Source organism: Nostoc sp., assembly GCF_036917635.1.
Taxonomy (GTDB): Bacteria; Cyanobacteriota; Cyanobacteriia; order Cyanobacteriales; family Nostocaceae; genus Nostoc.
Genome location: NZ_JBALCW010000013.1, coordinates 1 through 44,612 on the forward strand (window position 1 = coordinate 1; position 44,612 = coordinate 44,612).

At 41.5% G+C, this 44,612-nt stretch carries 39 protein-coding genes; 17 read left to right on the forward strand and 22 right to left on the reverse strand.

The features are described 5' to 3' along the window. Positions 1 to 472 precede the first annotated feature (472 nt). The 5 genes from V7K32_RS03640 (at position 473) to V7K32_RS03660 (ending at position 5,515) form a co-directional block, all read left to right on the forward strand. Positions 473 to 1,348 carry an inositol monophosphatase family protein gene (locus V7K32_RS03640; RefSeq protein WP_334990416.1) on the forward strand — a complete coding sequence of 292 codons (876 nt, stop codon included), beginning with the start codon at positions 473 to 475 and terminating at the stop codon, positions 1,346 to 1,348. A gap of 23 nt (positions 1,349 to 1,371) precedes the next feature. Continuing rightward, the gene (locus V7K32_RS03645) at positions 1,372 to 2,352 is read left to right on the forward strand and encodes a 2-dehydropantoate 2-reductase (RefSeq protein ID WP_334990418.1); all 981 of its coding nucleotides are present in this window, start codon (positions 1,372 to 1,374) and stop codon (positions 2,350 to 2,352) included. Between the two features lie 169 nt (positions 2,353 to 2,521). Next, positions 2,522 to 4,033 carry an ABC transporter permease subunit gene (locus V7K32_RS03650; RefSeq protein WP_334990420.1) on the forward strand — a complete coding sequence of 504 codons (1,512 nt, stop codon included), beginning with the start codon at positions 2,522 to 2,524 and terminating at the stop codon, positions 4,031 to 4,033. Further along, complete coding sequence (locus V7K32_RS03655; RefSeq protein ID WP_334990422.1) at positions 4,026 to 4,760, forward strand: amino acid ABC transporter ATP-binding protein; 735 nt, start codon at positions 4,026 to 4,028, stop codon at positions 4,758 to 4,760. Before V7K32_RS03650 ends, V7K32_RS03655 begins: the two co-directional genes overlap by 8 nt. Before the next feature lie 134 nt (positions 4,761 to 4,894). Next, on the forward strand, positions 4,895 to 5,515 hold the full coding sequence (locus V7K32_RS03660; protein ID WP_334990424.1) for an NADPH-dependent FMN reductase: 621 nt from the start codon (positions 4,895 to 4,897) through the stop codon (positions 5,513 to 5,515). A gap of 8 nt (positions 5,516 to 5,523) precedes the next feature. Here V7K32_RS03660 and V7K32_RS03665 read toward each other — a convergent pair whose 3' ends face one another. From V7K32_RS03665 to V7K32_RS03675, 3 genes are all read right to left on the reverse strand, one after another. Then, entirely contained in the window at positions 5,524 to 5,889 is a 366-nt protein-coding gene (locus V7K32_RS03665) for a sulfite exporter TauE/SafE family protein (RefSeq protein ID WP_334990426.1), read from the reverse strand. A gap of 24 nt (positions 5,890 to 5,913) precedes the next feature. Continuing rightward, positions 5,914 to 6,879 (reverse strand): acetamidase/formamidase family protein, encoded by a 966-nt coding sequence (locus V7K32_RS03670; protein ID WP_334990428.1) that lies wholly within the window; start codon positions 6,877 to 6,879, stop codon positions 5,914 to 5,916. 163 nt (positions 6,880 to 7,042) lie between these two features. Further along, entirely contained in the window at positions 7,043 to 7,663 is a 621-nt protein-coding gene (locus V7K32_RS03675; protein WP_334990430.1) for a hypothetical protein, read from the reverse strand. A 173-nt stretch (positions 7,664 to 7,836) separates the two neighbouring features. On the opposite strand from V7K32_RS03675, the gene V7K32_RS03680 reads away from it, so the two are divergent. Further along, the gene (locus tag V7K32_RS03680) at positions 7,837 to 9,069 is read left to right on the forward strand and encodes a DUF4336 domain-containing protein (protein WP_334990432.1); all 1,233 of its coding nucleotides are present in this window, start codon (positions 7,837 to 7,839) and stop codon (positions 9,067 to 9,069) included. Positions 9,070 to 9,153: 84 nt separating this feature from the next. After that, a complete protein-coding gene (locus tag V7K32_RS03685) occupies positions 9,154 to 9,633 on the forward strand; it encodes a GNAT family N-acetyltransferase (RefSeq protein WP_334990434.1) in 480 nt (159 codons plus the stop codon). A gap of 101 nt (positions 9,634 to 9,734) precedes the next feature. Here V7K32_RS03685 and V7K32_RS03690 read toward each other — a convergent pair whose 3' ends face one another. From V7K32_RS03690 to V7K32_RS03705, 4 genes are all read right to left on the reverse strand, one after another. Continuing rightward, positions 9,735 to 11,051 carry a GTPase family protein gene (locus V7K32_RS03690; protein WP_334990436.1) on the reverse strand — a complete coding sequence of 439 codons (1,317 nt, stop codon included), beginning with the start codon at positions 11,049 to 11,051 and terminating at the stop codon, positions 9,735 to 9,737. Positions 11,052 to 11,361: 310 nt separating this feature from the next. Further along, a complete protein-coding gene (locus tag V7K32_RS03695; RefSeq protein WP_334990438.1) occupies positions 11,362 to 11,658 on the reverse strand; it encodes a type II toxin-antitoxin system RelE/ParE family toxin in 297 nt (98 codons plus the stop codon). Then, positions 11,655 to 11,885, reverse strand: a complete 231-nt coding sequence (locus V7K32_RS03700; protein WP_334883933.1) for an addiction module protein — start codon at positions 11,883 to 11,885, stop codon at positions 11,655 to 11,657. The genes V7K32_RS03695 and V7K32_RS03700 overlap by 4 nt, the downstream gene beginning before the upstream one ends. Before the next feature lie 206 nt (positions 11,886 to 12,091). Then, complete coding sequence (locus tag V7K32_RS03705) at positions 12,092 to 14,740, reverse strand: PAS domain-containing hybrid sensor histidine kinase/response regulator (RefSeq protein ID WP_334990440.1); 2,649 nt, start codon at positions 14,738 to 14,740, stop codon at positions 12,092 to 12,094. A 234-nt stretch (positions 14,741 to 14,974) separates the two neighbouring features. Here V7K32_RS03705 and V7K32_RS03710 point away from each other — a divergent pair, with 234 nt between their 5' ends. Next, the gene (locus V7K32_RS03710; protein ID WP_334990442.1) at positions 14,975 to 16,705 is read left to right on the forward strand and encodes an IS66 family transposase; all 1,731 of its coding nucleotides are present in this window, start codon (positions 14,975 to 14,977) and stop codon (positions 16,703 to 16,705) included. 418 nt (positions 16,706 to 17,123) lie between these two features. Here the strand turns inward: V7K32_RS03710 and V7K32_RS03715 are convergent, their stop codons facing one another. Further along, positions 17,124 to 17,693: a hypothetical protein gene (locus tag V7K32_RS03715; protein WP_334990444.1), complete on the reverse strand. Its 570-nt coding sequence runs from the start codon at positions 17,691 to 17,693 to the stop codon at positions 17,124 to 17,126. Positions 17,694 to 18,108: 415 nt separating this feature from the next. After that, entirely contained in the window at positions 18,109 to 18,807 is a 699-nt protein-coding gene (locus V7K32_RS03720; protein WP_334990446.1) for a rhomboid family intramembrane serine protease, read from the reverse strand. 163 nt (positions 18,808 to 18,970) lie between these two features. Between V7K32_RS03720 and V7K32_RS03725 the strand changes: the two genes are divergently transcribed. Then, on the forward strand, positions 18,971 to 21,100 hold the full coding sequence (locus tag V7K32_RS03725) for a tetratricopeptide repeat protein (protein WP_334990448.1): 2,130 nt from the start codon (positions 18,971 to 18,973) through the stop codon (positions 21,098 to 21,100). 227 nt (positions 21,101 to 21,327) lie between these two features. Here V7K32_RS03725 and V7K32_RS03730 read toward each other — a convergent pair whose 3' ends face one another. From V7K32_RS03730 to V7K32_RS03740, 3 genes are all read right to left on the reverse strand, one after another. Further along, positions 21,328 to 22,350, reverse strand: coding sequence for a spore photoproduct lyase family protein (locus V7K32_RS03730; RefSeq protein ID WP_334990482.1), 1,023 nt, complete (start codon positions 22,348 to 22,350; stop codon positions 21,328 to 21,330). Positions 22,351 to 22,453: 103 nt separating this feature from the next. Beyond that, entirely contained in the window at positions 22,454 to 22,810 is a 357-nt protein-coding gene (locus V7K32_RS03735; RefSeq protein ID WP_094345345.1) for a hypothetical protein, read from the reverse strand. 201 nt (positions 22,811 to 23,011) lie between these two features. After that, positions 23,012 to 23,812: a lipoate--protein ligase family protein gene (locus V7K32_RS03740; protein WP_334990450.1), complete on the reverse strand. Its 801-nt coding sequence runs from the start codon at positions 23,810 to 23,812 to the stop codon at positions 23,012 to 23,014. A 56-nt stretch (positions 23,813 to 23,868) separates the two neighbouring features. Between V7K32_RS03740 and V7K32_RS03745 the strand changes: the two genes are divergently transcribed. Next, positions 23,869 to 24,048, forward strand: coding sequence for a hypothetical protein (locus V7K32_RS03745; RefSeq protein WP_334990452.1), 180 nt, complete (start codon positions 23,869 to 23,871; stop codon positions 24,046 to 24,048). On the opposite strand, the gene coaBC is transcribed toward V7K32_RS03745, so the two are convergent. From coaBC to V7K32_RS03760, 3 genes are all read right to left on the reverse strand, one after another. Beyond that, positions 24,049 to 25,254 carry a bifunctional phosphopantothenoylcysteine decarboxylase/phosphopantothenate--cysteine ligase CoaBC gene (coaBC, locus tag V7K32_RS03750; protein WP_334990454.1) on the reverse strand — a complete coding sequence of 402 codons (1,206 nt, stop codon included), beginning with the start codon at positions 25,252 to 25,254 and terminating at the stop codon, positions 24,049 to 24,051. It abuts the gene before it with no gap. Between the two features lie 122 nt (positions 25,255 to 25,376). Further along, complete coding sequence (gene isiD, locus V7K32_RS03755) at positions 25,377 to 25,589, reverse strand: protein IsiD (RefSeq protein WP_229457986.1); 213 nt, start codon at positions 25,587 to 25,589, stop codon at positions 25,377 to 25,379. A 155-nt stretch (positions 25,590 to 25,744) separates the two neighbouring features. After that, the gene (locus tag V7K32_RS03760) at positions 25,745 to 26,347 is read right to left on the reverse strand and encodes an alpha/beta hydrolase (RefSeq protein ID WP_334990484.1); all 603 of its coding nucleotides are present in this window, start codon (positions 26,345 to 26,347) and stop codon (positions 25,745 to 25,747) included. Positions 26,348 to 27,010: 663 nt separating this feature from the next. Here V7K32_RS03760 and purH point away from each other — a divergent pair. Together purH and V7K32_RS03770 are read left to right on the forward strand one after the other, a co-directional pair. Beyond that, complete coding sequence (purH, locus tag V7K32_RS03765) at positions 27,011 to 28,531, forward strand: bifunctional phosphoribosylaminoimidazolecarboxamide formyltransferase/IMP cyclohydrolase (protein ID WP_334990456.1); 1,521 nt, start codon at positions 27,011 to 27,013, stop codon at positions 28,529 to 28,531. Between the two features lie 774 nt (positions 28,532 to 29,305). After that, complete coding sequence (locus V7K32_RS03770) at positions 29,306 to 29,932, forward strand: HD domain-containing protein (RefSeq protein ID WP_334990458.1); 627 nt, start codon at positions 29,306 to 29,308, stop codon at positions 29,930 to 29,932. A 236-nt stretch (positions 29,933 to 30,168) separates the two neighbouring features. Here the strand turns inward: V7K32_RS03770 and V7K32_RS03775 are convergent, their stop codons facing one another. Further along, complete coding sequence (locus V7K32_RS03775; RefSeq protein ID WP_334990460.1) at positions 30,169 to 30,648, reverse strand: YbjN domain-containing protein; 480 nt, start codon at positions 30,646 to 30,648, stop codon at positions 30,169 to 30,171. A gap of 451 nt (positions 30,649 to 31,099) precedes the next feature. Between V7K32_RS03775 and V7K32_RS03780 the strand changes: the two genes are divergently transcribed. Next, complete coding sequence (locus V7K32_RS03780) at positions 31,100 to 31,879, forward strand: S1 family peptidase (protein WP_334990462.1); 780 nt, start codon at positions 31,100 to 31,102, stop codon at positions 31,877 to 31,879. On the opposite strand, the gene V7K32_RS03785 is transcribed toward V7K32_RS03780, so the two are convergent. After that, positions 31,862 to 33,283, reverse strand: coding sequence for a protein kinase domain-containing protein (locus V7K32_RS03785; protein ID WP_334990464.1), 1,422 nt, complete (start codon positions 33,281 to 33,283; stop codon positions 31,862 to 31,864). The two genes, V7K32_RS03780 and V7K32_RS03785, sit on opposite strands and share 18 nt — an antisense overlap. A gap of 349 nt (positions 33,284 to 33,632) precedes the next feature. Here V7K32_RS03785 and V7K32_RS03790 point away from each other — a divergent pair, with 349 nt between their 5' ends. Then, positions 33,633 to 34,181 (forward strand): COP23 domain-containing protein, encoded by a 549-nt coding sequence (locus V7K32_RS03790; RefSeq protein WP_334990466.1) that lies wholly within the window; start codon positions 33,633 to 33,635, stop codon positions 34,179 to 34,181. Between the two features lie 420 nt (positions 34,182 to 34,601). Then, positions 34,602 to 36,824: a tetratricopeptide repeat protein gene (locus V7K32_RS03795; RefSeq protein WP_334990468.1), complete on the forward strand. Its 2,223-nt coding sequence runs from the start codon at positions 34,602 to 34,604 to the stop codon at positions 36,822 to 36,824. Here the strand turns inward: V7K32_RS03795 and V7K32_RS03800 are convergent. From V7K32_RS03800 to dpdE, 4 genes are all read right to left on the reverse strand, one after another. Then, a complete protein-coding gene (locus V7K32_RS03800; RefSeq protein WP_334990470.1) occupies positions 36,805 to 36,978 on the reverse strand; it encodes a hypothetical protein in 174 nt (57 codons plus the stop codon). The two genes, V7K32_RS03795 and V7K32_RS03800, sit on opposite strands and share 20 nt — an antisense overlap. 100 nt (positions 36,979 to 37,078) lie before the next feature. Beyond that, a complete protein-coding gene (locus V7K32_RS03805) occupies positions 37,079 to 38,029 on the reverse strand; it encodes an AAA family ATPase (protein ID WP_334990472.1) in 951 nt (316 codons plus the stop codon). Between the two features lie 162 nt (positions 38,030 to 38,191). Further along, the gene (locus tag V7K32_RS03810) at positions 38,192 to 39,328 is read right to left on the reverse strand and encodes a DUF4350 domain-containing protein (protein WP_334990473.1); all 1,137 of its coding nucleotides are present in this window, start codon (positions 39,326 to 39,328) and stop codon (positions 38,192 to 38,194) included. Between the two features lie 330 nt (positions 39,329 to 39,658). Continuing rightward, positions 39,659 to 42,967: a protein DpdE gene (dpdE, locus tag V7K32_RS03815; RefSeq protein WP_334990474.1), complete on the reverse strand. Its 3,309-nt coding sequence runs from the start codon at positions 42,965 to 42,967 to the stop codon at positions 39,659 to 39,661. Positions 42,968 to 43,339: 372 nt separating this feature from the next. On the opposite strand from dpdE, the gene V7K32_RS03820 reads away from it, so the two are divergent. Together V7K32_RS03820 and arfB are read left to right on the forward strand one after the other, a co-directional pair. Beyond that, a complete protein-coding gene (locus V7K32_RS03820) occupies positions 43,340 to 43,585 on the forward strand; it encodes an RNA-binding S4 domain-containing protein (protein ID WP_334990476.1) in 246 nt (81 codons plus the stop codon). 54 nt (positions 43,586 to 43,639) lie between these two features. Continuing rightward, positions 43,640 to 44,056, forward strand: coding sequence for an alternative ribosome rescue aminoacyl-tRNA hydrolase ArfB (arfB, locus tag V7K32_RS03825; protein ID WP_334990478.1), 417 nt, complete (start codon positions 43,640 to 43,642; stop codon positions 44,054 to 44,056). 220 nt (positions 44,057 to 44,276) lie between these two features. On the opposite strand, the gene V7K32_RS03830 is transcribed toward arfB, so the two are convergent. After that, positions 44,277 to 44,612 (reverse strand): zinc ribbon domain-containing protein (locus V7K32_RS03830; RefSeq protein ID WP_334990480.1); only part of this gene is annotated, 336 nt, incomplete at its 5' end.

Consider the following 44,612-nt stretch of genomic DNA (forward strand, 5'->3'; position numbering starts at 1 on the left):
GTTAAGCCGCTTAGGAAAATGCGTAATGGTTTCATAAGATTGCCTTTGGGTGGAGCAGAGATTGACTTTACAAATTGAATTACTAGAGTGAAAATACAGAAAATTTAAATAACTCTGTATTAACTCTATACTACCTACATACTACCGAATTTATTTAAATGTCTTTACCTAAAGACACATCTTTACATATTCTTCACATTATTCACCGTTCAATGTACGTACAGTACCTTTGTTATGTATTGCTGAACGGTTACGCTTTTTGAGGCGATCGCTAACCCAAAATCAACAACAGCCAAAGTCTTTCTATGTGGAAACTAAACCTTTAAGGATTGTGCAACTTAACCAGACACACAGATTAGAGTAATATAGCAACGGTGGTATCATTGCATCAAAATGATACCGTAATTTTGTCTAGATATAGAATTCTATCGCCCTGCCAACGGTAGATGATTTCTAAAAGGAGTTTGCTGCAATGTCTACAAGACCTACTACTCGACTGATTTTAGAGACTTTACTCCCCCATCTGAAAATAGCAGCAGCCTATGCCCATTTTCTTCAACCAAAAATTGCTGCACTTCCCGCCAAAGAACAAGGAAACAACTTTTTTAGTGCTGCACTTACTGATGCAGATGTGGCTATTCAAAATCTAGTAGAAGTAGTATTACTGGGAACTTTCCCAGATATTCGCTTTTATGGCGAAGAATATGAAAGTTCTAATAACACTAAGTATTTTCGCGCTACCGACCTCGGTTCAGAAGGTGATTATTTAGTCACACTCGACCCAATCGATGGCACGAAGTTTTACATTGATGGACATTCTAATTACCAAATTATTCTCAGTATTTTAAATTCAGATGACTTTGAAGCAGTAATCGCCATTTCCCCTGCCCAAAACACTTATTTTTACGCTATCCGAGGTAAAGGTGCTTTTAAAGGGACGCTGGAGATGAGTTTAGAAGCCTGTGCCTCGTTACAGATAACATCCGCCAAACCTGCTATTTTGTTGGGATGGGGAATGAATGCGATCGCACATTTACTAAAAGATCGATATAAAGTCATCGATATAGCAACTGATTACTCTAGTGATATTGAAATTCCTAATCTCAATGGTATTCTCAGTGGTGACTTGAGTGGAGCAGTGATCAAATCGGGTAAATTTATTGATAGTGCTGGACTCGCTTTTATTGCGAAAGAGGCTGGCTGGATTGTAACTACTTTGGATGGTTCAACTTTACCACCACTGCATACTTGTGAAAACTATAGTATGCCTGGATTGATAATAGCTGCCTCAAAATCTGTTCATCAAGACTTACTCAAAGCGATGCAAAGCTTCAAAAGTGCTGAGTAATAAATAATTAGTAATTTGACAAAATGAAAATCTGTATTGTTGGTGCGGGTGCGATTGGTGGATATTTAGGGGCGAAATTGGCACTAGCAGGTGAAGATGTGACGCTAATCGCTCGTGGTTCTCATTTGGAGGCAATTAAAAAAAATGGGCTGAAGTTACTCATGGCAGACGGTTCTAGCCAAATTGCTACTCCGGCTTTGGCAACTAGCGATATTGAAGAAGCAGGGCTACAAGATGTAGTAATTTTAACTGTTAAGGCTCACAGTATGCCTGCGATCGCACCTTTCCTCCCTGCACTCTACAATCCTCATACAATGGTGGTAACAGCCCAAAACGGGGTTCCTTGGTGGTACTTTCGCAAGTATGGCGGTGAGTATGAAGGTACGCAGATTCAATCTGTTGACCCAGATGGGATTATTGAAGCTAGTATCGGTGCTGACCGCGCCATCGGTTGTGTTGTTTACCCGGCAACTGAGATAATTGAACCAGGTGTGATTAAGCATATTGAAGGCGATCGCTTTACTCTTGGTGAAATCGACGGCACTAAAACAGAACGCATTCAATTATTAGCACAGACTTTAAAACAGGCGGGATTCAAAGCACCAATCCGCAATCAAATTCGCACGGAAATTTGGATCAAGTTGTGGGGAAATGTGGCTTTTAATCCCATCAGTGCTTTAACTGGTGCTACTCTAGAGGATATTTGTCGCTATCCCCTCACCCGTGAATTAGCGCGGCAAATGATGACTGAAACTCAAGCGATCGCAGAAAATTTGGGTATAAAGTTTGGCATTAGTTTAGAGGCGCGAATTAATGGGGCAGAAAATGTTGGTGCCCATAAAACTTCGATGCTACAAGATATGGAAGCTGGACGCGCTACGGAGATAGATGCTATTGTTGGCGCGGTGGCAGAATTGGGAAAACTTACTCAAATTCCCACACCTTATATTGATGCTATTTATGCCAGTGTGAAGTTGCTGGAGGCGACTAAAATCAGAATTTGACGAACCACAGAGGCGCAGAGAACGCAGAGAGAGGAGAATAGAGAGGATTTTGGTGTCAATTTTGGGATAAGTCTCTAAAAATGGATATTATAATTTTTCTTTGCTGTATGTCATAGGTGTAATTTTCTCTATTGATGTGATAGTTTCAAGTGCGGAATGTGGGTTATTTATGAAGAAGAAAAAAGTATGGCTATTAACGATACTGGTTGTAGCAGTAGTAGGAATCAGCATCATCGCAGGACATAGTAATTCTCTGAAAGCTGCTTCACCTTTAGGTAAAGACACGCTGACGATGATTACTTCCCCAGATTATCCTCCCTATGAATTTTATGATACTAAAGGAGGCGATGTCTACGACGGGCTACGCCTACGCCAAATCGTTGGCTTTGATATAGATATTGCTAAAACCCTGGCGGAAAAACTAGGGTTTAAACTTCAAATAATGGAATCTGATTTTAATGGGTTAATTCCTGCACTCCAAGCAAATCGCGCTGATTTTGTCATGGCTGGGATGACTCCGACTCCAGAACGTCAGAAAAATATTGACTTTTCAATTATCTATTACGAAGCCAAAGATACTATTGTCGCTCCTAAAGGTAGCAATTTGAGGCAGCCCCAAGATTTATCAGGAAAAAAGGTTGGGGTACAACTAGGAACTATACAAGAACAAAATGCTCAGAAAATTGCTCAAAAATTTGCAGGTATTCAGCTAAAGCAACTCAATAAAGTGCCGGAAGTAGTTCAAGAAATCAAATCTAGACGAATTGATGCAGCAATTGTTGAGGATACTGTTGCTAAAGGATTCGCCCAAGCTAACCCAGATTTAGAATTTAATATTATTCCCTCGGAGGAGGCAAGTGGATCAGCGATCGCTTTTCCTAAAGGTTCTTCTTTTGTAGAACCGTTTAACAAAGTCCTTCAACAAATGAAGGACAACGGGACGTTGAATAAACTTGTCGCCAAGTGGTTTTCAAAGAATACTACCGCTAATTCTGCATCTTCAACTCCTACCAAAGGCGGATTAAATCTCGATTTTACCAGAATTATTCCAGACATTCCCTTTATTCTGCGGGGAATCCCTTTAACTTTGTTGTTTACCCTATTATCTGTATCCTTGGGGTTAATCTGGGGAACAATCCTGTCTCTATTAAAAATTCTCGGCATCAAGCCGCTTACCTGGGTTGCTAACGTCTACACCTCTGTTTTTCGAGGTACACCTTTGTTATTACAGTTAGCGTTGGTTTACTACGCAACACCCCAGCTTACAGGCTATGACATTTCAGCATTGCAGGCAGGGGTGTTAACTTTTACCCTGAATTCTGGCGCTTATATATCGGAAACTATCAGGGGCGGAATTCAGGCGGTGGATAAAGGACAAAGTGAAGCGGCGATGTCTATGGGTGTTCCCTATTGGTTGATGATGTGGGATGTAATTTTGCCCCAAGCATTGAAGAATATTCTCCCCGCATTGGTAAATGAAACTATCGGATTGCTTAAAGATTCTGCGCTAGTGTCAACAATTGGGGTGGTGGAAATATTACGCAGCGCCCAAATTGTTGGTGCAAACAAGTATATTTATTTTGAACCACTGCTATTTGCAGGGTTAATCTACTATGTTTTAGTAATGGGTATGACCTTGGGTGCATCTGCTTTAGAAAGGAGGTTACGGCAAAGTGAATAATGTAGTCGTTCGCACGGAATTCTTATGTAAATCTTTTGGCAAACTCGACGTACTCAAAGATATTTCCACTCAGTTTTACCAAGGAGAAGTGGTTGCCATACTAGGCCGTTCTGGTTCAGGTAAATCTACTTTTCTGCGATGCATAAACTTGTTAGAAAAACCCACTAGAGGCAGAATCTACTTTCACGAGCAAGAAATTACCAAGCCCAATGCAAACATCGCTAAGGTGCGCCAGCATTTGGTAATGGTATTTCAACATTTTAATTTGTTTCCCCACATGAATGTACTACAAAATGTCACCTACGCGCCCATAAAGGTGAAAGGAATAAACAAGCAAAAAGCAGAAGAACATGGCTTAGAATTGCTTAAATCGGTAGGTTTAGAGCCAAAAGCGTCTGTGTACCCATCCAAATTATCGGGGGGACAGAAACAGCGAGTAGCAATCGCTCGGGCATTAGCAATGGAACCAGAGATGATTTTGTTTGATGAACCCACATCTGCATTAGATCCAGAAATGGTTAAGGATGTATTGGAAGTAATGAAAGCTTTAGCCCTATCTGGAATGACAATGGCGATCGTTACCCATGAAATGGGGTTTGCTAGAGTTGTTGCCAATCGGATTATGTTCCTCGACCAGGGTATTTTAGCAGAAGATACTACTCCTAATGAGTTTTTTCAAAATCCTCAGTGCGATCGCGCTAAACAATTCTTAGAAAAAATGCTTTAGAACCTGGATAAATCAAAGCACCTTCCAAAGCAGGGTTTTCAGTCTTCACTAAAATTAGTGTAATTTTGTAACTTAGAGAAGGTTTCTAAAGAAAATCTAAAGCTAGCAAATAGCGATCGCCTGAAAACAGGATAATGCAGCTGAACAGGTTAATTATTCCTACTCAAACTAGAATTATGGCAGCTACACCTAAAATCCTCGCCTTTGCAGGCAGCACCCGGATTGATTCTTACAACAAAAAATTGGTAAAAGTCGCGGCGACTGGCGCTAAAGCAGCAGGCGCAGAAGTGACTTATATAGACCTCCGCGATTTGCCTTTACCTCTGTTTGATGAAGATTTGGAAGCTCAAGAAGGACTACCAAGCAACGCCCGCACTTTCAAAGACTTGCTAATTTCTCATCAAGGATTGCTGATTGCTTCGCCGGAATATAACAGTTCACTCACAGCAGTTTTGAAGAACGCCATTGACTGGGCATCTCGTCCAGCCCCAAATGAAGCACCATTAGCTGCTTTTGCAGGTAAGGTGGCTACAATTATGAGCGCTTCCCCAGGCGGTTTTGGTGGTTTGCGGGGTTTGGTTCACCTGCGCTCTATTTTGGGAAACATCAAAGTTTTGGTACTTCCCGATCAAATAGCCCTATCCAAAGCTTACGAAGCTTTCAATCCTGATGGCACCTTAGTAGATCATAAACAGCAGGAATCTGTTGAGCAGTTAGGCGCTGGCTTAACAAAGATATTGCTGAAGCTCAATTAAATTCAATTTCATAGTAGATAACGAATACCTATTATTAAAATAAAGATGCCATACAGCTTTTTCATCAACTCGCTGCTAATAAACGGCTGATTTGCAAACAATGCCCCGAAAAAATTACCCACGATTAAACCAACTGCAATAATCAGGGCATATTTGATATTAAGATTACCGTTGCGTTGGTAAACTAAGGCTGCTAAAATGCCGATTGGTAAAATTTGAGCAGCCACAGAAGTTCCTGTAGCTAATTTCTGATCCAAACCAATTACTAACACCATTGCCGGAATCATAATTGCGCCGCCTCCGATACCAAACATACCGCCAGCAACGCCAGCAACTAAACCAATTAACAACAGTTGTATCAAGATATTAGACATAAAAAATGGTCGCTAAATTCCAAATTATAAATTAATTTTATGCGAAAAGATTGATTTAGGTAGCATTCCATGCACACCTTTATGGGGGCTGTTCACAACTTGAGTAATATGAAAATTTACAGCTAAACTACACAATACATAAGCATCTTCTGGCGATAAATTTACGAAGCGTTCCAGAAAATTAATCATGTTTTTTAAAGCCAATTCTAAAGCTTCATCTAAGCTTTGAGCAAAACCCATTGTGATGATATGAGTTGGAGTTTCGGCGATTGGTGTTGTCAGTTGTAAATCCTTGCGAAGTTTGAGGGTAATTCTACCATTCATAGAAGTTTCAATGGCGGTAACATTTACTTCGCCGTCTCCTTGTGCAGAATGTCCATCACCAATAGAAAATAATGCACCTGGTACAAAAATCGGCAAAAATAAACGAGAACCCGCTTGTAGTTCTTGGTTGTCGATATTACCGCCGTAAGAACCTGGTGGGACAGAAGTTCGAGAGGTTTCTGGAGTAGCGACACCAAGAATTCCAAAAAACGGTTTGAGGGGAATTTTTATCCCAGCACCCGCCGGAAATTCAGCGATATTCTTTACTAAATCTAGAGGAATGAATCTCAAAGCAGGTTGAGGAAACTGATGTGGTAAAGCTCCCCAGCCTGTACGGATTGCATTGAAGCCGATAGGTAAACTAGGTGCGATCGCATCTAATTGTACTTCTAAAACATCCCCTGCTTCGGCATCGCGTACATAAATCGGCCCTGTGAGTAAATGCGGCCCCCCAGCAATTTTGCGTTCTGGTAGAAGATTTTGGCAGATGTCGATAAATTCTGGTGTGACAAATTCTGGTGGTGCTTTGTCGTAAACGTAGTAACCAGTATAAGTTTCTACCTCAACCGTATCGCCTGAATTAATAGTGAGGGCTGGTTTTAGTAGATGGGAGAAACCACCCAGATGCACCGTTTCCTTGGTAGCTTTTAAAATGTAATAAGTCATATCATATTCAGGGCTATTTCATTCTATTTTTACGGCAGTTTTTACGAATCTTTTTCAGAAAAATAAGAATTTAAACCGGATCTTAGTTGATAACCGTAGTTTTTGCCCTCACCCTAAATCCCTCTCCCATAGATGTCCGAGGGACTTTTAAATTCAACTTGCCTCAAGCCTCAGATGAAAGGATGCCTACTAATACTCGTACCAAATCTTCTAAACCTTCAGGAACACGATAAAGTTTAATATCTTCTGTAATTAGCTTTTGTTGTCTATTGAGTGTACCAAATTTCCAGTCATCTCCATTAGTAACTGCGCCAAATAAAATTGATGATTGATCATCTAGAGTCTGATCGAGGGCTATTAATTCTACTGCTAGCTGTGTAAAGCCCCTTCTGATATCTGATTGTTTTGCTTCAATCACCAATAAAGAGTTAGAATTATGTAAATAATAATCCAAAGTACCTTTGAGCTTTTCGTCCACATTAATTGGATACTCACTATATAACTGAGCTTTTGTCTGAGCGCAGATTTCAGCAATAATAGGAGCAATCATAAATTCTCTAATTGATATCTCAGTCGTCGGATTAAAAAGCTTTATATTGCGCTGTAAATAATTTTGTAAAAATTCTAAATAGCTAACCTCAGCCAAGTATCTTGGTAATTCTAGCTCTGTGCGATCGTAGCTGTACTCAAACTCAGCTACTATATCTATTGTTGGGTTAGGTAACAAAAAGTATTGACTAAAAGTGTAACTTTGTTCAGGTTTTAAAATTCTATATTTGCTCATGTTTTTTATTGTAAATCAACCACATCAAAGATATTAAGAATTACGAATTACGTTAGGGTAGCGGGGCGTAGCCGATTACGAATTGGTATCATTATCTCAACAATTTGCTAAACTCCAACTTTGGGGATAGCAAATAAAAACAATTTGAGCAGGGAATTTGGAGGGGTTGCAGAGTGGCTGATGATGAACGCATAGTCAATACACAACAGATACATCCAAAAGACTTCTCGTGGGGATTATGGCCTGTTGTGCCACTCTACCCTTATGGCAAACGGCAGACAATCCGCAAAGAAGTGGTTAAGGACACAATTTGGAATTTTGACCAGATTCAGGGCATTTTCTACGTTGTTGTACCGATTCGCATGACTGTGGTTAAGCTCGAAACTGGGGGTCTTCTCGTCTACGCGCCTGTTGCACCAACCCCAGAGTGCATCCGGCTTGTGACTGAGTTGGTGGGAGAACACGGTAACATTAAGTACATTATCCTGCCAACTATCTCCGGTATAGAACATAAGGTATTCGTCGGTCCCTTCGCCAGATACTTTCCGACTTCACAGGTGTTTGTGGCTCCCCATCAGTGGAGTTTCCCGCTAAATCTCCCCCTTAGCTGGCTTGGCTTACCACCAAAACGAACTCAAGTACTCCCAGAAGATAGTAGCAAAACACCCTTTGCTGACGAATTTGATTATGCAATGCTAGGTCCTATCGAGCTTGGCCCTGGTCGGTTTGCAGAAGTTGCTTTTTTCCACAAGCGATCGCATACTCTTTTAGTAACAGATTGTGTACTTTCTATCCCAGAAGATCCACCTGCGATCGCACTTTTAGATCCATATCCCTTACTATTTCATGCCAAGGATTATGCTTCTGATATTATTGCAGACATTCAACTAAATCGGCGTAAGGGTTGGGGGCGTATCTCGTTGTTTGCTTTGTATTTTCAACCAAACGCACTAAATATCCGCCAATGGAGTCAGGTGTTGCAAGATGCTTTGAAAGCACCAGAACGCTCAAAGAAAGCCTATTTTGGATTGTATCCTTTTAATTGGCATCCAGATTGGCAGCGATCGTTTGATGCTTTGCGAGGGAATGGGCGTTTGTTTGTCGCCCCAATTTTACAGACGTTGATTCTCAACCGCGCACCGCAAGAAACCATCGACTGGGCTGATAAAGTTGCTAGTTGGGACTTTGAGTGGATAATTCCCTGTCACTTTGATTCACCAATTAAAGCCGAACCGCATCAGTTTCGCCAAGCTTTCTCTTTTTTGGAAAAACAGCCGCCTGTCAGTGCGGGTTTATTCAGCAGTAGCAGCTATCCCTTACCAGAGGAGGATTTTAAACTACTCAAAGAAATCGATGCAGGTTTGAATAAGTTTGGTATTGTGCCATCAGCCAAGGAGAAAGTGTAGGAAAAACAATTAGAGGCTGGCCGTGCGGTAAGCGATTGGTTCACTATCACAAGTAATTTAGCGGACATGATATGAATTGAAATTATGCCCGAAAATCTTGATAAACTCCTAATTTACCCAGAAAATTACGAAAGTCCTGTATCAAATATCTTGATCAATCGGATGTATCAAGAGCTTACTTCTCTATATGGTGATACGGCGGATGGAAAATTCCCTCCCCTTGACTTCAGCCAACCCAAATCTGTGTTTGTCATTGTTTGGATTCAAAGTCAGCCCATCGCTTGCGGCGCAGTTGTTCCACTTGCTGAGGAAATCGGCGAAATTAAACGGATGTTTGTAGAATCGGCTTGGCGTGGTAGAGGTGTGGCCAAAATAGTTCTGGCTGACTTAGAAAGACGCGCTCAGATTTTTGGTTATTGCAGCTTACGTGTAGAAACAGGTATTTATCAACAGCCAGCGATTCGCTTATATGAATCTGCGGGTTATCAATCTATAGCAGCCTATGGACGCTATGTAAGAAATCCAGTGAGTGTTTGCTTTGAGAAACAGATTATTGAGTCTTAAGGTTTGATTATTTTAAAAATCCCTTGCGCGTCTCGTAGAGAACGCCAGCCCCAACTCTTGGAGACGTACTCGCGTTCGGGGAAGTCATTACGAATTACGAATTACGAATTACGAATTACTTTAAACCGTTCTTGCGCCGCCTGAAATGCTTCTTGCATCACCAACTGAATTTTTTGGGGATCGGGTTTCTTACCTCCCATTAAATCACCAAAGTAAACGCAGGCGGCTTCCCCTAATGCCCAGGTATAGGCGGCTGCCCAAGAGGCTGCGATCGCACTCCCAAAACCTGGTATAAATTTAATTAACTCTCGTGCTATTGCCTGGGCTAAAAAACCACCTGCGATCGCACTCACAACGCCTCCCGCCTGAGATGGAGTAACTGTCTGCCCATATAATTTACCCAACAGTCCCACCATTGATACTTGCAAGGCAGTAAGTACGGGCATTGTCGCAAATGGCAGAGGGACAGCCGCCAGGGTGGCAGACATAATCGAAAATGGCAAAATATAACGGCGTGCAGCATCTCGATAAAGATTACCAAGTTGCTTCCCAGCTTCTTCTCGATCTAATAACTGATAAATCGCCTGGGCTTCTGCTTCTGGGAGTAGTTCTGCTAAGGAATCTCGCAGTGCTTCTAAGCCATAAAATACCGGATTGTAGCCATCTTCTTCTAGGGTAAAGTCAATGAGTACCGAGTGGTCAGTTATTCCAGCAAATGCTTGTTGGATTGCGGCAAATGCGCGATTGAGTTCCTGATAATCTGGCGGATATGCAGGATGATCGATGGTATCGCCCGGATAAATCTCATGCAAGCAGGTAACTACCAACAAACAGGGAATGTTTGGATACTGCTGGCGCAACTGTTGAGCAATTTGTCGTAGCGTGTCAGTTGCAAAATCATTGATTTTGACGGTGAGAAGCAGGATTCTAGCGGAACGAGTCTCCTTTTTTAAATCGCCAACTAACTCTTGAATGATTAATTGAGTATCTTGTTTAACATCACCAAGCCCCACCGTATCAGTAAAAATCAGTAACGGCAGGTCATTGGAAGGATAGGCATAGCGCTCTGTATGTTGCGTGTGAGGACGAAAGCCCTGACCGACGATATCGGCAGAAACTCCTGTCAATCCCCGGACAATTGAACTTTTTCCAGCTTGGGGTTTACCAATTAGGACGGCTTCAGTGGTTGGCAGTTCGGCTCGGATTTTCTCTAAAATCTCGGCAACCTGAGTTTCGCTCACACTAAACCATTCAACAACCGTCTGTGCCAGTTGTTCTACGGGTAGTAGTTGCGTTAGATGTGTTGTTGCTTTGTTCCAGACATCACCAATGCGGTTTGTCCAGGAATTATCGACCGATTTGGTTATCGTTTTGTCGGTCGGTTCACTCAATTGCTGAGAATCATGTTGCTCAGTCATTTGCATCTAAACGTAGAAAACCCTTTTACTCATCTTATAGCGATTTTTAAAGGGAAAACCAGTACCGTTAGTAGTGTTATCAACTTGGGCGATCGCGTTTTGGAAGCTGGGGAAGAATAATTAATGACTAATAGACATCTCCAGAAATTAAATATGCGTAACCTGAAATCCTTGTAGAGACGCGAAATTTCGCGTCTCTACATTCATTGTCGGAGATGTCTAATGACAGACTAATTAATCAAATCAGCGATCGCCTTCAGCAATACATCTGGATCTAGCGATTTAGAAATATGCATTTGAAATCCGGCGGCTAGTCTGTGAGGCGCTCTTTCCAGTATTCCGGTTTGCGGCTACAGTGCATCACCGCCAAAATTAAAACGTAATCTTCCTCAATGGTGTATAAAATTCCATAGGGAAATTTGCGCGTTAGACATCGACGAATGTCTTCCTCAACAACAGCCCAGCGAGTCGGTGACTGGATAATTCGGAAAATTGTATCCTCAACCGTATTAATAAATGCTTGTGCTAATTCAACTCGACGCTCTGCGTAAAACTTGACCGCTTCACCGTATTCAGTTAATGCTGCTGGATGAAAGACGTATTTCATTGCTCCAAAAATTGTCTTACCCTAGCTAATGCTTCCTCTCCAGGAATGGGTTGAATTGCACCACTGCGAACTTCATCTCTACGCTTCTTGGCTTCATCTGTCCACAGTGTTTGAAGTGTTTCGTCTACATCAAATTCAAGACTTTCAACCAGCTTTTCTGCCAACAATGCTCTCGCGGCACTGGGCAAAGCTAAGGCTTCTTTCATGACTTGCTCAACAGATGCCATAATTCCTGAAAGCATAGCGACTATCCAGAGTCTAGCAGGAAAGCAGTAGATATGGCACAACATTAAACCAATTCGCACTCTTGCCGGAGGCAGTACCAAAAAGCAATTACCAATACTTCGACTCCTTTCGACTTCGCCCTTAGGCTACGCTCAGGACAGGCTCAGGACAGGCTCAAAGTAAGTCAGTCAGTACAAGTGACCAATGACTAATTAATCAAATCAGCGATCGCCTTCAGCAATACATCTGGATCTACTGGTTTAGAAATATGCATTTGAAATCCGGCGGCTAATGCTTGCTGCTGATTCATTTCGCCTGCATAAGCCGTCAGAGCGATCGCTGGTACGCGTCCTCCTTGTTCGGGCGATCGCGATCGCACTTCACGCATCAGCATATAACCGTCTTTTTTTGGCATTCCAATATCGCTAATTAAAACATCTGGTACTGACTCAGACAGCGCTTGTAGTGCTTCGTGTGCTGAAGATACGGCAGTTACTTGTACACCGTAGTCTTGTAAAATAAAGGTCACTAAGTCGCGGATATCTGGTTCATCGTCCACGACCAAAACTTGAGTATCGCAAAGCAGGGAGGATTCAGCTTCACAATCTAAAGACTCATTCTCTCCATGCGCGATCTGTTCACTTCTAACTAAAAGCGGTAGTTCAACAGTGAAGGTGCTACCCAATCCTTCTCCAGGACTTTCGGCTTGAACATTTCCCCCATGCATCTCTACAACCTTACGCACGATCGCTAATCCTAAACCTAATCCACCAAATGACCGCGTAGTTGTGCTATCAGCTTGGCGAAAGTAATCGAACACATAAGGCAAAAATTCTGGGCTAATTCCCTTACCTGTATCACTGACTTGAATTTGAGCTTGGTTACCAATTTCCATCAGTCGAATTTCTACCCGCCCACCTGCTGGCGTAAATTTTACCGCATTGGAAAGTAGATTCCACACAACTTGCTCAAGCCGATTTGCATCGCCCATCACTTGTCCTAATGTGGGATCAAATATCGTTTGAATTTGAATTGATTTAGCTTGTGCTGCGAGTTTTACTGTCTCTAGTGCGGCTTCAACTACCATTACCAAATTTACTGGACAGACATTTAAGTTTAATTTTCCTCGGAGGATGCGAGACACATCCAACAAATCTTCAATTAGCTGAGTTTGTAACTTGGCGTTGCGTTCAATGGTTTCTAAGGCGTGGTTAGTGGTTTTTTCATCAAAATTACGAGTTCGCAACATTTTCGACCACCCCAGAACAGAGTTAAGTGGGGTTCGCAGTTCATGGGAGAGAACCGCCAGAAATTCATCTTTGATTTTGTTGGCGATTTCTGCTTCTTTGCGTGCTTTCATTTCTCGTTCGAGGAGGCGATCGCATTCTTTCTCAACTGATTTACGAGCGGTTATATCTAGTACAAAAGCAACACCATTATTTTTGGAATCATTCAGCAAGGCTATCCCCAAAACAATTGGGACTCGCTTCCCGTCGCGCTGAAGATATTCTTTCTCATAAATTCTAGAAACTCCAGTAGTTTGCACTTCCAAAAGGGCGCGATCGTCTAAATCTTTATATTCAATAGGAGTAAGTTCTCTCCAATTAATTCTACCCAAAGTAGCAAATTCATCACGAGTGTAGCCAGCTAGCTGAAGAAAGGCATCATTGGCATCAAGAATAAAGCCATGCACATTCCAAAAAGCGACACCTATTAAGTTGGATTCAAACAAACGCCGAAATCTGGCTTCACTTTCGCGTAATGATTTTTCGGCGCGTTTGTGTTCGGTAATATCACGAGAAACTGTAATTACGCCTTCAATAATTTGCTTGGAATTCCGTAATGGTGTAAGGATGTATTCATAATAATGTACCCCATCAGGAGTAAGATATTTACACTCATCCTTGATTGGCTGCCCAGTTTTCATTACAGCTTGTCGTTGATTATCTACCTGTTCTACAATCTCTGGGGGTACATCCAGGTCTTGCAAAGTTTTTCCGACAAGATCCTGGGGCTTTGAGCCTAATACTGTAGCTGCATCCCGACTGACATGCTGATAGCAACCTTTGCCATCAAAGATGTAAATGTGATCGACTGAGGCGGTGAGGATGGCATTTAAAATATTTGCCTGTTCTTGCACTTGGGTTGTTAGTTCACGAGTACTTTTTTCTGCTTGCTTGCAGACAGTAATTTCCATACAAACGCCGATCATTCGTACCGCTTGTCCACAAGGGTCATAGATAAATTTTCCCTTAGCAGAAATCCAATGTGTACTTTGGTCTGCTCTAACTATGCGAAATTCATCATTATAGTCAGTCTTTTGTGCCATAGCCTGGGTGATAACTTGCCTTACAGCTTGTCTATCTTCAGGATGAATCCACTTGAGAAAACTTTCATAGCTGCTGTCAAAACTACCTGGAAGCAGACCAAAAAGCACTTCATGATTTTCAGACCAGATAATTTGATTGGTAACAATATTCCAATCCCACAAGCTCATCTGGGAAGCATCTAGGGCTAATCTAAGCCGTTCTTCACTCTCTCTTAGGGAAGCTTCTACCTGCTGTCGTTCTGCAATTTCTTGTTGTAGTTGCTCTAAAGCAACTGCTACATCTATTGGCACATTCAACGCTGTGGATGTCTTTTGTTCAAGATGCCGCTTGATATCATATTCAACAGCTTGAATATGAGGATATTCTAGTGCAAGTGCTAATTTTTTTTCTAGCTCTATTACTTGCTTCTCAAGGGCTGCTTGCCTTTGCTGATAAAATGTTTCTGATTGCTCTAATTCAGCTACACACGAACGCAGAGCTGCTAATTCATCAGTGACTTGAAAGTTCATTTTATCAACATTTTGCATCTTGCACACCGCTTATTACTAAACAATACCGATTTGAAGAGTAGGCATCCCCTAGCTTTAACAGTATGAATTTCTAAGCTAAAAAATGTAATCTATCAAAAGGCGCATAAGTTTTAGTCAAAAGACATCTTTTGAGATTAAGAGCCATATCTGATCAAAGTATCGGCTCAATAAATAGGGGTAGCCGAGAAAAATAAGGAATGTTGGGAGACAGAACATAATAAAATATGAGACATGACGCAAAAGCTAGATTCGAGTAAGAAAACGGGAGAAGAGATACTGCAAGCCATCGAGCCAAAAGAAATTGCAGACGAATCAATGCGTCGAACAATAGAAATATTACTGAACCTCATAGAGCAATTACAAGCAGAAGTAAAAGAATTACGAACAGAAAATCAACAGTTAAAAGATGAAAATAACCGCCTGAAAGGAGAAAAAAGTCAGCCAGACATCAAAGCCAACAAGAAAGGGGATGCCAAAAATCACTCATCAGAAAAAGAACGACAGACCCCAAAAAAGCACAGCAAAGGCAGTAAGAACGGGACGATTAAAATAGATAGAGAAGAAATACTGAAATACCCCCTAGAATTACTGCCAGCAGACGCAGAATTTAAAGGTTATCAAGAAGTAATCATCCAAGACATCACTCTCTTAACGGACAACATATTATTCCGGAAAGAGAAATACTACTCACCATCAGTTGGAAAAACCTATTTAGCCGAACTTCCTTGTGGTTACGAAGGGGAATTCGGGCCTGGAATCAAAACCTTAATGATTAGTCTGTACTACGGGGCGGCACGTTTGCGGGGGAAGCTTCCCCCGCAAAGCTGCCTTGGTAACATGACCCAAGGCAAATTATTAGAGTTTTTAGAAGATATTGGGATATCCATATCAGCAGGATATTTATCGAACCTACTAATTAAAAACCACGTTGATTTTGAAAGCGAGAAAACAGAAGTATATGCGTCGGGACTAGAGAGCAGTCCTTGGCAACACTTAGACCAAACAGGTGCGCGGGTGGGTGGGGTGAACTACACCACTAATGTAGTGTGCAACTCTTTATATACAATCTACTCGACTACTGCCAATAAAGACCGATTGAGTGTAGTGAAAGTATTGCAAAACGGACGAGAATTGGAGTTAATTCTCAATCAACTCACATATAATTTACTGGAGACTTTCCAACTTCCAGCTAAATGGAAAAACGCACTTAAACTATTACCTCAAGAAACCGTGTTGAGTGAGGCAGAGTTTAATGCCCTACTTGATACATATCTACCCAAACTTGGTTCTCAACAACGGACTCGCATCACCGAAGCAGCAGCGATTGCTTTCTATCATCAGCAAACTGATTGGCCAGTGGTACAAACTCTCGTTTGTGATGATGCTCCCCAGTTCAAGTTACTGACTGATAGTATAGCTTTATGTTGGGTGCATGAGGGACGACACTATAAGAAGTTGACTCCTTATGTTGCTTGTCACCAAAAAACTCTTGATAAATTTCTAGATGATTTCTGGGATTACTATCGAGACTTACTTGCTTATAAAGATTCTCCCAGTCAGCAAAGAGCAGACAAACTTAGGTCTGAGTTTTGGAAACTTTTCGATACTCCAAGTGATTATCAACAATTGGATGAGCGAAAACGATTAACGCTCCTAAAAAGTTCCGAGTTGCTATATGTTTTAGAGCATCCTGAATTGCCCTTGCATAATAATCCGGCAGAGTTAGCTGTCAGGACGATGGTGCAGCGACGTCACATTAGTTATGCAACTCAAACTCTTGAGGGGACTCAGACTTGGGATACTTTTATGTCTCTTGTTGCTACTACTCGTAAGTTAGGAATCAGCTTTTTTGAATATATCCGTGACCGCATTTCTCATCTGGGAAATATTCCATCTTTGGGGTCTATTATTCGCGAAAAATATCTTCTCAATCCTTTTGGTTGCTCATGGGTGACTGAATAACTTTTTCCCGGAAGTATTCAGGGGATACCAGCTTTGTTTAACCTCATCGTACATGATGGGGTGGATATAGGGAAGCTGTCATCAGGGACAAGATAACTGGAAACTATGCTATATATACGCTATAGCTTTTTTGACATCGAACTAGAATTTCTGCATGAATGCACTGGTACTTTTCATGAAAAGTGCAAGTTATATATGCGACAGCTTAGTAGATAAATCAGGGACTAGGGAAGTATAAATATGTAGAGTATTTTACTACTCTGTCAATGCGTAAGTCCTAAGTAATTGTTTTTTGGAACCGTTCACAGAAACTTTAAAGCAAGACCAGTATCTTTGCTGTATCAGTGGTTAGCGTCAAACACGCAACATGACGCAAAACCACGATGACGAACGAGAAGAAGACGGTAGTACAGATGAATTAGAACCAAGTAGGAACATCATCATCATCCTCCTCTCCATCACTTACTTCTTCCGGATCGTGCCTTCCCGTATCGTCTAAACCTCTATAAGAACTGTCTACCGCGGCAGCAGGTGCTAAGATCCACGAGTCGCCAGCATTTTCCACGGTAGTTATATAACCATCGTACTTTATATCGGGAGCTAGGCTTTGATTACTGTAGGAGATGTTGGTGATGCGAACGCGATCACCATAGCGAATTAGACCTGTATCGCCATCAGCTTTAGTAATCTGCCAGCTCTGTTTATCCTCATCATAGCCATCTTGCCAATAGTAACAATCATGGCTATCCGCAAAAGCCCCCAAAATATTATTGTTGCCCATTGCTGATTCTGTCGTTCTGATTTTGATGCGGCTGTTGGCTTGAACCTCGCCATTACCGCCCACAAGTTCAAGTTTTGTTACTTTTTTTTTCTCTTGGCTCAACTTCGGCCAGTTGTAGCGTCCTTGTTCAACCGCAATCAAGTATTTATTGCTCTCATGCTTGATATAGAAGGTATCACCAAACTTAACGACATCTTGATTAGACATGAGTATGTTCTCCTAATTAATTATACATTTGTGTTGCCAAAACTTATCCAGAAACAGCAAAAGTTTTCTTAACGACCTCAACAATCCACCGAAAAACATCCATCATCCAACGCATAAAGTCTTCTCCTCGATCTCAACCATCCATCTAAATCGTATGTAAGCGATTGGTGCGACAGTCCAGATGATGAACTCGGTTCAGGAGCTTTTGGCTCCAGTGTGCCCTAGAAGCGAAGCGCATATAACGTATTGGTGACTGACATTAATGATTGTCATTATTTGTAAGTACTGCTTCTTACGAGACATTCTCCCACTTTTTGTGTAAAGTAAGATGGTATCGGCTCCCCCTATTTATTGAGCCGATACTGATCAAAAAACTCAAAAAACACTTTCCATCCAGTGATGATTTAATAATAATTTATCTCTTTAAACGCATCAAAGCTGCACCAAATAATAATCCCACAACCTGTCCCCAGAAGACAACACCCGATTGGTTTATGCCAATAGGAGGAATGTTTAAACTGCCGATACCATAAAATAATTGTTGCACAAACCACCAAAATAGATAGAAAAAAGCTGGAAGTTCGATGGGGATATACAAGATTATTAGGGGCAAAATTGTGTCAATTTTAGCTTTAGGAAGCTTCATAATATATGCTCCTAAAACAGCTGCGATCGCGCCATTGCCCCCAATCAGTGGTATTGTCAAACTCGGTTCTGCCAGAATTTGTCCACAATAAGCGATCGCGCCAGCAGCCAGATACAATCCGAGATAGCGTCTATGTCCCAGAATATTTTCGACAGTCTTACCAAAAACCCACAAAAATAACAGATTTCCCAATATTTGACTAAAGCTGCCATGTAGGAATATTGCAAAAAGTAGTGAAAATGTGCGCCAAATTACAATTATCCAAGCAGCATTGTTGTAAAATAAGGCATTTATAATTGCCCCACTAATCTGGGCTGGAATCACACCCCAGCTATTAACAAAATCGCCTAATCCGCCACTAAATTCTAGTTGAAGCTCACATAAAAATACGGCAATATTAATACCAATCAGCCAGTAATTAATAATCGGTTTATTCCGACAACGAATATTATCACTAATAGGAATCATATAAATTAGTCATTAGTCATTAGTCATTCGTTTTCTTCCCCTGCCCCCCCTGCCTCCCCTGCTCCCCCTGCCTCCCCTGCCTCCCCTGCCCCTGCCCCCTACTCCCCCTTAACGTGTGGCAAGATTGAAATCAGATCGCATCGCACTTAACTAGGCAAACGAGATGCTGGGTAACACACTTGTAGGAAGATACCAGATTATTAGTAACTTGGGAGGTGGGGGTTTTGGTGAAACTTTTGTGGCGAGTGATACCCAATTACCCGGTTCACCTTCATGTGTCGTTAAGAAACTTAAACCCCAGGCAAGCGATCCTGTAACTTTGGAAACAGCTAGGCGTTTATTTGATACAGAGGCACAAGTTCTATATAAATTAGGAACTCACGATCGCATTCCCCAACTTTTAGCTTACTTTGAGGACAATGCCGAATTTTATCTCGTACAGGAATTGATCGAAGGACATGACTTGAGTCTAGAATTAATCTCAGGTAAAACGTGGGATCAAGAGCAAGTAATTTCACTTTTGCAAGAACTTTTGACAATATTAGAATTTGTCCATCAACAGAATGTAATTCACCGTGATGTCAATCCGCGAAATATTCTCAGACGCCACCCAGATGGCAAATTAATCTTAATTGATTTTGGTGCAGTTAAACAAATTACCACCCAGCTAATTCTTCCCGAAGGCTCAATTAAAGGTACTGTTGCTATAGGTACGCCTGGATATATTCCTGGAGAACAAGCTCATGGTACGCCAAAATTAAGCAGTGATATATATGCTACAGGAATAATTGCTATTCAAGCTCTGACTGGATTATCACCAGAAGAAATAGTAAAAGATGCCGATAGTAATGAAATTATCTGGCACAAGCAAGCCACGGTAACGCCAGAATTCGCTCAATTCTTAGATAAGATGGTGTGCTACGACTTTCGCCAACGCTATCCTTCGGCAACGGTGGCATTACAAGCGCTGAAAGAGTTAACACAACCACCCGCCCAGACAATTGCTTTAACTCCTATTTCTCCACCAAAAAGTACAAACAAACCTCAACCTAAAAAAGGTATATTGGGTAAAATTTTACTAGCAATATTTTTAATTGGGGTTAGCGGGATAGCATCAATATTAATTTTAAATCACATTAATTCAAATAACGCCATAGAATTATCTAAGCAAGGAAATACGCTTTTTGATTTACAACGCTATCAAGACGCATTAGAAGTATATGAAAAAGCCGTTAATATTAGACCAGATTATGCTCAAGCCTGGAATGGTGAAGGGAAAACGCTGTCTAAATTAAAAAAATACAAAGATGCGCTAGCGGCGTATGATAAAGCAATTCAAATTCAGCCAGATTATTTTGAAGCTTGGAGTGGACGAGGTAATGTACTGCTCAATTTACACCGATATCAAGAAGCGATCGCCTCTTTTGATAAAGCTTTAAAATTAAATAATCAAAGCTCGGAAGTATGGAATGCTAAGGGTGAAGCTTTCAGTAACTTAAACCAATATGACCAAGCAATTAAATCTTATGAAAAAGCAATTGAATTTAAACCAGATAATTACGAAGCTTGGTATAAAAAAGGATTAGCTTTACAAAATTATAACCGATATGAAGAAGCGATCGCAGCATACCAAAAAGTCGTAGATTTAAAACCAGACTACGAGCAAGCTTGGTATAATTTGGGAAATTCTTTAGTCCATTTGCGACGCTACCAAGACGCATTTACAGCTTATGATAAAGCTGTGCAATATAAGCCCAATTATTATCAAGCCTGGTTTTCCAGAGGTAATGTACTGCTCAATTTACAACGATATCCAGAAGCGATTGAATCTTTTAATCAAGTAATAAGATATAATCCTAGTAATTATCAAGCATGGTATAATCTGGGTTGGTCGCTCCATCAAACCCAACGCTATGAAGAAGCAATAAAAGCTTATAGAAAAGCAGCAACACTTAAGCAAAAAGACTATCAACTATGGTATAATTTGGGGAATTCGCAATACATTTTGCAAAAATACGAAGATGCGATCGCCTCTTATAATAAGGCAGTTCGTTATAAACCAGACCATTCCGAAAGCTGGTATAGCAGAGGGAATGCCCTATTAAATGTGAAAAAGTTTAAAGATGCGATCGCATCTTACGATCAAGCAATAAAATACAAGCCTAATTACCAACAAGCAATAGATGCCCGCAATCAAGCCCAGATTCAGCTGCAAGGCGAGAAACCAAAGCCTATAATCGTGCCAATTATCCCAGTTCCTAATCCGACTAATCCACCACAGACGACACCCTAGTAGTCCACCAGACTGGGAGCATCCCGTCAGGTGCAAAAACCTTGATAGCCCTCATCCCCTAACCCCTTCTCCCATATGAAGGGAGAAGGGGAACTAGAATTATGTCTCCCCTCTCCCATATTTGGGAGAGGGGCTGGGGGAGAGGGAAAAGATTTAAGCCAAAATTGGGATGCGCTCTCTTACCCAATAATTAATTTGCTCAAACTATATTTGAGCCAAGTGGTCTACTAAGTCCAATAAAGAATTTTAGCATTTGGAAAGCGCCTACTAATCTCACTCTCAAAAAAGCTACGCAACGCCTTCATTGTGTCTTTATCATAAACGTACTTCGTGCCACCAAACTTATTACGCTTGACACTGCGTTTTGCCTCATCCATCTCTAATTTTGATTGCGGATACCAAGTTTGTAAAACTTCTTTTGACCCAGGTGTGAACCGATGGGAGATTAACTCAAAGGTCAGATCACAGTCAAAATCCAGTGCCTCGTTTATCCGATCAAACAAACCACTATAGTGCATTTGCCAATCGTCTATCGGCATAATTGGCGCGATAACCAAACCTACTGGATAACCGCCACCGCCACGCTCTTGTGGTAACGCCAACCGTCGCAATGCATTCAGTCTAGATGTTACCGATGCTGTGCCACCTTCAAACTTACCAGAAATCGGTGCTGCATTAACGCTGATCCGACAGCGAGTATGGCCATTGTGTGGTAAGTCGAGTAATCCATCTACAGCATCAAACTTCGATACCCAACGTAAATGTGCATTGGTACGAGTGCCAAAGTAACGGATACATTCAGCAAGACTTCCAGTTAAATGTTCAATACCCAATGGGTCAGTATAACAGCTAACTTCAAAACTTGTGGTTTTTCCTTGTTGCTCGTAGTTAGCTAAGTTTTCTAATATCTGCGGTAAGTTAGCAAAAACGCGAATCACGGGTGGCCCCGACAAGCTCCCAGCTAGGTAGCAGTATTGACAATGAGCCGGACAACCTTCGGCAATATGAAACTGCCAATCCGCAGAAGGTGGAATGGGACTCAGTTTAAAAGAACTGGGTGGTGCAGTAACTACAGCTAAGGTACGCTTGGCGATGTTGTAAGTATCCCGCTCAGACTCACCGCGCAGACCCTTCAGGCGGTTCTGTGATAGTTCTTCTATTGATAAGTTGAGTGACTGCACACGCGCAAGAATCTGCTGCCCCCAATCCTCATCTAGGGCAGCAGGTGTAAACAGCACTCGTTCAGGTATCCACAACCTTGGCGATCTTGTTTGTGTATCTGATACTGAAACTTGGTCTGTAATGGTATTCAGCAATATCTTTCTCCGTTATTTAGTTTGCTGATTTCTGCAATTAATTTTCCAGGACTTGCTTAATTCGTCGCTCTAACAAATCAAGATCCAAGCTGCCTTCATCACGATTAATTCGGCGCACAGTCGAATTAACATTACCTAAATTAACCAATAAATCTTGAAGAATTTCCTGCTGCTGACGGGCTTGAGTAACTTCGCGTGGTTCTTGTACCAAATCACGCACGATGGTATCTTCAGCGCGAGAGGCGATAATTGGATCGCTTTGGCCTTGAATGTGAACAAAGGTTCGTCGCCCTGGGCCTCGCTCCTCTTCTATTGGTATAACTGCTGTCACTTGGTCAGAACGCACATATTTGCCAAATCCCAAATGTACTAGCTCTGATGAGAGTATTTTCATATAATTGAAGCGTTATTTTTAAGTCTTACTTATATTGTAAAATCTAGAAAAGTGACTGAAAGCCATAGACTATACGGGTTCTACCCAATTGAAAGTAGTAGTTTCTGTCCCAATTGCTCTATTGCTCTATTTCAGTCACACTATTCTTCCTTTCTACATCACCTCAAGTTTTGGAATAAGCGATACCTACGTTGAGCTACGCTAAGGCACTTGATAAAGCGATCGCAATTTGAGGATATCTTTCCATTCGAGATCGCTAAATGGTTGGGTAACTAGTTCTATGCCAAAGTACTGTTTTGCCGACTCTGTCAATGTCTCCACAATCTTTACAATCCAGTCATCCTGTTCCTGTGCGTTACAAAGTGAGGTATTCCAGGGAGCCGGTTGTTCAAAGATTTCCTCAAATAAACCTTTGTCTGTAGACAAAATCATCGAGCCGTGTTGAAGAATGGTATTTCTTCCTTTGCGTTGGGCGCTACCAATAAATTTACTTCCATCAGCAGTAACTAAGTCAGCTGCTGTTGCTGTGTTGAAGCAACTGGGATTGTGAATGTAACCCCGTCCAGCAGAACCATAATTTAACTCAATACCCAAGCTTTGCCAGCCTTGAATTAAAAAGTTACAGATTTTTTCATAAGTACCCCAGCTTTTTCTATTACTAGCTGAGGTAATCAGAGCGTAGGTTAAGTTCCCTTGGTGGAGAACTGCTCTACCTCCCGTTGGCCGACGAACTAGATCGAGTTTCTGTCCCTGGTAACTCAGATTATGCCACTCGGCTGGCCATCGTTTTTGCAGATGTCCCAAGGATAGAGCATAAGGACGCCAGGTATAAAAACGCAGGGTAGATGGGTGATATCCCTTTTCACATTGGTTGAACAACCAAGCATCGATCGCCATTTGCACTGCTCCTGATGTCTTAAGCATTGGGATGAAACGCCAGGTTGATGGTGATTCGGTTGCTAGTTGTCTCATCTGTTTCGGACTTTGGAAAGATATTGACATCCTAATATCAGGATTTAATAATACTTTTGTTTCAGATTATCAGGAAAAATGTGTTTATGAATCTCAGTAGACCGAAAAGTTTTGCGATCGCTCTGGTACTGGCTATGGCTTTATTTGCGATCAACCTATTCTGTCCAGATGCGAGTACCATTGCTGTCAACAAAAGTCTAGAAATGGCTTATCTGTTGGTTTTCTCACCCGCCTGCAACGGCACAGGCACAATCCGCATAATTTAATTAACTAAAGTGAAAATCAAATAATTGATGCGCCATTTCTAATTTAGAACAAGGTGCGATCGCTATCTGCCGTCCTTGTATATCTAAAAATATCGCTTGATTATTATCACTCCCAAAACCGCTATCAGGTTGATCGATGGGATTGGCAACAATCACATCTAATTTTTTACTCTGTAACTTTTCTAATGCAGGCTTGACAATATCCCCACTTTGTGCAGCAAACCCAATCAATATTTGATGCGGCTGTTTGAGTTTTGCTAATTGGGCGACTATATCGGGTACTGGTTCCAGGGGTAAAGATTGGGGGAGCGATCGCTTGGGTAATTTTTCTGTACTATAATCTCGTGGCTTCACATCTGCAACGGCTGCTGACATGACAATTACATCAGCGTTGGGTAAACATTCCAGCATGGCGTGCTGCATTTGCTCGGCACTGATGACGGGAATCGCTTGTACTCCTAATGGTACATCCCAATTAGCAGGGCCATGTACTAGAATGACATTTGCGCCTCGGTGAAGTGCGGCTTGCGATAGCGCTAATCCCATTTTGCCTGTAGAAGGATTACCAATAAATCTAACTGGGTCAAGATACTCTCGCGTTCCCCCAGCACTAATTAACACTCGTTTACCAGCTAAATCTCGTTTACCTTGAGTGTGTAACAACGATTGGATGTGAGCCAAAATTTCTGGAGGTTCTGCTAATCTACCAGCACCGATGCGATCGCACGCTAATAATCCTGATGCTGTATTCATTCCATGATATCGGCTATCAATCAATAGCTGTTGCCAATTTCGCTGCACTGATAGCTGTTCCCACATATCCGTATTCATCGCGGGTGCTAACAGCACAGGACTTGTAGAAGCTAGCACGGTGTTTGTGAGTAAATTATCCGCCATCCCGTAGGCTAACTTGGCTAATGTATTCGCTGTCAAGGGGGCAATTACCATCACATCTGCCCATTCACCCAAATCAATGTGTAAGGGACGAGAGTGAGTTGGTTGCCAAAAATCATCATCTGTGTAGGCACGATGACGAGATAGAGTCGCTATTGTTAGAGGAGTGATAAATTGTTGCGCCGAACGGGTGAGGATAACTCTGACTTCCGCCCCAGTCTTAAACAGCCTCGAAACCAATTCACAAATTTTGTAGGCGGCGATACCGCCACCTACAGCAATTAAAACCCTGTTCAATTTTGGATTAGTCATGGTAAAAAGTTAGGAGTAAGTAGTAACTTAGGAGCAAGTAGTTACGAATATTGACTTCCAACTCCTAACTCCTAACTCCTAACCGGAGGCGGAGCGTCTCCGGCTCCGCTCCTAACTCTCAACTACGCTTCATCGTAGGGTTCCAAATCTAAGAGGTAGATATAGGGTTCAACTAACTCTGGGCGCTGAAATGCGATCGCTCGCAATAAATGCCAATCATTTAAACCCTCAAAAGCATTACTATAATTATCTAGCTCCAGACGTGTAGCCAGTTCTTCTACTTCTGCCACAGTCATGGCAGCAATTTCTTTCTTGGAAATGCTTAGAGTTGTCATAATGTTTGCCCCTCCCTTATGCAGCACTCGCCTTCAGCATGGATTAAGTTGCGCTCTTTCGCAGCCACCCAATATATATTACTCATTAGAAGTCATTAATTTCGTGAAAATTGTCAGAATTTGTACCAGAATTTATAAAAAATTCGTAATCCTGACTAATTAATTGTATTTACAACGAAATTTCGTAGCACCTCTAACGTTTGTGGATTTATTTCATGCCCCATATCAAATTCGTGGTATTCTACCGCCACTTTTAGAGACTTTAGAGTTTCTCGGGCTTTCAAAGCAGCTTGCAGGGGTACAACTTCATCATATCTCCCGTGGCTGATTAAAGTCGGCGGAATCCCTTTTTGATCTGCCGTTACTGCATCAGGATGTAAATACCCACTCATGACAACTAAACCTGCTAGGGGCAATTTTGAGCCGACATCTAAAGTCATTGCCCCACCTTGAGAAAATCCACTTAAAATAGTGCGTGCCAACGGTACGCCAGTGCTACTTTCTAAAGATTGCAAAAAATCCATTAATAGTTGCCGACTTTCTGCCAATCCTTGATACATATTCTCCACCCGCAGGTCATACCATGCCCTCCCGACTGCGGAATAGGGATAAGGATAAGGTGCGTTGGGTAATACAAATTGGTAATCGGGTAAGTTGAGCAAAGGTAACAAAGATGCTACATCCTCAGCATTAGCACCCCAACCATGCAAAGTGACAATTAAGCCGGAGGGGGGTTGAGAATCTCTCTTAACGGTGATAGCTTTTAAAGACAGAGGTTTACTCCTAAAATTTTACTCTTTTCATAGATCCTATCCCTTCAAGTGGATTTAGTATTTATCGGTATTTGCTGCTTGCCCAAAGAATGCCTACATCGTCAAGTAATTTATGGAAAACACAAATCGGCAGTTTTGAGTTAACCGCGAATCATATCGTGTCCGGCTAAAGAGTTATCATTTATTCCGCAGTTATTGCTGGGGGAAAGAGGCTTTTAAAATTTTTGCACAGATGCGGTAATTATAAGTCTGATAAATTTATAGATTAAGAGCCTATCCGAAAACCAAAACGGGTTTAAAAGTAATCCAAACAAACGAAATGTAACATTGCTAAGTAGTTAAGTAGATAGTCGTAATTAAGTATAAGAGCAAACCTCACCCTCAATCCCTCTCCTTATTATTGTGGGAGGAAGCCGGATTGAGAGTGAGGTTTTATATTTAATTTGACCCACTTACTTATCCACCTTCTTCTCCTTGCTAGTAGCCCTAACCATTCAAATCAAAGGAGTCACGGAGAAGCTGCACATCTTTTTTTGCTACTACGCCACTACCGAATCTCAGAATGATGCCGAAAGGTCTTGAAGTGAACCAAGGCTTATGTAAAACTTGAGATCCTTTGCTTTGAGCCTACTTTTAAGGAATTGATCAATGGCGCGTCTAGCCCTGCTGAGTGTATCTAACAAAACTGGTTTAATTGACCTAGCCCGTAGCTTGGTTGAAGAATTCGACTTTGATTTAATCAGCAGTGGGGGAACAGCCCAAGCCCTCAAAGATGCGGGACTCCCTGTTACCAAAGTTGCAGATTATACAGGTTCATCAGAAATTTTAGGTGGTCGAGTCAAAACCCTACATCCCCGAATTCATGGCGGAATTTTGGCGCGGCGAGATGTTCCCCAAGATATTACAGATTTAGAAAATAACCAAATTCGCCCGATTGATTTAGTGGTGGTGAATCTATATCCTTTCGAGGAAACGATCGCTAAACCAGGGGTAACATTATCAGAAGCTGTTGAGCAAATTGATATCGGTGGGCCAGCAATGCTACGCGCTTCATCGAAAAACTTCGCCCATTTGGCTGTATTATGCGATCCAGCCCAGTATGAGGAGTATTTACAAGAATTGCGGCAAAATAACGGCGAAGCATCCCTAGAGTTTCGGCAAAAGGCGGCTTTAAAAGGATTTTCGCATACTGCTAGTTACGATCGCGCGATAGCATCTTACCTTGCAGAAGCACAGCAGTACACCCTGAACGGTACACAATTGCAATCTCTGCGTTACGGCGAGAATCCCCATCAACCCGCCACCTGGTATCAAACTGGTACTACTCCAACAGGATGGACATCTGCGACAAAACTCCAAGGCAAAGAACTTAGTTACAATAACTTAGTTGATTTAGAAGCCGCACGCCGAATTATTGCTGAATTCACTGATACTCCAGCCGCAACGATTATCAAACATACAAATCCCTGTGGTACAGCATTGGGAAGCAATATTTCCGAAGCTTACCAAAAAGCTTTCGATGCTGATTCTACTTCTGCCTTTGGTGGGATTGTCGCACTCAATCGTCCGATTGATGCAGCTACAGCTAGCGAGTTAACTAAAACATTTTTAGAATGCGTGGTTGCACCAAGTTGTGATCCAGAAGCTCAAGAAATCCTAGCCAAGAAATCCAACGTGCGGGTTTTGACTCTAGCTGATTTGAGCAGTGGCCCGAACGATACAGTAAAAGCGATCGCAGGTGGTTTTCTTGTCCAAGCTAGCGATGATGTAATTGCTGATAGCAGTCAATGGCAAATAGTTACCGAACGCCAACCCACACCCGACGAATTAGCCGAATTGCTGTTTGCTTGGAAAGTTTGCAAACATGTTAAATCTAATGCCATTGTTGTAACTAGCGATCGCACTACAATAGGAGTAGGTGCTGGGCAAATGAACCGTGTCGGCTCGGTTAAAATTGCCCTAGAACAAGCTCAAGCAAAAGCCAAAGGTGCAATTCTCGCTAGCGATGGATTTTTCCCCTTCGATGATTCTGTAAAAACAGCCGCAACAGCAGGAATTGCAGCCATTGTCCAACCAGGGGGAAGTGTGCGCGATAAAGATTCTATCATTGCTGCTAACGAACTCGGTTTGGTGATGGTCTTAACTGGAATACGTCACTTTTTACACTAAATTAGTCTCTGCAAAGTGTACAGTTTACAAAGTGTCACATAAGGTACTTGCTTTTTGATTGAATGAGTGATATGTTTTAGTCGTGTGTGAGGAGCAAGTTAAAAAATAAAAAGCGTTTGGGGTGGAAACACGGCAACACTCCCAAGCGCTTTTTAATTTGTCAGAAATTGGGCTGCTTGTGCAATTTTAGAAATGTCACTCAAAATACTTGCCATTTAATAGAAGTAGTGATAATGTTTATTTGTGTGTGAGGAGCAAGTTGAGAATAAAAAATGCCTGGGGTGGAAACACGGCAACACTCCCAGGCATTTTTTAATTTATATATAAAATATAGAAATATAAATATTGAATTGAAGGTGCAGTTTTGAAAGTGTCACTCAATATACTCGCCTTTTGATAGAAGCAGTGATACTATTTATTTGTGTGAGGAGCAAGTTAAAAATAAAAAGCGTTTGGGGTGGAAACACGGCAACACTCCCAGGCGCTTTTTAATTGGTATGCAGAAACAAGTCCTTGCAGATTCGGTGGAATTATTGAGATAAACTTTATCTAAGTTGAGAACCGTAGTTTTCACCCTCTCCCTAAAACCCTCTCCCTTTCTCTGGGAGAGGGAGTTTGAAATTCTGGCTCCCCGAATGCCAGATTTGGGATTCGGGGTTGGGCGATGAGGGCAAATCCTTTTCATCATGGAAGAACTATAGGTTTCAAGATAGACATGGTTTAATTACCTACAGTCCAAAATCCAGTAAATCTTACCCACAATCAGAAATCTAGGTGCAAATCAATCGGCTGACTCAACAAATTCAGTTCATCATCGAGATTGACCAATTAAAACAAGTGATGCGCCAAACCCTTATTATTGATGGGTCACGCCGGGAAAATAGTGCCGAACATTCTTGGCATTTAGCGGTAATGGCGATCGCATTAGCAGAATATGCCCCAGAGGGTGTTAATATATTGCATGCCATCAAAATGCTGCTAATTCACGATTTGGTAGAAATTGATGCAGGTGATACCTTTTGTTACGATGTGCAGGCTAATCACAGCAAGGCAGAACGAGAAGCACAAGCAGCGTTACGCTTATTTGGACTTTTGCCAGCAGATCAAGCTAGGGAGTTGCGTTTACTCTGGGATGAGTTTGAAGCGGCAGAAACAACTACTGCCAAGTTTGCCGCAGCCCTAGACCGGATACAACCCTTGCTGCACAATCAACAAACTCAGGGCGGGACTTGGCGCATTCATGGCATTAGGCGCGATCAGGTGATGAAACGGGTAGCGCCTGTAGAAACAGGTGCGCCGGAACTGTGGCCTTTTATTTTACAACTGATTGATGATTGTGTGACAGCAGGATATATAAACGAGAGTACTGCATTCACTCATCTGGTAGGCGATTATTCGTAGGAAAGTTAGTAGCGATAAAAGCCCATTGGCGGATACTTTCCAGACTGGTGCTGTTCTAGTGGTCTGTTGCATTAGTTATGAGGGGCTGCGAGATCCCCGACTTCTTTAAGAAGTCGGGGATCTAAACACCACCGCCATCTGCACATTGCCAGCCGCCTCTAGCAAAGGAATTAGTCGCCAAATCTGATTAATATGCATCCGATGCAGCAGAAGCCCAATCTAAAATCCAAAATTCCTTAACTAGCACCAAATTCAGATTGTAAAGCTTCATCATTATTATCAGCGATCGTTGCTACAATGGTAATGATTCGAGATACTTCGCCAGGAGATAACTCCGCTAAGGTGCGTGTTGAGATCACAACCACTCGGTTTTCAATAATACCGAAGCGCGCTTCAAAAGTACTAGAGCAGTTTAACTCCAAAAGATGCCGCATCAACTTAGGTTCATCTTTTGCAGGTAAATTTAGCACCGTAGACCAAACCGTAATGGTGTCTTCATCGGTTATCCCGTTGAGTTGGACAAATACTTCCACACTTCCATACTTAAACTTCCAGAGATAACCACCCTCTGGAGTGCGCTGAACCATCGCACTGTCATCTTGTTCCAAAGAGTCGATGACATTTTCAATTACCTCCAGATGGTTGATGCTTGTCGTCTCGGCGATTAGCTCATTAATGGATTCGTTACTAAGTATGGTTTCTTGGTAGTTTGTCATAGAGATTTTTTCCTCAACATCCTTGCTGTCTTATCTACACATACTTTATAACTTGTAGACGCAGTTAGTTTGAGCTTCCTTTTGGGCTACTTTCCAAATGCCTAAAGTGTGGGGCTGCATAAGGGACTTCTAATAGACATCTCCGGAAATTAAATATCTGCAAAATGAAACCCTTGTAGAGACGCGAAATTGTACTTCGTCCCGCTACGAAGAAAGCGTCTCTACATTCTTTTTCGGAGATGTCTAATTAAAAAATACCAAAATGGTAGGGGTATAGAATTGGTGTGTCCTTACAGAGTGGTCTATTTACCTGAAAATAGTTGTATATTTCTGAGTATGATTGCGAAATACTGTAAATTTAGTTTGCAGATTTATTGATTCTGGCAATAAGATTTAGTGATGAGAGGAAAACTGTGAATATTAGCTTGCAGGTGGGATGAGTAAGGGCAGATTGAAATTAGTTACCTGTGTTGGTTGTTTATCATTGGCGATATATGCATCGGCATTATATTTTAGCGATCGCGGTAGATGTGCGATCGCTAGTTGCAAACTGCCTTTATCACAGACTTTAAGATTGGGACTATCGCAACCGCAAATATCAACAGAAAAGTTACGCTTACTCGCTCAAGCTATGACTGTAAAAGTGATGTCAAAGGAATTCTTGGGTTCTGGGATTATTTTGCGAAAACAAGACTCAATCTATACAGTTTTAACTAATGCTCATGTACTCAGAGCAGATGATGCTCCCTATCGGATTCAAACCCCTGATGGCCAGATATATACAGCCAGTTTGCCTAAAAATACAAAATTTGGCAAGAATGATTTGGCAATATTGCAGTTTCGTAGCCCTAAAAAAAATTATACAGTAGCATCTATCGCTTCTAAATTAATTGTAGGCGATGAAGTTTTTGCTAGTGGTTTTTATTCACAAAATGACGAAGAAAAACACCAGTTTTCCTTCACTTATGGTAAAGTTTCACTGTTACTACCCACAGCTTTAGAGGGTGGCTATCAAATTGGTTATAGCAATGATATCCAAAAGGGGATGAGTGGTGGCCCATTGCTAAATTGTCGGGGTGAGGTGGTAGGTGTAAATGGAATGCAAGCAAATCCTTTGTGGGATGCTCCCTCTATCTTTGTTGATGGTTCCGAAGCAGATAAGGGGTTACATGAGCAGATTAATCGCCTTAGTTGGGCTGTACCAATAGATAAATTAATCAATTTGAAATGATTGAATCATTTTTTCTGTAATTGGGACAAATTTATCATAATCATCTATGGCAGCAGTGTAGATAATTACGTAGGCTTTATCCCCCTTTAATATCCAAATCCGCAAATTTTTTAAATTATTGTCTCCATCTTTGACAGTATAAATGACTTGATACGCTGGTCTATATGCCAAAGTGCTTGTATTGCTACTAATAATTTGCCCATTTTGGGACTTTTTAATGTCTTCAATAAATTGAGTTTTAGAATCTTCTAAGGTTCCCGAAAAATCTTGAATTGTGATTGTTACTTGCTCTTGAGAAGTCTTTGTTGTACTTTGTTTGGGTGAAAATTTTACCAATTCCCCGGTAAAAAGATTGTTCAAATCTTCTCTATTCCAGGTGTCTGGATATTTTATCTTGATTTTACTTTTGGTGTCTTCATAAGATGATAATTCTACAGGTGGAATCGGGGGTGGTACAGATATAAAGATACTAATAACTGCAATAGTTGCTGTTACTGCAAACAGAGAAATTATCCATTTCCACGGTAGTAGACGACGAATAGGTTGGGGTAGAATTGTTGGCGGGAATGTTGATGGCGATACTTGTTGTGTTGATAGCGATAGTTGTTGTAGAGCAACTAATACTTGCTCTGCTGATTCATAACGCTGGCGAAAGTCATAACGCACCATTCTATCTAAAATATATGTTAACTCTTGGCTAATTTCTGCTTGATTGCGCCAAACAATTTCATTATTGACATCTTTTGGTAATTGTTCTGGCAGTATTCCTGTAAGAGCTTGAATAGCAACAATTCCGGCTGCGTAAATATCACTGCGAAAATCAGGATTACCAGATGTTTGTTCGCTCGGCATATAGCCTTCAGTCCCAATAGCAACAGTTATATTCTTTTGTCCTTGAGGTTGAATTATTTGGGTACTAATTTGTTTGACTGCACCAAAGTCAATCAAGACAATTTTACCATCTAGGCGTCGGATGATATTTGAGGGTTTGATATCTCGGTGAATTACTCTTTGCTGATGGATAAAAGTTAAGACTTGTAAAATATTTTGTAAAAGTTTAATTACATAAGCTTCACTCAACTTTTTACCTGCAAGTAATTCTTTACTCAAATCGTGACCTTCAATATATTCTTGAACTAAATAAAATTCCTGATTTTCCTCAAGATGAGCCAAAAGTCGCGGGATGTTATCATGATTTCCCAACTTTTCGAGAATCACTGCTTCGCTGTCAAAGAAACGTTTTGCTGAGTGTAAAGTGTCTGGATTGGTAAAAATTGGTTGAAACTGCTTAACAACGCACTTGGGATTTCCTGGACGTTGGGTATCTTCGGCTAAGAAAGTCACTCCAAACCCCCCTTGTCCGATTTGTTCGAGAATTTGGTAACGTCCACCAAGCTTACTCATTGATATTCACCCTAGATCCTAAAACTTATTACTCGCTGGCTGATATAGCCGTTCTCAATTGCATAGAATACAGACCTAACCCCCAGCCCCTTCCCTGCAAGGGAAGGGGAGTAAGATCCTTTGAGATGAGAGGAATGCAAGTGAAGTCAGAGTGGATTGCATCCAAAGGAAAAGCGCTATATACAGCAATTAACAACAATATTTATATTATCTTTATTTGGAAACATGATTTTTATTGGTATTTTACTAAATGTTATGGAGATTTTCTGCAAATTTAAGTTGTAAATATCAGTATGATCACGATAATCTAAGTTATACCCTTTTTTTGTACTCAAACATCCAGAAATTTATGGTTAGCAGGTTAGACTATTCCAGGTTGAGCGAGGTTGCTAGAGTTTCTGGCATAGCTTTGCTCATGGCATCTACAACAACTGTAATTATTCATCAGCCTAGTTATGCTAGCAGCCCTACCTTCCAATGTGCTAAGAGCCAAGGTAAGCCTGTAACATTTGTGCGTATAGGAGATGGCACAAAAAGAGCAATAATTCGTTGGGGCGAAGAAAAATTTTTCTCTTCTAAGTTGACGGCTTTAGAACGCTGTAAGCAAGTGTCGTACAGATTTCAACAAAACTATGACAATAATAATCTCAAAACTATTATCTCTGGGAAGATCAATGGTTATCCGGTAGTGTGCGCTGCTGTTAGTACAAACGATGTTTGCACAAGCAAAACTGTATTATTTACTCTCAAGCAGGGTTCTAATGCGAAACTGGCTGCGGAAAGGCTGTTAGATCAACGTGGTTTAGCATCTGGAAAAATCCACAATGAAAATAGTGATAATACGCAAATTTATGTTGATTTTGATACTTTTGTGAATAATATCCAACCTGAGCCTTAAAAATCGTAGTGGCGTGGCAAGACTAAATTGATGGATTAATTAAATCAAATGAACCACCCATAAAAGGCAATCACGTTCAGTTGCGAAGTAACGCACCATCATAATTCAATACGGTTCAGTTAAAACGAATTGTAGGAGCACGGCATCGATCAAATATCTCTTTTACCGAAAGTCTTTAGTAGGGGCACGGCTTTAGTAGGGGCACGGCACCGATCAAATATCTCTTTTACCGAAAGTCTTTAGATGCCGTGCCCCTACTTGTTTTATGGTATTCCTGTACAATAGTGGCTTGGGCTTATGTTGTGTGAAACCCAACAATTAACGCTTAATGTTGACTTTCGGTCTTTTGCTCAAGCCAACCTACGCAATTTTATTTTTTGGGCTGATCTGAACCCTATATGCAAAAAATCGGGTAAAAATATGAAATATTATTATGGGCTTTCATCTGCGCTGATTGGTGTATCAATGGTATTGGTGCAGTCGCAGGTAGCATTAGGATTATCTGTATCAGCAATAGAAAAAATAGCTGAAGATATTATAGTAAGAATTGTCAACACTGAAAACTCCAACGATTCAGGTTCGGGAATTCTGATCAAACGCTCTGAGAATACTTACACTGTCCTCACTGCCTATCATGTGGTGAAGAGTGGTCAAAAATATAAAATATTGACACCAGATGGGCAAAGTAATTCAATTAAATCGATGCAGCCCATACCACAGACAGATTTAGCAGTTTTGGAGTTTAGCAGTAGCAAAACTTACAACATTGCCAAGATTGGTAATTCCGATGAAGCTACACGCACGACTACTGTTTATGTCGCTGGGTTTCCCGCTAAGACAGCAGCTCTTTCTAACCCAGGTTTCTTTTTTAACAAAGGACAAGTAAACGCCAACGGGACGGCACAGCGTGATGGTTATAACATCATTTACGATAATCATACCTTAAACGGTATGAGTGGGGGTGCGGTGCTAAATGAACAAGGGGAAGTTGTAGCAGTTCACGGCAGGGCTGATGAACAACCAATAAGTGAAAAAAGCCAGACTAAAATTACTACCGGGATTGGAACTACTATATATTCGGCTGCACAGAGGATCTTAGCTGTGGGGGTAAATTTGGGAGTGAATCTGCCAAGTATTAATGTTGCAGCTGCATCCAAAGCAGATGACTTTTATATTAAAGCTAACGAAAAATATAATAAAGAAGATTATAGAGGAGCGATCGCTGATTACAATGCTGCTATCAAGATTGATCCCAAGTATGCCGATGCCTACTACGGCCGAGGATATTCCCGGTACAATTTGCAAGACTATAAAGGAGCGATCGCTGATTACAACGCTGCTCTCAAGATTGATCCCAACTATGCCGATGCCTACAACAACCGAGGATTTGCCCGCTACGATTTAGGAGACAAGCAAGGAGCGATCGCTGATTACGACACTGCTCTCAAGATTGATCCCAACAATGTCTATGCCTACTACAACCGAGGATTTGCCCGCTCCGAATTAGGAGACAAGCAAGGAGCGCTCGCTGATTACAACGCTGCTCTCAAGATTAATCCTAACTATGCCAATGGCTACTATGGCCGAGGATATTACCGGTACAAATTAGGAGACAAGCAAGGAGCGATCGCTGATTACAATGCTGCTCTCAAGATTAATCCTAATGATGCCAATGCCTACTACAACCGAGGAATAGCCCGCTCTGAATTGGGAGACAACCAAGGAGCGCTCGCTGATTACAACGCTGCTCTCAAGATTAATCCTAAGGATGCCTCAGCCTACTACAACCGAGGAATAGTCTACTACGATTTGGGAGACTATAAAGGAGCGCTCGCTGATTACAACGCTGCTCTCAACATTAATCCTAATAAGGCCAATGCCTACTACAACCGAGGATTAGCCCGCTACAAATTAGAAGACAACCAAGGAGCGATCGCTGATTACAACGCTGCTCTCAAGATTAATTCTAATGATGTCGATGCCTACTACAACCGAGGAATAGCCCGCTACAAATTAGGAGACAACCAAGGGGCGATCGCTGATTACAACACTGCTCTCAAGATTAATCCTAACTATGCCGATGCTTACTACAACCGAGGATTTTCCCGGTACAAATTGGCAGACTATAAAGGCGCGATCGCTGATTTGAACGCTGCTCTCAAGATTAATCCTAATGATGTCGATGCCTACTACAACCGAGGATTAGCCCGCTACAAATTAGCAGACAACCAAGGGGCGCTCGCTGATTACAACGCTGCTCTCAAGATTAATCCTAACTATGCCGATGCCTACTACAACCGAGGAATAGCCCGCTACAAATTAGCAGACAACCAAGGGGCGCTCGCTGATTTCAACGCTGCTCTCAAGATTAATCCTAACGATGTCGATGCCTACAACAACCGAGGATTAGTCCGCTCTGATTTAGGAGACTATCAAGGGGCGATCGCTGATTACAACCTTGCTCTCAAGATTGATCCCAACTATGCCAATGCATACTACAACCAAGGAATAGCCCGCAAAAATTTAGGAGACAAACAAGGGGGGATTGTAGACTTGCAAAAAGCAGCTGAACTATTTCGGCAACAAGGAAATACAGAGTTGTATCAACAAGCTTTGGAGTCGATTAGAAAATATCAGCAGTAGAGTCGTGGGCGATGGACAGATGGGAGGTGGTGCGATCGCAGGCTAATATTCTCTTTGATTGTGCGATCGGCTGTAACAAAAAATGTAGAGACGCGAGGGTAAGGGCATGGCACTGCCATGCCCCTACACCTGGCGATATAATGTTGTACCGCATCTGATGGGAACCGCTATAAAGTCGCTAACAAACGCAAACATATAGAAGCGGTTTATAACCAGCCGATTTAACTTTACTTGTATAGCCTGACAAAGATTTTTTACCTGGGAACTGGTACTTGATTAATTACTGACGCAATTACCGCATCCATTTGTAAACCATCCAACATCGCTTCTGGTTTCAAAATGAGGCGATGACGCAGCAGTGGCGATGCAACTGCTTTAACATCATCTGGCGTGACAAAATCTCTTCCAGCCAACCACGCTAATGCTTGAGATGTTTGCAACCAAGCACCAGTAGCGCGAGGCGATGCGCCCAAAGTTAAATCGGGAGATTGACGCGATGTTCTCACCAACGCCAATAAATAATCAACGATCGCTTCTGCTACTTTAACCTCTTTGACTGCAAGTCGTGCTTGCAAAATGTCGGCTACTGTTGCGATTGGTTTCAAACGGCTAATATCCAAACGCCGTGCTGCAAAACCCGCCTGACGATTCAGCAACATTTGCTTTTCGGCAGCTTGATCGGGGTAATCTACCACCAGTTTAAATAAAAATCTATCCAACTGCGCCTCTGGTAAGGGATAAGTTCCCTCAAATTCCAGGGGATTTTGGGTTGCAATCACCCAAAATAAATCTGGTAAGGGCAAACTTTCACCATCCAATGTTACCTGCATCTCTTCCATCGCTTCTAGTAGCGCCGCTTGTGTCTTGGGAGGAGTACGGTTGATTTCGTCTGCTAGCAGCACTTCGGTAAATATTGGCCCTTTTTTTAAAGTGAAATTGCGGCTATTCAAGTCAAAAATATTTGTACCAGTAATATCTGAGGGTAAGACATCTGGTGTTAGTTGAATTCGGCGAAACTCCCCTTGGATTAACTGCGCTAACACTTTTACTAAGAGGGTTTTACCAGTCCCTGGTACTCCTTCTAAAATTACGTGTCCACCCGCTAGGAGTGCTACTAAAAGTTGTCGTATTAAGCTAGATTGTCCGACTATTACTTGATTAAGACTTTGACCAAGGCGAATTAAGATAGGATGGCTTTCACTCATATTTTTTTTGATAAATAACTAACGCAGAAATATTATGGATAATTTCAAAGGGATTTCCAAGAAATAAACGAACCTTATTAGACGCAGAGAACGCAGAGAGAAGAAATAGAGAGTATTTTTGGGTCAGTTTTGGGATATTTTTTATTTGGAAGTCCCAAAAAATTAATTACGAACTTGTACTGAGCTACTTGTGCCAAGCGTTGCTGAGGTATTACGAATTTCCCTAATGGTTCCCCATTTCCCCAACCAGCTTAACAGTTCTCGTTCACTGATCGGTTGTTTGCTAGATTGTAGCTTTAAAACTGCATCTAGTTCTGCTGCACTTGCGCCTGTTTTTTCTATCCAGAAGTTGATTAAGGCTTCGCGTTCTAAAGGTATTTGCCCTAATCCCAAGGCTTTTTGGAGTTGTAGTTGTTCTTGTTTACCCACCATTTGTACAACAAAGTCGGCGGTATCAGCTTTCTGCAACACTCCCCCTAAAGCTTGGATGTATGCTTCGCTGTTATCTACAATTGGTGTATCTAAAGCTACTGGTTTGCCAAAGCGGCGATTCTGCGCCCAAATTAACACTAATAGCAGGATACCTACTTGCAGCAATATTGGAAATACAGGAGTTTTAGCAAGAAAACTAGATAAATCTCCTTCGCTTTCTTTCTTTCTGACATCGGCATCTTTATAGCCGTGGATATATTCATCGACAAATATTGTGTTACTTTTTTCAGTAACCAAATTGGCTAAAAACTTGAAATTACTTAAGTAATCTTGATAGGCGTTGGCGGCTAAATAAGGAGTGCTAGAAAAAATCACCTTTCCCTTTTTGTAACTTTCTTCCCAGACAACAGCACCAAAGCGATCGCCTAAATCAACTTGCTTAAAGTTAGCTTTTTTATATCGTCTACGGGTATCAATTTTAATATTACCAAGGTGATATTTTTGCATAGTGCTAAACTGTGCTTCTGTAACCCGCGCCCCCGCACCCAAAATTACTAAAGTATTTCCTTTTTCTACCCATTCCCGCTTTTGACTATCCAGTGTCGTCTCCCTTGAATCGCTGCTTACCTGTAGGAAGGTAACAGGGTTTTTATCTGGCTGAATATCACTAAAAGGCTTTTGCCAGCGTTTGATAGAAATTCCCTGCTGTTGCATAAAAGCATACCAAGCTCCGTAACCATCGGAAGCGCGATTATAAGTAGAGCCAGCGTTAATTTTAGTATTATTGGGAGCCGCAATCAAACTAAGTAAAACGATCGCAGCGAGTGCGATCGCTCCTATCCAAGCAAGCCGATTTGAACGTTTCATTGCGTTTGAGTATCACTAGTGTTAATACTTACTTATTTTTCAGCTAAAGTCAAAATCTACTTTCTTTAGTCTCTCAACGCGATCGCAGTTTCTAAATTAGACCTGTCTGGAAAAATAATAAAATTAATATCTCTTAATTCATTAATTAACATAGTGTTGCAATTCCTAATGGCAACTTACTTTACATATAGGCACTACTATGTTTTTACAGCAATGTCATCAGTAATGGAAACAATAAGATCCCCGACTTCTTGAAGAAGTCGGGGATCTTAGCTTCTCGCTTTTTCCAAATCAAATAGCATTACCAAGGCTATTTAATCGCACATAATATCACTCAAATTGCACAAGCGATCGCCCCGATACAATAATAAAACCGACAGAATCAAGTCTAATTTGAGGCTGACGAATTCCCTCTAGAATAGCTGCATTTAAAGCAGTTTCTATCTTCAATTCTTCAGCTAATGTATTATCCCAACTTTGCTGATTCAGACGCAGCCTTAATTGTTCTACTCTATTGGCTAATTTTTTTTCGGCTACTCTAGCACAATTTTGGCATAAGTCAAGAAAATCGGGACGATTAGATAGTAATTCCGAAGAAGTGTTACGCACTTGATAACAGAAATTTTGCCATTTACTAGGGTCAATAAAATCGTCAATAATTCCTAAGCGCTCTTTTGCTAGATTGTAATCTCGTCCTTGATTGTTGTTTTTATCTTTATATGGACGTTGCAGGATACTTAAGAGTGCTTTATCTTCAACAGTGCGTATTGGTTCCTTACGACCATCAACATAGATAGTTTCTATAATTGGTGGAAATAGAGCATCGACACGTCGCTGCAAGTTTTTGAATTGAGAATTATCTAGTTTGTTATTTAGTAAAACTTGTTTAGCAATTTTTAAATTTGCCTCGACTACATAATTGCATTGGAAACCGAACCACTCTTTCCCTTCTTTAGAGTCCCAAGATGCATCAGTGCGCCACATTGCAAAGGCTTCACCTCGGTCATCCCAGTTTATATAGTTCCAGAGTGCTTCAATAAATCCTTCCCCAACCCGAAAGAGTTTAATACCAGCATTCTGGTTTGCTACCCTGCGATTATAAGTACCAAATTGGTCTAGGGAACTCTCAGCAAAACGGTTTTTTAAGTCATTTATGGGAACCAATGTCCGCGTTGTCGGTTGATAACGTCGCATCTCTGATGAATCTGGATTACTGAGTCCTCTGAATCCCAGCGCGTCACAAATCCAGCCTTCAATTGCTCGTCTAATTTCTAAATGACTTGCATCATAATTATCTAAATCTTGAAAATACTCGGTGGCAATTTCATCGTTAGCATCAATTTCATCTAGAGCATTTTGTTCGCTAATTTTGGCTATTTCAGCTTCAATTTGCTCTTGAATTGGTGGAATCATCTCTAACAATCCAGCAGCACCTGATTGAAACAAAAGTGTTTCTAATTCTGCAAGTTTCTCATCTACATAAAACTGGAGACTGGCTATTGATTGTTGGAATATACCAAACCCATCTTTCAATACTTTATACCAAGCATTGTGAGGGCTATCTGACAAGTAGGGGCCAATTAAGGCACTAGATTGGATGCCAATTTTGCTGCCAATGCGGTCAAGTCTGCCAATTCTCTGCTCTAATTGATTAGGCGACCAAGGAAGATCAAAATGAATTAACCAATCGGCAAACTGGAGGTTACGCCCTTCTTCTCCAGAGCGATCGCATACTAAAATAAAGCAGTTGGGATTATTCTTGAACTTATTTAAGCCTTCCTCAACTTTATCTGGTGATTCTCCAAATTGATGGCTGGCTATTGTCTCTGTACCAAAGCTATCAGATAAATATCGGACAATTTCGCCACAAGTTTGCACAAAACTGGTAAATACAATAAATTTGGGCAGAATATCGCCAGTAATTGGTCTTTTAATTCTCTGCTGTATCCTGGTGATGAATTCCTTTTGATTCTTCCGAACGTTTGCGGGAATTTTGAAGTATGTACCTAGCTGATTCAGCAGCATTGTTTTCAAATTTTCCGTCCGTTGTCCATCCTCTTGAGGTTGACGAATAATTTTTAGCAAGGATTGCAAAATCTCATCTTCCCCTGAAAATTTGGGGGTTGTAGTTAATAGGCGAACATCATCTTCTTTAAACTCCTGGATCAGTTTAGCATGAGGCTTACCAGTTAACCGGGCGGTAATTACCTGCTCTAAAATGCCTAACCAAGTACCAGCAGCTAGGAATAACAACAGAAAAATTCGCTGATATTGCTTTTCACCAGGAGCAACACTCCGCCATTGATTGAGGAGTTCGTGGATATCAAGCGATCGCTCGTCTAAATCATACTCTTCTTTGGGCGTAAAATTGCGGTCAAAGATCACATCTTCCACCGCAGCGCGACGGTTGCGAAGCATTCGGCGGTGTAGTCGATAGATATCGCTGACGTGGACACGAATCGCTTGGAGGATTTGCTCTTGCTCGGTAGAATTTGCTGGTAAATTTTCTAAATCATCCGCCAGCTTCAGTAAATACTCATCTTCAGCAAACAGGTTTCGTAGTTGCTGTAAGTTGCTTTTGAGGACAAGAGGTTCCGCACCTTCTTTAAAAGAAAGCAGAAGTTTACCAACTTGCTGACGGCTTTCAACTTTGGCGCGAAAACCTGCTAAATCACCAATTTTATAGGTTGTCGGGTCCAGCAAGTGCAACATTGCCAAGAAATCCTGCTCATGATTGAGAACAGGAGTAGCAGATAATAAAAGTAAGCGATCGCTTTTATGAGCAACTTCTTTGCAAGTCTGAAAACGCTGGCGCACTGTTGCATCCTTAGAGGTTGCCATTGCTGCGATATGATGGGCTTCATCTAAAATTAAGCAGCCTATCTTCGCTTTCAGGTTGATTTTATGGATATCTTCAACCGCCAGCACCGCTACCCGTTTGGGAAAATGGGAGATGTAAAACTTGTTTTCTAACTCAGTCCGCCATTGTTTGAGCAAATATTGCGGAACTATCACCACCGCCCCTTTTTTCGGTTCATCCAGAAGGAATTGACGCAGAATCGCCCCGGCTTCGATGGTTTTTCCGAGTCCCACCTCGTCTGCTAGCAAGTAGCGTTGAATTGGGTCTTCTAGCACCCGCCGCACAACTTCAACTTGGTGAGGATAAAGATTGATATTTGCTGAAATCAGTCCTGTCATTCCGCGACTGACAGCGCGTTGCTTAATCAAAGATTTGACGAAAGCTAATCTTTTGTCGTGGAAGTAGGGGGTTTCGTGACCCTTCATCGCTAGAGTTTCGATGGGGTCTGTGTTTGGTAGATTACAACGAACGTAAATGTCTTCTTCAGTAGCGATCGCAGTTTTCTTATCTGGTAAATCAATTTGATACATTTCTGTATCTTCATCCCAGATAAAAACTCTGCCAACTATCCATTTATCCTGCGTTTGGGACTTAATATAGCATCGAGCCTGGGGTTCAAGCCTGACCTGAGAGAGAGAATTTAAAGGTAAAGTTTTTTGCAGACGTTGCCCTATAGAGCAGAAATACTCAACGTTTGCATTGGTATCAGATATTTCAGTAACTTTTCCTATACCCAAATAGTTATTCTGGGACTGTACCAATAAACCGAGCTTAATCATAGATCCAGTCCCCTGAACACACTTAAAGAACCTTCCAGACTAGTTTGTTCACCTATATCTGGCAGTTTTGTCGATCAACATTATAGAAGATAATAAACTGCCATCACACCTTTTTGTTATAGCGATGTCTACGATGGGCTATTCGGCGTCGCTCTACCATCGCCAACTAGTAAAATCAGCCCAAAGGTTGATGTGCATTGTCATGTACTAGTTTTTCAATGCATCGGGACGCATTGGTATTGCAAGGTATTACCAAATTAATTCCCTAGAAATTAATGAAATACTGTACTGAGGTGATTATGTGGCGCAATAGATTCAGACTTTGCTTCGATCGCGTCACGATACAATTAAGATGGTGTAGTTTTATTTAGTATGAAGAAAATCAGAGACAACACAATTAAGTTAAATCAATATTTAAAGTTGATGGGTATAGTGCCAAGTGGAGGGCAAGCCAAGCTGATGATTCAAGGTGGCGATGTTCAAGTCAACGGTATGTTAGAAACCCGACGAGGGCGGCGACTAGTACCAGGTGATAAAGTGACAATAGAAGGAAAGACTTTAGAGGTGAATTTGGACAACAATCAAGACCAACATGTAGTAACAGATTCTCCCGAATAAACTGAGTAAAGGATTTTTATCCTAAATTGAAATGTTCCTCTTTTCCCTTGAGTAATGCTGCAAATTTCCAATAAAGTTATTATCCCACAGAGTGAGATTGAAATTAGTGCAATTCGTTCGCAAGGAGCGGGAGGCCAAAATGTGAATAAGGTTTCCACGGCGATTCACTTGCGCTTTGATATTGCGGCTTCATCATTACCCGATTATTATAAAGAACAGCTTTTAAAGCTGAACGATCGCCGCATCACTCAGGATGGAGTTGTTGTCATCAAAGCCCAGGAACACCGCAGCCAAGAGAACAATCGAGAGTCAGCTTTGAAACGACTTCAAGAACTAATTAAAAGCGCAGTTGTAGTGACGATAAAACGCAAACCCACCAAACCAACTCGCAGTTCTCAAAGAAAGCGCCTTGACTACAAAACTAAGCGCGGACAGGTTAAGTCTAACAGAGGGCAGGTGACAGATAGTTAATAGACATCTCCAAAAATTAAATATGCGTAAGCTAAAACCCTTGTAGAGAGGCGAAATTTCGCGTCTCTACATTCTTTTTCGGAGATATCTAATTTATAAATTCAACTTTGGCGCTCAATTTTGTTGCAAAATCTTACCAGAGAACTAAGACTAATTCCTTCTATGGGCTGTGGTAAAGGTCATGACTTAGTTGGTTAGCTTGAGAGTAGTAACTAGTGAACTACCCCAACTTACCGAGTACGGTTGAAGTTGGGGCTTCTGTACTCATAGGCGAGTGCCGCAACTTAGACTTTCGTCCGAGTTTTGGTCTTACCTCCCCTCCTACAGCAGAGACGGCTGAACCTTCCGCCTTTATCATTCTGATGCCCTCTGCTCTAATGTTCTGCGCGGCATTTCCATCCCTATCATGATGAGTATTGCAATGAGGACAAGTCCACTCACGGATATCCAACGGCATCTCCCCTACTTGATAGAAGCAATTAGAGCAAAGCTTAGAACTAGGGAACCATCTATCAATCTCAACCAACTTTCCACCTCTGCGTTCTAGCTTATAGGC

Bases quoted from the DNA above. Each gene is read 5' to 3' on its own strand.
- V7K32_RS03710 (WP_334990442.1), top strand. From the start codon at position 14,975: ATGACGCAAAAGCTAGATTCGAGTAAGAAAACGGGAGAAGAGATACTG.
- V7K32_RS03785 (WP_334990464.1), bottom strand. From the start codon at position 33,283: ATGAGTAAGCTTGGTGGACGTTACCAAATTCTCGAACAAATCGGACAA.
- V7K32_RS03745 (WP_334990452.1), top strand. From the start codon at position 23,869: ATGAATCTCAGTAGACCGAAAAGTTTTGCGATCGCTCTGGTACTGGCT.
- V7K32_RS03775 (WP_334990460.1), bottom strand. From the start codon at position 30,648: ATGACAAACTACCAAGAAACCATACTTAGTAACGAATCCATTAATGAG.
- dpdE (WP_334990474.1), bottom strand. From the start codon at position 42,967: ATGATTAAGCTCGGTTTATTGGTACAGTCCCAGAATAACTATTTGGGT.
- coaBC (WP_334990454.1), bottom strand. From the start codon at position 25,254: ATGACTAATCCAAAATTGAACAGGGTTTTAATTGCTGTAGGTGGCGGT.
- isiD (WP_229457986.1), bottom strand. From the start codon at position 25,589: ATGACAACTCTAAGCATTTCCAAGAAAGAAATTGCTGCCATGACTGTG.
- V7K32_RS03800 (WP_334990470.1), bottom strand. From the start codon at position 36,978: ATGCGGTACAACATTATATCGCCAGGTGTAGGGGCATGGCAGTGCCAT.
- V7K32_RS03715 (WP_334990444.1), bottom strand. From the start codon at position 17,693: ATGTCTAATCAAGATGTCGTTAAGTTTGGTGATACCTTCTATATCAAG.
- V7K32_RS03640 (WP_334990416.1), top strand. From the start codon at position 473: ATGTCTACAAGACCTACTACTCGACTGATTTTAGAGACTTTACTCCCC.
- V7K32_RS03645 (WP_334990418.1), top strand. From the start codon at position 1,372: ATGAAAATCTGTATTGTTGGTGCGGGTGCGATTGGTGGATATTTAGGG.
- V7K32_RS03695 (WP_334990438.1), bottom strand. From the start codon at position 11,658: ATGAAATACGTCTTTCATCCAGCAGCATTAACTGAATACGGTGAAGCG.
- V7K32_RS03720 (WP_334990446.1), bottom strand. From the start codon at position 18,807: ATGATTCCTATTAGTGATAATATTCGTTGTCGGAATAAACCGATTATT.
- V7K32_RS03820 (WP_334990476.1), top strand. From the start codon at position 43,340: ATGAAGAAAATCAGAGACAACACAATTAAGTTAAATCAATATTTAAAG.
- V7K32_RS03735 (WP_094345345.1), bottom strand. From the start codon at position 22,810: ATGAAAATACTCTCATCAGAGCTAGTACATTTGGGATTTGGCAAATAT.
- V7K32_RS03670 (WP_334990428.1), bottom strand. From the start codon at position 6,879: ATGACTTATTACATTTTAAAAGCTACCAAGGAAACGGTGCATCTGGGT.
- V7K32_RS03650 (WP_334990420.1), top strand. From the start codon at position 2,522: ATGAAGAAGAAAAAAGTATGGCTATTAACGATACTGGTTGTAGCAGTA.
- V7K32_RS03690 (WP_334990436.1), bottom strand. From the start codon at position 11,051: ATGACTGAGCAACATGATTCTCAGCAATTGAGTGAACCGACCGACAAA.
- V7K32_RS03740 (WP_334990450.1), bottom strand. From the start codon at position 23,812: ATGTCAATATCTTTCCAAAGTCCGAAACAGATGAGACAACTAGCAACC.
- V7K32_RS03660 (WP_334990424.1), top strand. From the start codon at position 4,895: ATGCAGCTGAACAGGTTAATTATTCCTACTCAAACTAGAATTATGGCA.
- V7K32_RS03705 (WP_334990440.1), bottom strand. From the start codon at position 14,740: ATGCAAAATGTTGATAAAATGAACTTTCAAGTCACTGATGAATTAGCA.
- V7K32_RS03665 (WP_334990426.1), bottom strand. From the start codon at position 5,889: ATGTCTAATATCTTGATACAACTGTTGTTAATTGGTTTAGTTGCTGGC.
- purH (WP_334990456.1), top strand. From the start codon at position 27,011: ATGGCGCGTCTAGCCCTGCTGAGTGTATCTAACAAAACTGGTTTAATT.
- V7K32_RS03700 (WP_334883933.1), bottom strand. From the start codon at position 11,885: ATGGCATCTGTTGAGCAAGTCATGAAAGAAGCCTTAGCTTTGCCCAGT.
- V7K32_RS03810 (WP_334990473.1), bottom strand. From the start codon at position 39,328: ATGAAACGTTCAAATCGGCTTGCTTGGATAGGAGCGATCGCACTCGCT.
- V7K32_RS03675 (WP_334990430.1), bottom strand. From the start codon at position 7,663: ATGAGCAAATATAGAATTTTAAAACCTGAACAAAGTTACACTTTTAGT.
- V7K32_RS03725 (WP_334990448.1), top strand. From the start codon at position 18,971: ATGCTGGGTAACACACTTGTAGGAAGATACCAGATTATTAGTAACTTG.
- V7K32_RS03790 (WP_334990466.1), top strand. From the start codon at position 33,633: ATGGTTAGCAGGTTAGACTATTCCAGGTTGAGCGAGGTTGCTAGAGTT.
- arfB (WP_334990478.1), top strand. From the start codon at position 43,640: ATGCTGCAAATTTCCAATAAAGTTATTATCCCACAGAGTGAGATTGAA.
- V7K32_RS03795 (WP_334990468.1), top strand. From the start codon at position 34,602: ATGAAATATTATTATGGGCTTTCATCTGCGCTGATTGGTGTATCAATG.
- V7K32_RS03805 (WP_334990472.1), bottom strand. From the start codon at position 38,029: ATGAGTGAAAGCCATCCTATCTTAATTCGCCTTGGTCAAAGTCTTAAT.
- V7K32_RS03685 (WP_334990434.1), top strand. From the start codon at position 9,154: ATGCCCGAAAATCTTGATAAACTCCTAATTTACCCAGAAAATTACGAA.